Origin of the sequence: Treponema sp., from assembly GCF_051883275.1 — a bacterium.
Lineage (GTDB): Bacteria > Spirochaetota > Spirochaetia > Treponematales > Treponemataceae > Treponema_D.
The window spans coordinates 1-46,536 of the sequence record NZ_JBJETK010000055.1 but is presented as its reverse complement, the minus strand read 5'-3'; the positions used below and the strand labels follow the sequence as shown (position 1 = coordinate 46,536).

Annotated in this window: 40 protein-coding genes; 25 read left to right on the top strand and 15 right to left on the bottom strand. The window is 42.2% G+C overall.

What is annotated here, in order from left to right; genetic code table 11:
- Positions 1–545: 545 nt before the first annotated feature.
- The 5 genes from ACI4L0_RS09015 (at position 546) to metF (ending at position 6,319) form a co-directional block, all read left to right on the top strand.
- Positions 546–932, top strand: a complete 387-nt coding sequence (locus tag ACI4L0_RS09015) for a helix-turn-helix domain-containing protein (RefSeq protein ID WP_439799839.1) — start codon at positions 546–548, stop codon at positions 930–932.
- Positions 893–1,609 (top strand): hypothetical protein, encoded by a 717-nt coding sequence (locus tag ACI4L0_RS09010; RefSeq protein ID WP_439799838.1) that lies wholly within the window; start codon positions 893–895, stop codon positions 1,607–1,609. Before ACI4L0_RS09015 ends, ACI4L0_RS09010 begins: the two co-directional genes overlap by 40 nt.
- 307 nt (positions 1,610–1,916) lie before the next feature.
- A complete protein-coding gene (locus ACI4L0_RS09005) occupies positions 1,917–2,681 on the top strand; it encodes a DUF4469 domain-containing protein (RefSeq protein WP_439799837.1) in 765 nt (254 codons plus the stop codon).
- Positions 2,682–3,204: 523 nt separating this feature from the next.
- Positions 3,205–5,451 (top strand): 5-methyltetrahydropteroyltriglutamate--homocysteine S-methyltransferase, encoded by a 2,247-nt coding sequence (gene metE, locus ACI4L0_RS09000; RefSeq protein WP_439799836.1) that lies wholly within the window; start codon positions 3,205–3,207, stop codon positions 5,449–5,451.
- Between the two features lie 7 nt (positions 5,452–5,458).
- A complete protein-coding gene (metF, locus tag ACI4L0_RS08995; RefSeq protein WP_439799835.1) occupies positions 5,459–6,319 on the top strand; it encodes a methylenetetrahydrofolate reductase [NAD(P)H] in 861 nt (286 codons plus the stop codon).
- Positions 6,320–6,410: 91 nt separating this feature from the next.
- Here the strand turns inward: metF and ACI4L0_RS08990 are convergent, their stop codons facing one another.
- Positions 6,411–7,322 (bottom strand): LysR family transcriptional regulator, encoded by a 912-nt coding sequence (locus ACI4L0_RS08990; RefSeq protein WP_439799834.1) that lies wholly within the window; start codon positions 7,320–7,322, stop codon positions 6,411–6,413.
- Between the two features lie 75 nt (positions 7,323–7,397).
- On the opposite strand from ACI4L0_RS08990, the gene ACI4L0_RS08985 reads away from it, so the two are divergent.
- Entirely contained in the window at positions 7,398–8,312 is a 915-nt protein-coding gene (locus tag ACI4L0_RS08985) for an NAD-dependent epimerase/dehydratase family protein (RefSeq protein WP_439799833.1), read from the top strand.
- 5 nt (positions 8,313–8,317) lie between these two features.
- Here the strand turns inward: ACI4L0_RS08985 and ACI4L0_RS08980 are convergent, their stop codons facing one another.
- The 3 genes from ACI4L0_RS08980 to ACI4L0_RS08970 are packed head-to-tail and all read right to left on the bottom strand — an operon-like array spanning position 8,318 to position 10,649.
- Positions 8,318–9,313, bottom strand: coding sequence for a tRNA-dihydrouridine synthase family protein (locus ACI4L0_RS08980; protein ID WP_439799832.1), 996 nt, complete (start codon positions 9,311–9,313; stop codon positions 8,318–8,320).
- Positions 9,310–9,813, bottom strand: a complete 504-nt coding sequence (locus ACI4L0_RS08975) for a C-GCAxxG-C-C family protein (protein WP_439799831.1) — start codon at positions 9,811–9,813, stop codon at positions 9,310–9,312. Before ACI4L0_RS08975 ends, ACI4L0_RS08980 begins: the two co-directional genes overlap by 4 nt.
- A complete protein-coding gene (locus ACI4L0_RS08970; RefSeq protein WP_439799830.1) occupies positions 9,810–10,649 on the bottom strand; it encodes a P-loop NTPase in 840 nt (279 codons plus the stop codon). The genes ACI4L0_RS08975 and ACI4L0_RS08970 overlap by 4 nt, the downstream gene beginning before the upstream one ends.
- 480 nt (positions 10,650–11,129) lie before the next feature.
- Between ACI4L0_RS08970 and ACI4L0_RS08965 the strand changes: the two genes are divergently transcribed.
- The 10 genes from ACI4L0_RS08965 to ACI4L0_RS08920 all read left to right on the top strand — a co-directional run bounded on the left by ACI4L0_RS08965 (position 11,130) and on the right by ACI4L0_RS08920 (position 25,132).
- The gene (locus tag ACI4L0_RS08965) at positions 11,130–12,188 is read left to right on the top strand and encodes a glycosyltransferase family 4 protein (protein ID WP_439799829.1); all 1,059 of its coding nucleotides are present in this window, start codon (positions 11,130–11,132) and stop codon (positions 12,186–12,188) included.
- Positions 12,189–12,376: 188 nt separating this feature from the next.
- On the top strand, positions 12,377–14,206 hold the full coding sequence (argS, locus tag ACI4L0_RS08960; RefSeq protein WP_439799828.1) for an arginine--tRNA ligase: 1,830 nt from the start codon (positions 12,377–12,379) through the stop codon (positions 14,204–14,206).
- Between the two features lie 195 nt (positions 14,207–14,401).
- The gene (locus ACI4L0_RS08955) at positions 14,402–15,766 is read left to right on the top strand and encodes a citrate/2-methylcitrate synthase (RefSeq protein ID WP_439799827.1); all 1,365 of its coding nucleotides are present in this window, start codon (positions 14,402–14,404) and stop codon (positions 15,764–15,766) included.
- 82 nt (positions 15,767–15,848) lie between these two features.
- On the top strand, positions 15,849–16,532 hold the full coding sequence (locus ACI4L0_RS08950; RefSeq protein ID WP_439799826.1) for a nucleotide exchange factor GrpE: 684 nt from the start codon (positions 15,849–15,851) through the stop codon (positions 16,530–16,532).
- Positions 16,533–16,577: 45 nt separating this feature from the next.
- Positions 16,578–18,524: a molecular chaperone DnaK gene (gene dnaK / locus ACI4L0_RS08945; protein ID WP_439799825.1), complete on the top strand. Its 1,947-nt coding sequence runs from the start codon at positions 16,578–16,580 to the stop codon at positions 18,522–18,524.
- Positions 18,525–18,730: 206 nt separating this feature from the next.
- Positions 18,731–19,876 carry a molecular chaperone DnaJ gene (dnaJ, locus tag ACI4L0_RS08940; RefSeq protein ID WP_439799824.1) on the top strand — a complete coding sequence of 382 codons (1,146 nt, stop codon included), beginning with the start codon at positions 18,731–18,733 and terminating at the stop codon, positions 19,874–19,876.
- 317 nt (positions 19,877–20,193) lie between these two features.
- Entirely contained in the window at positions 20,194–21,594 is a 1,401-nt protein-coding gene (locus ACI4L0_RS08935; RefSeq protein ID WP_439799823.1) for a PP2C family protein-serine/threonine phosphatase, read from the top strand.
- Between the two features lie 3 nt (positions 21,595–21,597).
- Complete coding sequence (locus tag ACI4L0_RS08930; protein ID WP_439799822.1) at positions 21,598–23,802, top strand: PP2C family protein-serine/threonine phosphatase; 2,205 nt, start codon at positions 21,598–21,600, stop codon at positions 23,800–23,802.
- Between the two features lie 165 nt (positions 23,803–23,967).
- The gene (locus tag ACI4L0_RS08925; RefSeq protein ID WP_439799821.1) at positions 23,968–24,300 is read left to right on the top strand and encodes an STAS domain-containing protein; all 333 of its coding nucleotides are present in this window, start codon (positions 23,968–23,970) and stop codon (positions 24,298–24,300) included.
- Positions 24,293–25,132, top strand: coding sequence for a M15 family metallopeptidase (locus ACI4L0_RS08920; RefSeq protein ID WP_439799820.1), 840 nt, complete (start codon positions 24,293–24,295; stop codon positions 25,130–25,132). The genes ACI4L0_RS08925 and ACI4L0_RS08920 overlap by 8 nt, the downstream gene beginning before the upstream one ends.
- A gap of 27 nt (positions 25,133–25,159) precedes the next feature.
- Here ACI4L0_RS08920 and ACI4L0_RS08915 read toward each other — a convergent pair whose 3' ends face one another.
- Both ACI4L0_RS08915 and ACI4L0_RS08910 read right to left on the bottom strand, forming a co-directional pair.
- Entirely contained in the window at positions 25,160–25,768 is a 609-nt protein-coding gene (locus tag ACI4L0_RS08915) for an HAD family hydrolase (protein WP_439799819.1), read from the bottom strand.
- Between the two features lie 81 nt (positions 25,769–25,849).
- Complete coding sequence (locus ACI4L0_RS08910; protein WP_439799818.1) at positions 25,850–26,491, bottom strand: HAD family hydrolase; 642 nt, start codon at positions 26,489–26,491, stop codon at positions 25,850–25,852.
- Between the two features lie 250 nt (positions 26,492–26,741).
- Here ACI4L0_RS08910 and ACI4L0_RS08905 point away from each other — a divergent pair, with 250 nt between their 5' ends.
- The 4 genes from ACI4L0_RS08905 (at position 26,742) to ftsH (ending at position 32,447) form a co-directional block, all read left to right on the top strand.
- A complete protein-coding gene (locus tag ACI4L0_RS08905; protein WP_439799817.1) occupies positions 26,742–28,070 on the top strand; it encodes a carbohydrate ABC transporter substrate-binding protein in 1,329 nt (442 codons plus the stop codon).
- 157 nt (positions 28,071–28,227) lie between these two features.
- Entirely contained in the window at positions 28,228–29,205 is a 978-nt protein-coding gene (locus ACI4L0_RS08900; protein ID WP_439799816.1) for a carbohydrate ABC transporter permease, read from the top strand.
- Between the two features lie 11 nt (positions 29,206–29,216).
- Positions 29,217–30,128 (top strand): carbohydrate ABC transporter permease, encoded by a 912-nt coding sequence (locus tag ACI4L0_RS08895; protein WP_439799815.1) that lies wholly within the window; start codon positions 29,217–29,219, stop codon positions 30,126–30,128.
- Positions 30,129–30,401: 273 nt separating this feature from the next.
- Positions 30,402–32,447: an ATP-dependent zinc metalloprotease FtsH gene (gene ftsH / locus ACI4L0_RS08890; RefSeq protein WP_439799814.1), complete on the top strand. Its 2,046-nt coding sequence runs from the start codon at positions 30,402–30,404 to the stop codon at positions 32,445–32,447.
- A gap of 130 nt (positions 32,448–32,577) precedes the next feature.
- On the opposite strand, the gene ACI4L0_RS08885 is transcribed toward ftsH, so the two are convergent.
- The 6 genes from ACI4L0_RS08885 to pth form a co-directional block, all read right to left on the bottom strand.
- A complete protein-coding gene (locus tag ACI4L0_RS08885) occupies positions 32,578–33,240 on the bottom strand; it encodes an MBL fold metallo-hydrolase (RefSeq protein WP_439799813.1) in 663 nt (220 codons plus the stop codon).
- Complete coding sequence (locus tag ACI4L0_RS08880) at positions 33,237–34,073, bottom strand: DbpA RNA binding domain-containing protein (protein WP_439799812.1); 837 nt, start codon at positions 34,071–34,073, stop codon at positions 33,237–33,239. Before ACI4L0_RS08880 ends, ACI4L0_RS08885 begins: the two co-directional genes overlap by 4 nt.
- Before the next feature lie 62 nt (positions 34,074–34,135).
- Entirely contained in the window at positions 34,136–35,071 is a 936-nt protein-coding gene (locus tag ACI4L0_RS08875) for a GNAT family N-acetyltransferase (protein WP_439799811.1), read from the bottom strand.
- A gap of 4 nt (positions 35,072–35,075) precedes the next feature.
- Positions 35,076–35,687 carry an ATP-dependent Clp protease proteolytic subunit gene (locus tag ACI4L0_RS08870; RefSeq protein ID WP_439799810.1) on the bottom strand — a complete coding sequence of 204 codons (612 nt, stop codon included), beginning with the start codon at positions 35,685–35,687 and terminating at the stop codon, positions 35,076–35,078.
- A gap of 197 nt (positions 35,688–35,884) precedes the next feature.
- Positions 35,885–36,703, bottom strand: coding sequence for a nucleoside triphosphate pyrophosphohydrolase (gene mazG / locus ACI4L0_RS08865; protein WP_439799809.1), 819 nt, complete (start codon positions 36,701–36,703; stop codon positions 35,885–35,887).
- A 51-nt stretch (positions 36,704–36,754) separates the two neighbouring features.
- Entirely contained in the window at positions 36,755–37,405 is a 651-nt protein-coding gene (pth, locus tag ACI4L0_RS08860) for an aminoacyl-tRNA hydrolase (protein ID WP_439799808.1), read from the bottom strand.
- A 208-nt stretch (positions 37,406–37,613) separates the two neighbouring features.
- Between pth and purM the strand changes: the two genes are divergently transcribed.
- Both purM and purN read left to right on the top strand, forming a co-directional pair.
- Positions 37,614–38,723, top strand: coding sequence for a phosphoribosylformylglycinamidine cyclo-ligase (gene purM / locus ACI4L0_RS08855; RefSeq protein WP_439799807.1), 1,110 nt, complete (start codon positions 37,614–37,616; stop codon positions 38,721–38,723).
- Positions 38,716–39,342 (top strand): phosphoribosylglycinamide formyltransferase, encoded by a 627-nt coding sequence (gene purN / locus ACI4L0_RS08850; RefSeq protein ID WP_439799806.1) that lies wholly within the window; start codon positions 38,716–38,718, stop codon positions 39,340–39,342. Before purM ends, purN begins: the two co-directional genes overlap by 8 nt.
- Here purN and ACI4L0_RS08845 read toward each other — a convergent pair.
- A complete protein-coding gene (locus tag ACI4L0_RS08845; RefSeq protein WP_439799805.1) occupies positions 39,317–40,048 on the bottom strand; it encodes a tRNA threonylcarbamoyladenosine dehydratase in 732 nt (243 codons plus the stop codon). The genes purN and ACI4L0_RS08845 overlap by 26 nt on opposite strands.
- Position 40,049: 1 nt before the next feature.
- Positions 40,050–41,522: an OmpA family protein gene (locus ACI4L0_RS08840; RefSeq protein WP_439799804.1), complete on the bottom strand. Its 1,473-nt coding sequence runs from the start codon at positions 41,520–41,522 to the stop codon at positions 40,050–40,052.
- Between the two features lie 335 nt (positions 41,523–41,857).
- Between ACI4L0_RS08840 and ACI4L0_RS08835 the strand changes: the two genes are divergently transcribed.
- From ACI4L0_RS08835 to ACI4L0_RS08825, 3 genes are all read left to right on the top strand, one after another.
- Positions 41,858–43,906, top strand: coding sequence for a methyl-accepting chemotaxis protein (locus ACI4L0_RS08835; RefSeq protein ID WP_439799803.1), 2,049 nt, complete (start codon positions 41,858–41,860; stop codon positions 43,904–43,906).
- A gap of 1,003 nt (positions 43,907–44,909) precedes the next feature.
- Positions 44,910–45,482, top strand: a complete 573-nt coding sequence (locus ACI4L0_RS08830) for a hypothetical protein (protein ID WP_439799802.1) — start codon at positions 44,910–44,912, stop codon at positions 45,480–45,482.
- Entirely contained in the window at positions 45,483–45,887 is a 405-nt protein-coding gene (locus ACI4L0_RS08825; protein ID WP_439799801.1) for a hypothetical protein, read from the top strand.
- A gap of 456 nt (positions 45,888–46,343) precedes the next feature.
- On the opposite strand, the gene ACI4L0_RS08820 is transcribed toward ACI4L0_RS08825, so the two are convergent.
- Positions 46,344–46,536 (bottom strand): hypothetical protein (locus ACI4L0_RS08820; protein ID WP_439799800.1); only part of this gene is annotated, 193 nt, incomplete at its 5' end.

Below are 46,536 nucleotides of genomic sequence, written 5' to 3'. Positions count from 1 at the left end.
CTGAAAAAGCAATTAAATCTCAATTACCTAATTGACATTTCATAGCAGGTCTGTATAGGGTTTAACAATCGGATTTGTTCAGAGCTAACGCTCTTCGCTTTTTTTTCACGTGAGCATCGTTAGATGCGAGCAAATCCGTTTGTTTTGTTATTTTACATTCTTTTCTTTGCTTTCTATCAGGCGTATCCAAGGTTTTCTGTAATCTACCTGCATAATCTTATATTATAGCATATTTCTTTGAGATATATGATAAAATGTCACGATTTATTAAAAAAAATGCAAGTTAATAATCCCTGTATTAGTCTTCAACTGCGGAACTGCCATTCCACACCCTCTTTCCTCGCCTTTCCACAGACTGTGGAATGGCCATTCCATATACAATGGATTTGCTGGTATTTACATTTTGTAAATAATTTTGATATTTTAGTATTGACATAATAAAATAATTGTAATATTCTATAAACAAGTTGGAGGGGTAGGCGGATGCAGCAAACCGCCTTAAATCAAAAACCTACGGAGCGAACCGTAATAACGGTGGGTATTGTATGGCTACAGAGATCGCAAAGTTTCTTAGAAAGTTGCGCATTGACAGCGACCAGAGCTTAGGCGATATGGCAGAAAAGATTGGTCTTTCTGCCGCTTATCTTTCGGCAATCGAAAATGACAAAAGAACTGCGCCGGAAGATATGAAGGAAAACCTTTACAAGGCATACAGCCTTTCAGAGGAACAAAAGCTTGAGTTTGCGCGGCTTGTTGCAGAATCAAGGAAAAAGGTCGAGATTGGCCTTTCGGGTATTCAGGCGGAACTTTTTCCTGAATATGTAGACACTGCTGTTATGTTTGCACATGATTTGTCGCAAATGAACAGAAAACAGCTTGCAGAAATAAAGGATTGTCTGCAAAGAATAAAATCGGAAGCAGCGCCTATGTAACACATGGAGGTTTATTAAATGCAGAACAGATTTCAGTGGTTGGGACAGTCATCTTGATGATGGTTGTAGATTTTAAGAAAATGGCGGTCGAGTTCAGAAAATTTTTTGGGCTCGACTCTACGCAGAACTTTCCGGCGTTGAGCATTGCAGAAAACAAACTCTGCCAGGCTGACGCACAGTTTGAGTTCAATATTGTTGCCGATGCCGACTGGTATTACAAAGACAGCATTCAGGCATATTACAAGCATCATGCAAACCGTCATGAAATTGGCATTAAAGAATCCGTTTATGGAAAGGCGCGTAATGGTGACAAAAGCGCACTCTATTCCATTGCACATGAAATCTCCCACTGGGGTCTGATTAACTATTTTAAGATAAACCTTGGATTGGCAGAATCAGAGCAGATTGATCCGGTTGTAAAAGCTGTTCTGATAAAGATTCACGAAAACATAGCGGACTTGCTGACATCTCTGCTTGTGTTCAGCGAAGAAGAGCTTTTGCATGCACAAAGCGCAGGGGATTTGGATTTTGGCTCATTCATGGGCAAAGACCAGATATCTCTTGCGCTCTTCTATTTTCAGAATCATGAAATTCTTGCGGCAAACTTTATGAAGAGATTTGCGCCGCAGATTGCGGCTCAAAATAAACAGACTGAATTTCAAAGGAGGATTGATTAAATGGCCAGAGGGCAAAAAAATAAGCTTCCGTTTAATTGGCGTTAAACAGAAGCTCTGCATAGATTCCATAGTAGAATCCAAAAATCTGTTAATTTATTCTACTATAAATCTATGCTCCCTGTCAAAGACTTTTTTTCTTGATGCAGTGCAGTAAAAATCTAAATGCTCTGTACTCAAAGTTTTAGTCTTCCGTCGTTCCGTTGGTTCGGCTTTGACAAAATTATTTTTTTAGCAATGGTGATTTCAGTATTTCGGTAAGTTTATAAAACAAAGTGCAATCACCGCATTAAAAGGAGCACAGACCTATATGTCTAGTTCAACTTTTAAAAATGCAGACAGCATCTTAAGCGTGACTCTGCGTAAAAATCAGTTCTCAGCAGATGAGAATTCTTTTATTGGACGTGTTACAAGAAACACAGTAACTCTTGAAAACTTGATTGCATCAATCTCAGAAAAGAATCCGGGCGTCAGTCCTTACATGATTCAGCATGTTGCAAACCTTTTGAGAGATGAAACGCTCAGCTCTTTCCATAATGCAAGGGCTGTTGACCTTCTTGGACTTGGTACAATGTACATTAGTGTAGCCGGCAGTATCAGCGGTGAAAATCCCGGTGAATCAAGTATTCCGGGGTTCAAACTGAACTTTACTCCAAGCACCCGTGCACAGGAAGCCGTGGACAGCCTTAAAGTTGACAAGGTTATCATTGCAGATTCAAATCCTGCAATCGATAAAATCATCAACACCTTCAATCAGAATGAAGAACGCAATCTGCTAAAAGGAAAAGGCGTTCGCATTACCGGTAGCAAGCTCAAAGTTATGGGCGAAGATTCAGGCATCTGGTTTGCCCCGCTCGACAGCGACGGCAATGTCACTAAAGACGAATCCACCTGGATTCAAGTGGCATCTGAAACAATAAGCCGGAATAAGCCAAAAACTCTTGAATTCTACGTTCCGGACAGCATCACAGAAGCCGATTACAGAATCGTAATCCGCACCAGATACTGTTCCGGCGACAAGGAACTCAAGTCCGCTGTATCTGTTATCAGCAAAACTGTCAGCATAACAACATAAGCTGAGTTTTTTGAGCTGCCACTGTTCCATCTGAAATTTTTGCGTATCTCCGCAGATTTTTCAGGTGGAGCATTTATTTGGCTATCATCTCCCATAAAAAGTCAAGAAGGTTGTTTCAGCAATCGATTGACTTTTTATGTTGTTCCGTAATGCAATGAACTCGCAGCGCAGGCTTCCAGCGGAAACAGCAGTTGATAAGGAAGTTCGCATTGCGAACTTGTGGATAAAAACTTTGACGCTATTTAAGGCAAGTTTTTCATTACACACTCCTTAAACCACCTTCTGAGTATTCGTAATCATATTTCGCACTTACGCCGCTGTTGCATCGTTTGCAGGAATAGAGATTATCAACTTATCCTGCGCCAAGTTGAAATCGACTGACACGACTTTTGCTGTTGTAGTTATTGTATTAGCCAACCCAAAATGCAAGACGACACAGTAAAACGCTCATAACTTTTTCTTATGGCATCACATAAAAATTTAGATTTTGATTATATCACGCGTTTTTGCTATTCTCTTTCGTATGAAAAGAATTTACAGAACATCAGTTGCAGGTTATCCGCGAATCGGCTCTGCGCGCGAACTTAAATTTGTAAGCGAGCATTTTTTTGCAGGAAGAACGACGGAAAAAGAGCTTTTGCAGACTGCCGCAGAAATCAGGCGCAAAAACTGGCTCACTCAAAAAGATGCAGGAATTGATTTTATTCCGTGCAATGATTTTTCTTTTTACGACGGAATGTTGGACACGTGCTTTATGACAGGCGCAATCCCTGCTGAATACAAAAAACTCTGCCTTTCAAAAACAGACACGTACTTTGCAATGGCGCGCGGTTATCAGGGAGAAAGCGGCGATGTCCGGGCGCTCCCGATGAAAAAATGGTTCAACACAAACTATCACTATCTTGTTCCAAAAATTGACGACGGCATAGAATTCAGCTGCGATTTTTCAAAAATCCTTTCTGAATTTGACGAAGCAAAATCGCTGGGAATAAACGCAAAAATCACAGTCATCGGCGCGTACACTTTCCTCAAACTCAGCCACGCAGAGCACCGCACAGACATTGCAAACTGTTACAAAACGCTTTTGCAAACTGTCTTTGAAGCAGGCGCTGAATGGGTGCAGTTTGAAGAGCCTGCGCTAGTCCTTGATATGACACAGGAGGACATTTCGTTATTCCGTCGGTTGTACGAAAAAATCCTTGACGGGAAAAAAGTGAATGTCCTTTTGCAGACGTACTTCGGTTATCCGGGCGACTGCTACAATGAACTTTGCAATCTTGCGTTTGACGGAATCGGACTTGATTTTATTGAAGGAACTGAAAATCTTTCGCTGATAGAAAAATACGGCTTTCCGAAAAATGCCGTTCTTTTTGCAGGTGTCGTAAACGGCAAGAACATCTGGCGAAACGATTACAAAAAAACAAACGCACTTCTTGAAAAAATAAAATCGCTCTGCACTCCAAAAGAAATCGTTGCAGGAACAAGCTGTTCATTGCTCCACGTTCCCGTAAGCGTAAAGTCAGAAACAAAACTTCCGCCGTCAGTTCTTGAGCATTTTGCCTTTGCAGAAGAAAAACTTTCCGAACTTCACGACATTGCATTTGCTGACGTTTCCGCGCTTGAAAAAAACGCACACCTTTTTGAAAAACCGCGTACGCAGAAAAACGATGAACTCTGCCAGAAAATCAATTCGCTTTCCGAAGATAACTTTGTGCGACAGCCTGATTTTAAAGTCCGCGAGCAAATTCAAAAAAACGCGCTTGACCTTCCGCTTCTTCCGACGACGACAATCGGTTCTTTTCCGCAGACGGCAGATGTCCGCGCAAACCGTTCAGCGTTTAAAAAGGGCGCAATTTCAAAAGAGGAATATACCGAGTTCAACAAAAACAAAATCAGGGAATGTATTTTGCTTCAGGAAAAAATCGGACTTGACGTTCTTGTTCACGGCGAATTTGAACGCAACGATATGGTTGAATATTTTGGCGAACATCTTGACGGCTGTCTTTTTACGCAGAACGGCTGGGTTCAGTCTTACGGAACTCGCTGTGTAAAACCGCCTGTCATCTGGTCTGACATCACGCGCAAAAATCCGATTACAGTCGAATGGTCAGTCTTTGCCCAGAGCTGTACAAAAAAATTCGTAAAGGGAATGCTCACAGGCCCGATTACGATTTTAAACTGGTCGTTTCCGCGCGAGGACATCAGCCTTAAAGAAAGTGCGTTTCAGATTGCGCTTGCAGTCCGCGACGAAGTTCTTGACCTGGAAAAAAACGGCATAAAAATAATTCAGATTGACGAGGCGGCGCTCAAAGAAAAACTGCCCTTGCGAAAAAGTGATTGGCACAAAAATTATCTTGACTGGGCAATCAAAGCGTTCAACCTTGTCCATTCAGGTTGCAGGGCAGAAACGCAAATTCACACTCACATGTGCTACAGTGAATTTATCCCGATTATAAAAGACATCGATGCAATGGATGCGGACGTCATCACTTTTGAGGCAAGCCGGTCGAACCTTGAAATTCTTGATGCGCTCAAAGAAAACAATTTCAAGACGGAAACAGGGCCGGGAGTTTACGACATTCATTCGCCGAGAATTCCGCCGGAAGAAGAAATGCTCGGTGCGATTGAAAAAATGGCAAAGTTCATTCCTGTTGAAAAACTCTGGGTAAATCCAGACTGCGGACTTAAAACTCGCGGAACGGAAGAAACTGTAAAGAGCCTTGAAAATATGGTGAGTGCGGCAAAAAAAGCGCGGGAAAAATTGGGGTAAAGACAAAATGCTGAAAACGACTTTTGGAAAAACATCGTTCTCGTTCGAGATTTTTCCGCCGAAGAAAGACAGCCCGGTCGAAACAGTTTTTGACACGCTCGATGAACTTTCTGACCTGCACCCCGATTTTATCAGCGTAACTTATGGTGCAGGCGGAAGCGGAAACTGCGACAAAACGCTTGAAATTGCACGGCGCATAAAAGACAAGTGCCGTGTAGAAAGCGTAGTTCATCTGCCGTGCATTTACCTTTTAAAAAATGCGGCGGCTTTGATTTTGGAACAGTTTAAAAGCGAAGGAATAGAAAACATACTTGCGCTTCGTGGCGATGCGGTCGAAGGTCTTAAACCAAAAGGCGATTTTCCGCACGCTTCCGATTTGATTTCGTTCATCAGAAAAAATTACGGCGGATATTTTCACATCAGCGCCGCGTGCTACCCTGAAAAACACCCTGAGTCACACGACACTGAAAGCGACATCGCGTTTTTAAAAAAGAAAACAGACTGCGGTGCAGACCATCTTATAAGCCAGCTTTTCTACGAGAACGAAAATTTCTATCGCTTTCTTGAAAAAGTGCGCGCCGCAGGAATTACAGTTCCCGTTGAAGCCGGAATTATGCCTGTGACAAACCGCGCGCAGATTGAACGGATGGTAAGCCGTTGCGGCGTTGAACTTCCAAAAAAATACAAAGTGATGATGGAAAAATTCGGCGGTGACAATGATGCAATCAGGGACGCAGGAATTGCGTATGCCATCGAACAGATTGTAGACCTGGTAAGTCACGGCGTAGACGGAATTCACCTTTACACGATGAACAAGCCGTATGTCGCGAGGAAAATTTCGGAGGCGGTCGAACGGATAATCAGATAGGGGCAATCGGATAAAACAGTCGGATTGATAATCAGATTTATTTTGATAGAACAAAACACTCGTGCAAAAACAGCGGTCAGTGCCAGAAATTTTAATACCGGGCGGCAAGCGTTTTGAGTTCTTCAAGATAAAGTTTTGCATACCGGCTGATTTCCGTGCGGTCGTTTACGATGTAGCCGATAGTCATCGTTTCGTCGCCTTCGGTTTTAAGCGGAACTGAAACAATCTGAGTTCCGTTCAGGTCGCTTGTTATTACCCCGGAGCAGATTGTGTAGCCGTTCAGCCCGACAAGCAGATTGAACAAAGTTCCGCGGTCGCTCACGTGAATGACCTTGCGGCGGCTTACCGTGCTTAAAATTTCTTCCGAAAAATAGAACGAATTAAAGTCGCCCTGCTCAAAGCACAGGTACGGATATTCTTCAAGGTCAGCAAGCGTTACAAACTTTTTCTTTTCAAGCGGATTTTCGGAACTTACAAAAACGTGCGGCTGTGCGCAGAAAAGCGGAGTAAACGAAAGATGATTTTCATTCAGGATTTTCTCAAGGACTTTTCTGTTAAAATTATTCATATAAATAATCCCAGTGTCGCTCTTAAGGTTTTTCACGTCCTCGATGATTTCATAAGTGCGCGTTTCCCTGAGCGTAAAATCGTATTCCTCGGCGTTCATTTTCCTTACGAAATTCACAAACGCATTCACGGCGAACGCATAATGCTGTGTAGAGAACGAACAGATTTGCCGCGCCATTTTTTTGCCGGTGTAGCGCTGTTCCAGAAGTTCAGTCTGCTCCACCACCTGCCGCGCATACGAAAGAAATTCCGCGCCATCGGAAGTGAGCGAAATTCCCTTTGCGTTCCTGCTGAAAATTTCAATGCCGATTTCCTTTTCCAAATCACGCACGGAATTAGAAAGCGCCGGCTGTGTTACAAACGCCTGCCTCGCCGCCTCCGTAATCGAACGGCACTCCACGATTTTCAAAATATATTTTAACTGCTGTAATGTCATACGATTGAATTATACCAAACCGGGCGAAAAAATTTAAGGATTGCTGGCGTGAAGTTTTTTTAATATACTGAAAAAATGAAAATGCTTGTTACAGGCGGAACGGTATTTGTTTCGCGGCGGATTGCAGAATTTTTCTGCACATCGGAAAACGAAGTATTTGTGCTGAACAGAAACACTCGGGCGCAAGTACCCGGCGTAAAGCTTATTCAGGCTGACAGACATTCGCTTGTGCCGGACAGTCTTTCCGGGTATGACTTTGATGCAGTGATAGATGTCTGCGCATACACGGAACAAGATGCCCGTATTCTTTCTTCTGCACTGGGAAAAAATTTTAGCGGTGAATTTATTTTTATAAGTTCAAGTGCCGTTTACCCGGAAACAAACATACAGCCGTTCTCTGAAAATCAGCAGTGCGGCGCAAATTCTGTGTGGGGCGATTACGGCACTAATAAAATACTGTGCGAAAAATATTATTCTTCTGTTTTCCCAAACACGTATATTATCCGTCCGCCGTATCTGTACGGACAGGGCAACAATGTGTACCGCGAGGCGTTTGCGTTTGACTGCGCCGATTTCAACCGCACATTCTATCTTCCGGAAAACGGCGCAATGAAGATGCAGTTTTTTCACATAGACGATTTATGCCGTTTCATTCACATTCTGCTGGAACAAAAACCTGAACAACGTATTTTTAATGTCGGCAACGCTCAAAGCATTTCTATAAAAGAATGGGTAAACCTGTGCTATGCCGCCGCAGGAAAAACGCCGGCTTTCAAGTCCGTAGATACGTCAGTTCCGCAGAGAAATTATTTTTGTTTTCATAAATACGAATATGCGCTGGACGTTTCCCGAATGTCTGCACTTATGCCGGAAACAATTTCTCTTTCCGCAGGATTAAACAAAAGCTATGACTGGTACAAAACGCACAAGGATGAAGTAAACCGCCGTGATTATTTTAATTACATTGACAATGTTCTGAAAAATTTTTGAGCTTTCTAAATTGTCAGGAATTGTTCGTGTGGCTGTCTTGAAAAATAATCGATGACAGTTTTTCTGCTTTCATCATTTGATTTATAGTTTGTCATTCCAGTCTGAAAATAATGTCCGAATTCAAACTGCTTGCAATAGTAGGAAAAAAAACGCTGAATTCTTGTTTTATGAAATTCCTTTGGTTGAAATTTTTCAACATAGTCTATAAAGTCCAGTGCAGTCTTCATTCTGTCCACGGAAATTTCTTCAGCTGAATGTTCGTGATTTTTTTGTATCTGTCTGAAAATCCATGGTTTTTCTGCGGCGGCTCTTGCTATCATGACTCCGTCTGCTCCCGGGCATTTTTGAAGCGCATAGGATTCGCTTTCGAAGTCCTTGATACATCCGTTCAGGTAAACTTGGGCAACGTCCTTGTACCGCTGTGAAATTTTATGGACAAATTCATAGCGTGGAAGCCCGCGGTATTTTTCCTTTATAGTCCGTGGATGAAGCGTGATGAGTTCAACTCCGTTTTCTACGAGCATGTCGGTAAAAGAAAGAAAACCGGCCTCTGTGAAATTTTCATCTCCAAGCCTGCATTTTACGCTCAGCCTGAAATGCCTGTTCATTTTTTGTTCCATTAAATTCAGGCTGTCTTTTACGGCGCGCACAGTTTTTTTTGTTTCTTCAAGCGGCTTCAGCATCCATGAAATTCCTGCTCCTGTCTTGTAGATTTGAGGGGCAGAGCAGCCCATGTTCAGATCCACGCCGATTCCGCCTTTTTCGCACACAATGCAAGCGGCCTCTGCAAGCGGTTTTGTTTCCGAGCCTGTGAGCTGCCATACAATTTTTTCTGGAGCAGGTCCGTTTAAAAGATAGAATTTTTCAAACGGCCCTCTGTTCAAAAGAGAAGGCGCATTTATCATCTCCGTAAAATATTCATCGCAGCCGCCGAAATTTTCAATTAGAATTCTAAAAGCTTCGTGGCTCAATGTTGCCATGGGCGCGCAGACAAATTTCATTTTGAATTAATGTATTCCGCAAAAATTTCTGCTGCATCAGCGCACAGTTCCTTGCACGGGCGTTTTTTATAGTATGATTCCGTTCTCTGTTCTGAAACCGGCTCGGAGGCATTTCCTTCAACTGAATTTTTTCTCAGAAATTTTTGGGAGTCGCCGAGCGGAGAAATTCCCAGCAGTTCCCGGCAAATAAACGAGCCGTTCTTTGCCTTGAATTTTCCGCACAAATCCTGGCCTGTCTTGTAAAGCGAATCCTTTGAATTTTTGTCCTTGGGATCAGAAACTCCTTCTTTTATGCTCAGCGCAAGCATCATTCCATTCACGGCGCCGCACATTTCTCTCAGGCGGCAGGTTCCTCCTCCGAATGCCTGTGCGGCTTTTAGAGCAAAGTCCCTGTCAATTCCAAGTTCTGTGCAGAACACTTCAAGAACTGACTGCGCGCAGTTGAATCCTTCTGTGAAATTTTCCGCGGCTTTCTGTCTGGCTTCTTCTGCGCTTATCATAATGCCTCTACTGCTTTTGCGGCTTCTTTTATGAAATCCGCATCAAGTGATTCTGCTTCTCCCTTGTCGATTGCTTCGGATATATTTTTCTCTATTGGAATTCTTGCAAGAATTTTCAGCTTGAATTCTTCTGCAATTTTTTCAATGTTGCTTTCCCCAAAGATTTTTATTTCCTTTCCGCACTCCGGGCATTTTACGTAGCTCATGTTTTCTATGATTCCGATAACCGGAATGTTCATCATGTTTGCCATGTTTACGGCTTTTTCAACAATCACGCGGACAAGCTGCTGCGGCGATGAAACTATTATTATGCCGTCCACTGGCAGCGACTGAAAAACTGTAAGAGGCACATCGCCTGTTCCCGGAGGACAGTCGACAAACATAAAGTCAACATTTTCCCAGAGAACATCAGTCCAGAATTGCCGTACTGCACCTGAAATAACCGGGCCTCTCCATACAACAGGATCGGTTTCATTCTGAAGCAGAAAATTCATTGACATAAGCTGAATTCCCGTTTTGGATTTTACAGATTTCAGGTATCCGGACTCTTCGCCATCGCTGTTTTTTTCAGAAACACTTTCCGCGCGGATATTTCCAAGCCCGAACGCAGTTGGAATTGAAGGGCCTGTGATGTCTGCATCGAGAATGGCGGCATTGAAGCCGTCCTTATGGACAGTGCAGGCCAGAAGGCTTGTTGCCAGCGATTTTCCAACTCCGCCCTTGCCGGACACGATGCCGATAACTTTTTTTACAGAAGCGCCTTTGTGAAGGTTTTCTTTCAGCGGTTTTTTTTCACATGTATCTGCGCAGTTTGAGCAGCTTCCATTGCAAGCCATGTTGACCTCTTTTTGCATTTTTAGAGTTATCTCGGAAACTGAAATTTTCCGAGGTTTCATTATGTTTTCAGCTGGTTAATGCTTTTGGGAATCTCTGAAAACTGAAATTTTTTTGAGATTCGCTTAAGTTTTAATCAGTGGTTTACAAATATACTAAACAAATTTTTTCATAAATACAACAGGGGGGTATTTTTTTTGACGGTCGCTGAATAAATATTTTTAGAGATTTTCTATAAAGAAATTTTTATCTTTGAATTTTGCAAAATTCATGTTTGTGCCTGAGACTTGTTTATTCACTTGAGGAAAATATAAAAAAAGTGTTATACTTTGCTCCACTCCTATGAAAAAATGGATTGCGGCGGTTGTAAGCTTATACAGTTTTAGAGTTATCTTGAAAAACTTGAATTTTTCGAGATATTTTTTACGGTAAATATCGAAACGCTCAAATATAGATCATTTTTTTGATAGGGGGGGGTACTGTTGATTTTTTATATTTCATTATTTAGTTTTGTTTTCAGTCTTGTATTCACATGGATTATAATAAAAATTTGCCAGCGGTATAAGATTTATGATGAGGTGGATCCCCGCAAAATTCACAGCGGAAATATTCCCCGTCTTGGAGGCGTGGCTGTTTTTATTTCGTTTTTTGTTGTTTCCGGGGGCTATGTTTTTTTCTTTCAGCGCGGACTGTTCGATTTTGCGATACCGGTTTTTTTAGGTTTTTTTCTGATATTCATCTTTGGATTTATCGATGATCTGATGAATCTTCATGCGCGAATAAAATTTTTGGTTCAGATTGTTGCGGCCCTTTTGGTGGCTTTGAGTCCTGTCGGATTTCATATGATTTTCTTCCTTGAGCTTGGCGGTGCGTGGGACAATGTGATTACTTTTTTCTGGATTCTGGCATGTATAAATGCATTTAATTTAATAGATGGAATTGACTGGCTCTGCTCCGGAATTTCATTTCTTTCATTTATAACGATGGGAATTCTGAGCCTTATATATAAGAATGATTTGTATTCGCTTTATTTTATCCTGTCAGGCTCTCTTGCCGGCTTTATGTTTTTTAACAGACCGCCTGCAAAAATTTTTCTTGGGGATTCAGGCAGCCAGACACTTGGCTTTGTGATTGCTGTTTTTCCGCTTTTGAACAAAGGCTCTTTGACTTATGAATACAACAAGATGATTATTATGTTCCTTATTGCATCTATTCCGCTCACTGATGTTATTGCAGCTATGTGGCGTCGGTTCCGTGACCACCGTTCCATTTTCAGCGCGGACAGGGCGCATATACACCACAAAATGCTCAATGTGGGATTTTCGCGGGGAACTACAATTTTGTTCCTGCTGAGCCTGCAAATACTTGTGTGCTTTTCGATTCTTCTTTCGTGCAAACTGACCGTGAGGGTTGCGACTGCGGAACTTTGCCTGTTTTTGTGCCTGGTTGAGCTTGTCTTTATTACGTTCCATTATCTTAATCATTCCGTGAATAAAAGAAAAACCGGGCATCTTCAGGATCATCCGCAGAAGGAACACTAGCACACTTCCGCTTCCCTGAAAATCCGCTTGATGCGAGAGAAGCTCTTTCGGCTTCAATGCTTTTCAATGTATTCTTATTTTGCTATACTCTTTTTCATTCTGCGGAAAAATTGTCTTCATGAATCAGGCAGAGGCGCGCTTGCTTTTGCCAGTGTGGAAGAAAATGAAATCATGTTAAGGAAAAAAATATGCTGAGTCAGAAAGAAGTTTTTAAGTCTGCTGTGGTTGATATGCTGGAAAAATTCAGGCAGGAAAACGGCCTGGACTGCCCTCAAATTGACGGTTCGCTTGTGCGTGTGGAAAATCCGCCGCGCCCTGAAATGGGAGACTTGGGAATTCCGATGTTTCCATTTGCAAAGGCCTTTAGAATGGCACCTCCTGCCATTGCCGCTTCAGTCGCTGAAATGCTGAAAAACGCTTCCGGAACTGATTCAAGCCTTTCGTCGCTTGGGGAATTTGCTGCGGCCGGTCCTTATGTGAACGTCAAGCTCAACAAGGCAGCTTCCGCGGCTGAAATTCTTTCTTCTATTATTTCACAGGGAAATGATTACGGCTCTGTTGGCGTGTCCGGCAAAAAAATAATGGAAGGCCGCAAAATCATGGTCGAATTTTCCTCCCCGAATACAAACAAGCCTCTTCACCTCGGTCATCTTAGAAACGATGCGCTTGGCGAAAGTGTGAGCCGTATTCTGAAAAAGGCTGGCGCTGAAGTTTTCAAAGTCAACCTTATAAACAACCGCGGAATTCATATCTGCAAGTCAATGCTCGCATATCAGCTTTTTCATGCGCCAAAGAACGAAACTCCGCAGTCGCTTGGAATGAAAGGAGATCATTTTGTAGGCCAGTGCTATGTTGAATTCGACAAGTATTCAAAGGAGCATCCTGAGGCTCAGCAGCAGGCAGAGGATATGCTTGTAAAATGGGAGCAGGGGGATTCGGAAGTTCATTCTCTGTGGCAGATGATGAACAGCTGGACTTTTGACGGTCTTAAGGAAACCTATAAGCGAACAGGCATTGTTTTTGATAAATACTATTTTGAAAGCGATACGTACCTTAAAGGCAAGGACGAAATAATGAAGGGCCTGGAAAAGGGCGTTTTCTTCAAGGCTCCGGACGGCTCTGTTAGAATTGATGTTACGGACGTTGTTGGCAAAGGCAAGGACGAAGACAGCCACGATAAGGTTCTTCTTAGAAAAGACGGCACTTCTGTGTATATAACGCAGGATATTGGCACTGCGATAAGCCGCTATTATGACTGGCCGTTTAATCAGCTTGTGTATGTTGTTGCGAGCGAGCAGAATTACCACTTTAAAATTCTTTTCCATATTTTGCGGAAACTTGGATTCAGCTGGAGTGAAAAATTGTTCCACTTGAGCTACGGCCTTGTAAATCTTCCGAGCGGAAGAATGAAAAGCCGTGAGGGAACGGTTGTTGATGCGGACGACTTGATTGACAGCCTTCATTCACAGGCGCTGAAGGCGATCGAGGAGCGCGGAAGAGATTCTTCAGTCGGAAACCCGGATGAGGTGGCCGAAAAAGTTGCGCTGGCTGCGCTTGATTATTATCTTTTGAATGTTGCCCCGGTAAAGGATATGCTGTTCAATCCGGAGGAATCCCTCAGCTTCAATGGAAACACCGGCCCTTATTTGCAGTATATGGGAGCGCGCATTGCTTCTATTTTACGCAAGGCAAAGGAACAGGGGCTTGAGCCGTCGGATTCAAAGGGGGATTATTTCCTTTTGACCGCAGAAAGCGAATGGGCTCTCATAAAGGAGCTGGAGCGTTATCCTGATGTCGTTCAGAAGTCCGCGGAAAATCTTGACCCGAGCGGAATGGCGTCTTATCTGTATGATGTGAGCAAGAGTTTCAGCGCTTTTTACCGTGACTGTCCTATTGTCGGTACTGCTGCTGAAAATGAGCATCTTGCAAAGGCCCGGCTTGCGCTCGCACAGTGCACTCTTGCGGTTTTGAAGTCCGGCATGGAGCTTGTTCTTGTTCCTTATCTGGAGAGAATGTAGTCCTTGTTTGTGAGGAATATTAGGTGCGCTGAATAATCTGATTGTAGATTGTTCAGTCGCATTTTTAAGCCGGAATATTTGCTCCCGGCGCTCTTGCTTCTTTTCTCTTGTGTTGAATAAATACTTATTTTTTTGTATACTATAACTGTTTTTTATAAGAAAAATGCATATTTATACAAAAATGGAGGCTCATCTATGAACGAAAACAGTCAGAATTTAAATTTTATTGACAAGCTGTCAAAACTTACTGTGGACAATGACCCTATAGATCCTGCTCTCTATGAAAAGTATGATGTCAAGCGCGGTTTGCGTTATTCGGACGGCCGCGGTGTTCTGGTTGGACTTACAAAAATCGGCGATGTTGTCGGTTATTATATTGATGATAATGGAAAGAAAGTTGCTATTCCCGGAAAATTGATTTACCGCGGCTACAGTGTCGAGGACATTGTCAAGGACGCGGAGCTTCACCATCAGTTTGGCTTTGAGCAGTGTGTTTATCTGCTTTTGTTCGGGGAGCTTCCGACTCAGACGCAGCTTAAGGAATTTTCAGATTTTCTCGGCAGCCTGCGCTCTCTTCCTGAATATTTCACCGAGGACATGATAATGAAGGCTCCTTCGAGCGATATAATGAACAAAATTGCTCGCGGAGTTCTTGCTTCTTATTCCTACGATGCTGATCCTGAAAACCGAGGTGTCGCAAATATTCTCCGCCAGTGCATAGAGCTTATTTCACGTTTTTCCACACTGGCAGCATACGGATATCAGGCTAAGCGCCGCTATTATGACGGAAAGAGCATGTATATCCACAATCCGCTTCCGGAGCTGAGCACTTCTGAAAATTTTCTGCGCCTCACAAGAAGCGATAAATCCTATACACGCCTTGAAGCTGAAATTCTAGATCTTGCCCTTATTCTTCACGCTGAGCATGGCGGCGGAAACAACTCTTCGCTTACTATTCATGTTGTTTCTTCCGCGGACACCGATACTTATTCTGCTGTTGCGGCCGCAGTCGGCTCTTTGAAGGGTCGTCGCCACGGAGGCGCAAACATCCGCGTTATAGAGATGATGGACGACATAAAGGAAAACGTAAAGGACTGGACTAGCGAAACAGAAATCAGAAATTATCTTTATAAAATCGCCAGAAAGGAAGCTTTTGACAGAACAGGTCTTATTTATGGACAGGGACATGCTGTTTACACTATAAGTGATCCACGCGCAATTCTTCTTCGCGACAAGGCGGCGGAGCTTGCAAAGGAAAAGAACTGCATGGAGGAATTCAATCTTTACAGCACAATCGAAAAAATCGCCCCGGAAATTCTTTATGAGCTTCATGGACAGAAGAAGCGTATCTGCGCGAATGTGGATTTTTATTCCGGCTTTGTTTATTCAATGCTTGGAATTCCGCGTGAACTGTATACTCCTCTGTTTGCCATTGCCAGAATTGCCGGCTGGAGCGCACATAGAATTGAAGAGATTGTGGCGGGAAAGAGAATTTACCGCCCGGCCTATAAAAATGTAGCTGAAGAGCGTGAATATGTGCCGATTGAGCTGCGCAAGTAGATGGTTGCATGACAAAATTCAAAAATTTGTTGACATTCCAATGCAAATTTTATTATCTTTTTCGATAGAATAGGAATAGAAAATGAGCAAAGAAAAACATCATGAAAAACATAAGCTCGATGAGCAGAACAACGAGGAGCTTGCATCTGGCGGAACTGATTCAGTTCAGGATGCGGCTGCCCAGGAAAATGCGGAGCAGGCCAAGGAAAATATTCAGCCTGAAGACAGTGAGCTTTCCCCTGAGGAAAAAATTTCCGAGCTTGAAAAGCAGATTGAAGAGCTGAAGAAGAGCAATGCTGACTTGAAGGATCAGGTTTTGCGCCGCGCCGCTGATTTTGACAACTATAGAAAGCGTGCGATTTTGGAAAAGCAGGAAGCATTCGACTTTGCGAATACAAACTTGCTTAAAGATCTTCTTGAAAGCCTTGATAATTTTGACCGCACAGTTGAAGCGGCGGCTTCTGCTACAGATCCAAAGTCAATTGCTGATGGCGTAAAAATGATAAATAAATCCCTTATCAGCATGCTTGAAAATAAATACAGTCTTGTTGCCTATGGAGCTGCCGGGGATGCCTTTGATCCTGATATACATGAGGCCATCGGTTCTTCCCAGGATCCGGTTGCTTCTCCGGTGCTTAAAGTGGTTTATCTGAAGGGCTACAAGCTGAAGAACCGGGTGATTCGCCATGCAAAGGTTATGGTGAGCATGCCTGATGGAACGGTGGCTCAGCCGTCAGAAGAAAAGAAAGAAACTGAAGAAAAGTAGAGATTCTTCAGAAAAATAACTGCATATATAAAAGAGGTACATATTATGGGTAAGATTATCGGAATCGACTTAGGAACAACAAATTCTTGTGTTGCTGTAATGGAAAACAACGAGCCTGTTGTTATTCAGAATTCGGAGGGCGGACGCACAACCCCTTCTATCGTTGGTTTTACTGCAAAGGGAGACCGCATTGTAGGTCTGCCTGCCAAAAACCAGATGGTTACAAATCCTACCAATACGATTTATTCCATTAAACGTTTTATTGGACACCGCTATAACGAGCTTTCCGGCGAAGCAAAGCTTGTTCCTTATACTGTAAAAGACCACGGAGAAAATGTTCGTGTTGAAGTTGAGGAAAACGGAACAAAAAAGGAATATAGCCCGCAGGAAATTTCTGCATTCATTCTTCAGAAAATGAAGAAAACCGCGGAAGACTATCTTGGCGAGCCTGTTACAGAGGCTGTTATCACAGTTCCTGCATACTTCAATGATGCTCAGCGCCAGGCTACAAAGGATGCCGGAAAAATCGCCGGTCTTGAAGTAAAGCGTATTATTAACGAGCCGACAGCGGCTTCCCTTGCTTTTGGATTCAACAAGGATCAGAAGCAGGAAAAGACAATCGCTGTATATGACCTTGGCGGCGGAACATTTGATATTTCAATTCTTGAGCTTGGTGACGGCGTTTTTGAAGTAAAATCCACAAACGGAAACACACACCTTGGCGGCGATGACTGGGACCGCTGTATTGTAAACTGGCTTATTGAGCAGTTCAAGTCTGACACTGGAATTGATCTTTCAAAGGACAGCATGGCTTTGCAGAGACTCCGTGAGGCTGCTGAAAATGCAAAGATTTCTCTTTCAAATCAGACTACAGCTGAAATCAATCTTCCGTTTATTACAGCCGATGCCACAGGACCTAAGCATCTTCAGAAAACTTTGACACGCGCGCAGTTCGAGCAGATGACAGATTCCCTGTTTGAAGCAACACGCGAGCCGTGTATGAAGGCCATGAAGGATGCTGAAATTACTCCTGATAAAATAGACGAGGTTCTCCTTGTTGGCGGTTCAAGCCGTATGCCAAAAGTTCAGGAAATTGTAAAGTCTATCTTTGGAAAGGAAGGAAGCCGCGCTGTAAATCCGGACGAGGCGGTTGCTATTGGAGCTGCAATTCAGGGCGGTGTTCTTGCCGGTGATGTCAAGGAAGTTCTCCTGCTTGATGTTACACCTCTTTCTTTGGGAATTGAAACAATGGGCGGTGTATTTACTCGCCTCATCAACCGCAATACAACAATTCCTACAAAAAAGAGCCAGGTTTTCTCTACTGCGGCGGACAATCAGACTGCTGTAAGCATTCATGTTCTTCAGGGTGAGCGCGAAATGGCAGCCCAGAATAGAACACTCGGCAATTTTGACCTTACTGGTATTCCTGCTGCTCCACGCGGAGTTCCGCAGATTGAAGTTACATTCGATATCGATGCGAACGGAATTGTGCATGTAAGCGCAAAGGATATGGGAACCGGCAAGGAACAGCATATTCAGATTACATCTTCAAGCGGACTTTCAGAGGAAGAAATCAACCGCATGGTTAAGGATGCTGAAGCAAACGCTGATGCTGATAAAAAGAAAAGGGATGCCGTTGATACCAGAAACAATGCGGACAGCTTTGTGTATCAGACGAAAAAAACACTCAAGGAGATTGGCGACAAGATTTCTGCTGATGAAAAGGCAAAGGTTGAGTCTGCTCTAAATGAACTGAAGGAAGCTCTCAAGGGGGACAATACTGATGATATCAAGGCAAAACTTGAAAACTTGCAGCAGGTTTCCCAGAAAATGGCTGAAGAACTTTACAAGTCACAGGCAGCCCAGCAGCAGAATGGAGCAGGCGCACAGAATGCTTCAGATTCTGCCTCTGATGCGGGAGCGAACAGCGGTTCATCCGGCTTCAAGGGCGCAAACAATGCCGATGATGTTGAATACGAAGTAAAAAACTAAAAACAGCTGGCTTCTGAAAACTTTTGCTTTCGAAGGGCAGTTTTGAAAAATGCGATGTTGCAGTCTTGCGTTATAGCAGAAGGCTGGAATTCGCAGGTGTCTTTGAAAAATCGTTGCGGCGAATTTTCAGGATGCCGAAAAAAGCATGGAAAACGGGGCTGCTCATAAAAAAATCTGGGGCAGCCTCGATTTTATAGGAAAATAATATGTCTGCAAAACGTGATTATTACGAAGTTTTAGGCATTGATAAAAGCGCAGATAAAGATGCGATAAAAAAGGCATACAGAAAACTTGCCGTTCAGTACCATCCTGACCGTAATCCCGGTGACAAGGCGGCGGAAGAAAAATTCAAGGAAGCTACAGAGGCTTATGAAGTTCTGAGCGATGATCAAAAGCGTCCTATTTATGATCAGTATGGTTTTGCCGGTCTTGACGGAATGGGAGGCGGCTCCGGCGGGGGCTATAGTCATGCTTTTCATGATTTCAGCGATTTGTTCGGCGGCTCCGGCGGATTCAGCGATATTTTTGAAAACCTTTTTGGCGGCGGCTTTGGATTCGGCGGAAGTTCCAGCGGACGAACACGGAACAATAATGATGGCGCCAGCCTTCGCTATGATTTGCACATTGATTTTAAAGAAGCTGTTTACGGCTGCAAAAAGGATATTACATTCAGAAGGGATGAGCAGTGTCCTGAATGTCATGGAACTGGCGGAGCTTCCGGTTCTTCAGTAAAGACTTGTCCTACCTGCGGTGGAAGAGGTCAGGTTGGAAGAAGCTCTGGCTTTTTTGTTGTTCAGCAGACTTGTCCTACCTGCCGCGGAAAGGGAACTGTCATAGACAAGCCGTGTTCTTCGTGCCGTGGAAGCGGTGTTTTTGCAAAGTCCACAACGATGTCGGTTAAGATTCCTGCCGGGGTTGAAAACGGACGGCGGCTTTCTATCCATGGAATGGGAAATGCCGGAACAAACGGCGGAAATGCCGGGGATCTTATAATAGTTGTAAATGTAAGGTCAGACAGATACTTTGAAAGAGACGGCTATGACTTATACTGTGCCGTTCCGATAAGTATTTCCCAGGCTGTTTTGGGCGCAAACGTAGAAATAAAAAATCTTGACGGAAAAACTTTGTCGATAAAAATTCCTGCCGGCATTCAGCATGGCAAATTCCTCCGTGTAAGGGATGAAGGCGTGCCGGTTGAGGGATCTTCAAAAAAAGGAGATCTCTATGTAAAGATTATGGTTCAGATTCCTGCTCGGCTTTCCCGTCAGCAGGTGGCTGCAATGGAGTCTTTTGCTGCATTGGAAAAACCGACTGTTTCGCCTGAGCTTTTAACAAGGGAATCTTTGGGCTGATCCGTGTGGAAAAGCGCCATAAATTCTATGACCTCGGCCGCGGTGCTTTGTGAGAGCAGGGCAACATTGCGCCGGGGTATTTTTTTTGTGTTTCAGTAAAAAATCTTCCGTGGCTCTCTTCAAAAAAGCTACTTTTAGGAATTTCTGCATATAATTTTCTATTTTTTTGCCGATAATGTGGTATAATCTCAAAATGCGATGTTTTTAATCGCGCTTGTAATTTGAAAAATAACTAAAACCGCAATGTCATGTGTGTAAAATTCATCTGCCGCTGACCTTTGCGTAGCTTCAATAAACCCCAAGAGTGAGGTGCGGAAATGTATAAGACAAAAAGGCAAGCCGTTTTGATTGTAACGGGCGCTATTTTTCTTGTGATTTTGGCTTTCCTGGTTTCAGCTGTTTCTCCTGTTGTAAAGACTGCGCGCAATAATGTTGTGTTCTTTTCTTTTATAACTTCGGCTGTTGTTTTTTCAATTATTTATGTCGCTGTTACGTATGCAAAAAACAACATTCTTGAAATAATCAGAAAGAAAACTCTCTTTTCAAAGGAAACTGGTATTCTGAATGAATTTATCGACCAGATTCGTTTCTGCTATTCCCTGGATGATTTCTACAGGGCGATTTCTTCTGTTCTTGAGATGAAGGGAGACTGCTCCGTGCTTTTTATTGACCGGGAAAAGGACTACGTTCTTTACAACAGCCCGGATAGAATTTCGTGCTCGGATTCTGTCATGAATGCGCTTCGGCTTAATTATCCTGTGACATGGAGCGAAGGCATTTTCTTTATGGGGAATGAATTTGGCATTGTTTCAAGACAAAAGGATGCCCGCGGATTTATTCTTTCAAACAACAAGAAGCATCTTTATGTTTTCTGCCGGTATACAAAACTTTTTGATTCTGAAATATATAAGATTCTGTACGATGAATTTGCGCGTTTTCAGGCCAGAGCGCACACTATAAGCAATCTTTCTGAAATTTCTTCTCTTTCAAGGGAATGGAAGCAGCTGGCGGATACACAGAAGTCCTTCCTTCCGCTGAATATGCCTAAGATTGACAAGCTTTCTGTCGCTGCCTATTATCGTCCGCTTGTAAATGTTTCGGGCGATTATTATTCGGTTCTTCCGATTTCTCCTACAAAAACGCTTCTTATGCTGGGAGATGTTTCGGGAAAAGGTCTTGCGGCCGCTCTGGTCATGGGACTTGTTATGAACACTGTAAAAATTCTCGGCGACAAGGAAAATCTTCCTGCCATGATAAAAACCGTGGACAAGGCCATCAAGGGAATGAAGCTTCAGGATAAATATACGGTTCTTTTTATCGGCATCGTTGACACTGAAAAAATGACAATCCGCTATGTGAATGCGTCTATGTCCGATCCGCTGATTATAACAAATTCGCCTTCCGGCTATAGAATCAAGCCGCTTACTTCAAACTGCTCCCTTGTTGGAATTATTGACATTGATGATGTTCAGGTTGACGAGCAGCGTTTGTTCCGTGATGACGTTATACTTATGGCTTCCGACGGTGTTTCCGAGGTTATGAACGAAGAGGGTGTGGAGCTTGGAGATACTGAGCTGTACCAAAAAACGCTTAAAAAGAGCGCTTCAAAGACGCCTAAGGAATTTATAGATGATGTTGTAAATCTTATTATGGAATACAACGGTGGAAAAAAACTCAGGGACGATGTTACCATGATGGTAGCCAAGGTTGAGAGGTAAGAAATGATCTATGTAATTATAAATACGATTATTTGTGCTATTTTAGTTTATATTTCTTTCAGCATTGATAAAAACATAAGGGAAGAAAATTCGTCAAATGCCAACCTTGTAAACCTGTTTCTTCTGTTTGGCGTGATATTTTTCTTTATGGCGCTCACGATTGTTTTGTGCCTTAAAAATTCCATGCAGTTTGCGCTTCTGTTCGGAAGACTCACCTATATGATTATGGGCTGTTTTTCTGTGTCCTGCTGCAAGTACATGCTTATTTTCCCTGACTACAAAAAATCCCGCTGGCTTTCTTTCTTCCAGTTTTCGCTTTTTATTCTGGCGCTTTACATTGTTTTCTTTGCACAGAATTCGTTCACGTCGATTTCTTTGTCCAAGAGTGGATTTCTTCAAATTTCTTCAGGAACCGTGTTTAAGGGAACTTTGAATGCCGTGTTCAAATTTTCGTGGCTTGAGCTTTATAATTTTATATACAGAATTGCTGTTCCGGCTTTTACTTCGATTATGGTTTTTGTCCGCGCGGAAAATTCAGTTTCCAAGCTTAAGCAGCAGAATATGATTCAGAATGTGTTTGGAGTCATGCTTTCCTGGGTTGTTTTCTGGTATATCTATATATGCTCTGAAGTGCAGCCTGTTCTTAACAACTTTGTGGCTATTGGCTTTATTCCTGAGATGTGCCTGTTTGCCCGCTCAAGCAAAAATGATGAAATTGTTGATGCGCGGATTCTGCTGATGAGCTTTGTTCGCTTTCTGACAGGCTTTGTTCTTCCTATCGCTGTGTCGGCTCTGTTCTTTGTTCTTCTTTTGCCGCTCGGAAAGAATATTTTGATTTTTGAGCTGCTTCTTTATGTGAGCATTGCGGTTGTTTTTGGTGTGCTTATGATGTTCCGCCGCAAGTTCAAGAATTCAGAGCTTTTCAGAAACAAGATGTATTCCGAGGATTTTGAGCGCGACATAGCCGCCATAGACTTCAACAAGGAGCCTGCTGAAATCACAGAGAGTGTATTCAACGTCTTTAAAAAATATGTCGGCTCTTCTTCCATGAAGATTCTTATTGATGACGGCGTTGGAAACATTAACTGCATATATTCATCAGATGGAGAAAAGAATTTTTCAATTCCAAATGACCAGTCCATAGCTGATGTTCTCTTGAACAACCACAGCCAGATTGTTTTCAGGGAGCATGCGCAGAACAGCAACTCCCTGGCTTCAATAAAGGACAAGATTCTTGATTTGATGGACACTACAAATACTGATGCCTTTATCATGCTGAACGAAGGCCGCCAGTTCATAGGCTTGATTCTTCTTGGAAAAAAAGTGAGCGGAAATATTTATTCCGAGTATGACTATGAAGTATTCAATAAATTCTATTCGAATTTCTTTGTTGTAGGCTATTACGTAAAGAATATCATGAACGAGGCTGTCGTTGGAACCGTCAACCGTGAAATCAGGATGTCTGGGCAGATTATTACTTCCATTCAGGAAAACATGGATTTAATAAAAAGCAAGAAAATCGACGCGGGCTATCTCATGGTTCCGGCGCACAACATCGGCGGTGAATTTGTAGATATGATTCGCCTTACAGATACCCGGCATATTTTTGTCATTGGCGCATTGAGCGGAAAAGGTATCGCCGCTTCCATGGGAATGGTTATTCTGAAGTCAATCATCAGAACGTTCCTTTCTGAAACAACGGACTTCAAGCTTCTTGTGGCAAAGGTGAATACATTTATCCGCGAAAATCTTCCAAAGGGAACTTTCTTTGCGGGAACATTTGGAATTCTTGATTTTGCCACGGACACAATGTATTATATCAACTGCGGAATTCCTGCGCTTCTTGTGTACACCCGCGCTTACAATAATGTCATTGAAGTTCAGGGCGAAGGCCATATTCTTGGCTTTGTGAAGGATGTTGCTCCGTATATCAAGGTCAAGAAAATCAAACTTGCAGAAGGCGATATCGTTATGATTGTTACAGACGGAATCATCGATACAAAGTCCCTGCGCGGCGACATTTTTGGAAAAACAAGAACCCAGACTGCGCTGATGGAAAATTCCGGCTATCCTGCTGAAAAAATGGCCAAGTTCACTTATGATGCTCTTGTTGAATTTACATCAAAGGAGCTTGAAAATGATATTACTATTCTTGTAATGAAGTATTTTGGAAATCAGGCCGTTCAGACTGCTGCTGCGGCTGAATAAAAGTATTAAGGAACCTCGGAAAATTTTTGAGGTTCCAAGCATCTGCTGTTTTAGTGTTTTACGGAAAATGCAAAAAATAGCTTAGAGAGCCTTTAAAGGTTTGCGTTGCAAACTTCCTTATCGACTGCGCTTTCCGCCGGGAAGCTGCTTAAAAGGGAGAAAAAAATGGACCAGCTTGCGTTGAAAGAAAAAATAGGTGTTAACTATATGCTTCTTGAGCTTACCGGCTCTTTGAATTCATATACAATTTCTGAGCTTCAGACAAAGCTTTTTACTTATATAGTTGATGCGAATGTTGTCCTTGATGCAAGCCAGGTTGTCCAGGTTGATTCTTCCGGGCTTGGACTTATTCTGGCAGGACATAATGATGCCGAAGCTTCCGGAACAAAGCTTTTTGTAATGAATCCTTCGTCTGCTATAAAGCAGGCTTTGGAGCGGACGGGCTTTTTTGATATGTTCCATATAATTCATTCTGTAACAGAGGTTTCGGATGATTAGGCTGAATTTTCTTGCCTCGTTTTTTGCCGGTGTCCTTGTTGTTTTTTCAGGATGCTCCAAAAATGCCTATGCCAAATCCGTGGCACCTGCGCCTTCAGTTTCGCCTTCTATAAATCCAATGGAGGAAAAATTCATCAGGGTGTATGAAAAAATGTCTGAGCGCGCAAAGCGTGACATTTGTGTTTCAGCGCAAAACAGGGGCGAATTCTTACAGGAGCTTTCAGAAATTCTAGATGAAGAAAAATCATTTTCAGGCGATGACAAAAGCTTGTTTTTTTTGATAGACAAAAAGCATCCCGCGGAATCTTCTTATGTTCCCGTGAATTTGGTTTTGCTGAAAAAAAATCCGCTGTTTGATTTGAACAAAGAAGGAATGAAACTGCGCCCTGAGGCCTATTCCGCCTTGAATGAAATGGCGGCCGCTGCCTTGAATGATGGAATCAGACTTTTGGTGAGCTCCGCCTACCGCTCCTATTCGTATCAGGAAAATATTTTTAATTACTGGGTGAGCGTGGACGGCATTGAGGAAGCTGAACGTGAAAGCGCCCGGCCTGGAACAAGCCAGCACCAGCTCGGCACTGCGGTTGACTTTGGATCTGTTTCCGATGACTTTGATAAAACCCAGATGGGGCAGTGGATTTACAAAAATGCTGCGCGCTATGGATGGTCTCTTTCTTTTCCGCAGGGATATGAGGATGTCACCGGTTACCGCTGGGAGTGCTGGCATTTCCGCTATATTGGAAAATCCGCCTGCCGTTTTCAGCAGAAATGGTTCAATGGAATTCAGCAGTTTATGCTTGAATTTATAGGCTGCTGGAAAAACACTGATTAGCGTTCGCAGCGGAGGCTCGGATTTTCGCTATATTTCTACGCCTAAAATTTCCGCCAGTTTTTCCGCAGTGGTGAACTGAACTGCATGAATTCCAAGGGCTGCGGCGGCATCGCAGTTTTCTTTTCTATCATCAATAAATACAGTGTCCGCAGCCTGCGCTTCTTCTGCTTCAAGTATGATGCGCCAGAATTCCTTGTCCGGCTTGGAAACTCCCATGTGGCAAGAGCTGTAGGTCTGGTCAAAAATCGCATAGTCGCCGCGCTCAAGGTGATTTGCATAATGCGCTGAAATTGTGTTTGTTCCGCAGACAACTCTGTTTCCTGCCTGCCGGAGTTTTTTTATTATTGCCGCTGTTTTTTCGTTAAGCACTGGATGAAAAAGATATCTGAACCAGTCTGTTTTTACTGCGATTCCGCTCCTTTTGGAAAATTCAGCCCAGAATTCCTTTGAGTCTATCACTCCATCTGAACACAGCCTAAACAATCCAAGGCTTTCAAGCTGATTTGAAGTTTCTCCTGTTTTATTGCCACAGATTCTTTTGAATTCCTCGATTGAGATGCCCAGAACTCTGCACAGTTTTTCATCTAAAACCGCAGTCGTGGTTACAACCCCGCCCATGTCAAAAATGTAAAGCATTTTTCCTCCTGATAATCCGCAAGTCCGATTCATAATATCGATTTCTGTCGCCCCGGATAAAATTTTTGGGGCAGCCATAATCTATTTTGCAAGCAGCTTTTTCAAGTCTGAAAATTTTTCAAGTTTTTCTATGCAGCGCGAAACCTTCCCGAATCCATAAGCCGCCCATATAAACGGAATTCCAGCCTGGCTACAGGCATCGGCATCTCCCTGTGTGTCCCCGATGTACACAGCCGAAGTGATTCTGTTTCTTGCCATGAGAATCTGGATGTTTTCCGCCTTTGATTTTCCTGTGCGCCCGAAACATTCGTAGTCCCTTATAAACGGAGCGAGCCCTGTTTTTTCCAGTGTAAGCTCAATGTACCCATTCTGGCAGTTGCTTACTATATAAAAGTTAGCGGATGCAGAAAGCTCCCTGACTGTTTCAATTACACCCGGGTACGTTATATCAAGTGTGTTGTTCCGTACTGCAATCTGCTCTTCGGTGCAGCAATATGAAAGAAGATTCTTGCGCTCCGGCTCTGTCAGCTGTGGCCACAGATCATTTGCTATTGTATCCATAGTTTTTCCAAATTCCTGCTGAAGAATCTGGGCGTTGACTTTCTTTGCATTCAGGCCTGACATTTCAATGGCCTTGTTCCATGCAACTGCAACAATTCCTGTTGTGTTCCATATTGTTCCATCTATATCAAGGATAATTTCATTGAAGCTGTTATTTTCCATGGCGGATATTATAGGGTATCTCTAAAAACTCGTCTATAATTATTTTTAGCGGAAAGTTGAACCGGCGCGTATTTTTTTATCTCCGCTGGTGAAGTTTTTTCCTTGCGAATTTTTTGCTGAAGTGTTTGTAACGTTTCCACAAAAATTGTTTTTTTTCGCTTTTTTTTTGTTGCAAAAGAAAAATTCTGATTTATAATAAAAATCACCTTGAAAAAAAGGTTTATGCATTACTAATGAAGGAGGCAATTGCATGAAAAAATTAGTAGCTACAGTATTGGGAGTTGCATTGGTTGCATCTGTTGCAACATCTGCACCTTGGTCAAAAAAGACTTCAAAGAACAACGGTGGAAAAGTATTGAATATTGCTGTTTGGAATGATGAATTCCCTGCACGTTTTGAAAAATACTATAAGTCAAAACTTCCTGCCGGTGTAAAAGTAAACTTTGTTCAGACACCAAACCAGGGAAATGCTTACCAGAACAAGCTCGATGAGGCTCTTTTGCAGCAGAATTCAAAGCCAGCAGATGAAAAGATCGATATTTTCCTTGTTGAAGCTGACTATGCATTGAAGTATGTTGATACACCTTACACACTTGATGTTGTAAAAGACATTGGTCTTACAAAAGCTGATTTGGCTAATCAGTTCAAGTACACAAAAGACATCATGACAGACTCTAAGGGAGTTCTTAAAGGTGTTTCTTGGCAGGCATGTCCGGCTGGATTTATTTACCGCCGCTCGATTGCAAAAGATGTTCTTGGAACAGACGATCCAGCAAAAGTACAGGAGCTCCTTTCTAACTGGGACAAATTTGATGCAGTTGCTGCAAAGGCAAAGGCAAAGGGATACTTCATGCTTTCTGGTTTCGATGATGCATTCCGTGTATTCTCTGACAATATAAAGACAAAGTGGGTTGTTGGAAACAAGATTAAAGTAGATCCGATGATTCAGCGCTGGATTGACATGACAAAGACATACACAGACAAGGGATACAACAACAAGGCAAACCTTTGGTCTGCAGAAAGCTTCCAGGGTGCAAAGAAAGACGGAAAAGTATTCGGTTACTTCGGACCAGCTTGGTTTATTGACTTCTGTCTTGCTCCTAACACACTTGATGACCCTGCAAAAGGCAATGTTGTTGGAAACGGATCTTATGGTGACTGGGCATTCTGCAAAGGACCTATGGGATTCTCTTGGGGTGGAACATGGCTTTGCGGTGCAGCAGGTTCAGACAATGTTGATTTGATCAAAGACATCATGCTCACACTTACATGCGATAAGAATACAATGGTTCGCATTGCTACAGAGATGAGTGATTTTACAAACAACGAGCCTGCAATGCGTGAAGTTGCTTCTTCTGACTACAAGAGCCCATTCCTGGGTGGACAGAACCACATGGCTGTATTTATTGATTCAGCAGCTTCTATCAACAAGAACTGCATTTCTATGTATGACCAGGGTATGACAGAAAAGATCATGGCTGCTATGGCTGACTACTTCAACGGACAGGTAACATTGGATCAGGCATGGAACAATTTCTATACTTCTATTACAGAATTGTATCCAAACTTGTCTAGATAAGCTGATGTAATACTTTTAACTGGAATCATGAAAATGGTTCCAGTCTCAAGGTTGCAGAAAGTAAGAATGCCGCCTTTTTTGGGTGGCATTTTTTTTACCCTTTTTTCAATAGAAATACTTCCCTCTGATGTGTTGCTATTACTTTTGAGAGGATTTAATGAAAAACGATATCAAAAAAGGTACAAAAAGAAAAAATGCCATTGGATATGATAACTGGGGCTATTTCTTTATTGCGCCGTTCTTTATAGTTTATCTTGTATTTTCGCTCATTCCGCTTTTAACAACTTTTATTTTTAGCTTGTTTGAGTATTACCGTGTAGGACTTACTACAGTAGGACCTACTTTTATTGGCTTTGAGAATTTTAAAGCTATTTTCGTTGCAGATGACAGTTTAGGAAAATATTTTCTTAATACTTTGATAATGTGGGTCATGGGATTCGTTCCGCAGATTGTAATTTCGCTTTTGCTTGCGGTTTGGTTTACAAACACAGAGCTTAACCTCAAGGGGCAGAGCTTCTTCAAGACTGTTATATATATGCCAAACCTTATAATGGCTGCTACATTTGCAATGCTGTTCTTCACGCTGTTTTCTCCAAATGGCCCTGTAAATGGAATGTTGCGTTCCCTTGTTGACAGGACAAATGCGGCTGCTATTGCTGCAGGTATTCAAGAACCGATGAAGCCAATCTACTTTTTTAACTCAACTGCATGGACAAGAACGCTTGTAGCTACCATGAACTTCCTTATGTGGTACGGCAATACAACCATTATGCTTATGGCTGGTGTTATGGGAATTGACAACAGTTTGTTTGAGGCAGCACGCATAGACGGCGCTACTCCTTCCCAGATATTCTTTAAAGTGACCATGCCATTGCTGCTTCCTATTTTTGTATATGTTTTCATTACTTCATTGATCGGTGGTATCCAGATGTTTGATGTTCCGCAGATTTTGACCAATGCTACAGGTCGTCCGGATAGAACTTCAATGACTATCATCATGAAGCTTAATGCGCATCTTCAGAATAAGAACTATGGTCCTGCCGGAGCAATATCGCTTCTTTTGTTTGCAGTTACCGGTATTTTGAGCGGTTTTGTTTATAAAATTACAATGAGCAAATATCAGAATAAGAGATAGGAGATAATTTTATGGAGAAAATAAAAAGTCAGGCAAAAATGTTGTCTACCAGAAGATTTATCTGCTATGCTGTTTTAGGAATTCTGGCGGTTCTTTCATTGTTTCCATTTTATATTATGGTTATCAATTCAACCCGTTCGCATCCTCAGATCCAGAGTGGCTTTTCTGCTATTCCGGGAACGGAGTTCTGGCTCCATGTCAAGCAGTTTTTAAAGTCTGAAAGATGGTTTGATGTTGTTGCTGGCCAGCAGGTTGAGCGGAAGGTTTATGGAACAAGCTATCCTATCTTCCGCGGTCTGGGAAACAGCTTCCTTATTGCGGTTTTCACAGCGGCCTTTACAACGTATTTCAGTGCTATGACAGCTTACGGAATTTATATGTATAATTTCAAAGGCAAGAAAGGCGCATTTAAATTCATCATGGCTGTTATGATGGTTCCAACACAGGTTTCTACGCTCGGATTTTTGCAGTTGATTATGAAGCTCAATCTTTTGAATTCATACATTCCGCTTATTATACCGGCAATTGCAGCGCCGATAGTCTTCTTCTATATGTATCAGTCTATGGAAGCAACTTTGCCTTTCTCGATAGTTGAAGCTGCCCGTGTAGATGGAAGCAATGAGTTTTATACTTTTAATGCGATTGTGTGTCCTATGCTGAAGCCTGCGTTTGCTGTCCAAGCGATTTTCGCATTTGTCACATCTTGGAACAACTACTTTATTCCAGCCCTTGTAATCAGCGACAAAAGGCTCTGGACTGTTCCTATTGTTATTGCAAATGCCCGTTCTGCAGATTATATGATGTTTGACCTGGGTGTTAATTATACTCTTATGACAGTTGCAATTCTTCCGCTGATTATTATATATTTCTTGCTTTCAAGATATATTATTGGCGGTGTAACAGCTGGTGGTGTAAAAGAGTAGTGTTTTATAGGGAGCCTCAGAAAAAAGAATTTCTTTGATTCCTTATATTGAAAACAGCCGGGCTGCTTTGCGGTCTGGCTGTTTTTTTATGTCAGCTTTAAATGGCGGCATAAAAAATTGCATTTAAAATTTGCCTGACAGTTTCTGCGCAAAAATCACCTTTGTTCACTTATTCTTAATTGCTCTGTTTTCCAATATAGTGTATATTATTTGTTGGAAAAATTGAATTTTTTCGAGATTCCCTGTTATATTGAAATTTTGCCTGAGGTAAAAATGAACGAAAAAAAAGATGATGAAAAAAAACAGAATGAAAATGACCCTTATGATTTTTTCAAGCTTTCTATAGATAATGAAAAAGGTGATAAAAAAGGCCCTGGAAATCCGCAGAAAATGCCTCCGTTTTGGACGATACTCCTGATTCTTGCAGGTATACTTCTGGCTGTGAATATGATGTTTTCATCTAGACCTAGTGATTTGATTGATTTTTCAGAGTTCAGGTCGCTCATAGATCAGGGTAAAATTGTCCGTGTGGAGCTTGGGGAAAGTTATTTTACAGGCTATACTTCCAATTCTTCCGGTGCTGCCCAGCCATCCCGCTTTGGTTTTATGGGCATGTCAATTTCAAACGATTCTGTTGGTGTGTATAGGACTTCAGGTGTCCTTATGGAAGGATTCATTGAATTTCTTGACGAAAAAGGTGTTGACTATAAATTTGTGGCACGCCAGAACAATTATCTTGTGCAGCTTCTGCTGAATCTTGTCATTCCGTTTGGCTTTATTTTCCTGATGTATTTCTTTATTTTCAGGCGAATGGGCGGCGGCATGGGCGGAATGGGGTCTATCCTTGGCGGCGGCGGAAGATCAAAGGCCGTTGACGAAGGAAAAGTAAAGACCCGCTTTCAGGATGTTGCCGGTGTGGATGAAGCAAAAGAAGAGCTTATGGAGCTTGTTGATTTCCTGAAGCAGCCCAAAAAATATACCGATATTGGCGGAAAAATTCCAAAAGGCGCATTGCTGGTCGGACCGCCCGGAACTGGAAAAACTCTGCTTGCCAGGGCTGTTGCCGGTGAGGCTGCTGTTCCGTTCTTTAGAATTTCCGGCTCTGACTTTGTTGAAATGTTTGTCGGTGTTGGCGCAAGCCGTGTGCGTGATTTGTTCCGCGCCGCCCGTGAAAAAGCTCCTTGCATTATTTTTATCGATGAGCTTGATGCGATCGGAAAAAGCCGTGTCAATAATCTTGGCGGAAATGATGAGCGTGAGCAGACCTTGAATCAGCTTTTGGTTGAAATGGATGGATTTGACAATGAAAAGGGGCTTATAATTCTTGCTGCCACAAACCGTCCTGATATTCTGGATCCTGCTTTGCTGCGCCCTGGAAGATTCGACCGGCAGATTGTTGTTGACAAGCCTGACGTAAAAGGCCGTGAGGAAATTCTCAGGCTTCATGCAAAGAATGTCAGAATTGATCCAAGTGTTGATTTTTCTGCTGTTGCACATTCTACAAGCGGATTTGCAGGTGCGGATCTGGCGAATATTGTCAATGAATCTGCTCTTCTTGCTGTCAGGGCTGGGCGCAAGGTGGTTCTTATGGAAGATTTTGATGAAGCCATAGAGAAAACCATTGTCGGTCTTAAGAAGAAATCGCGCGTTGTAAAGGAAAATGAACGTCGTATTGTTGCGTATCATGAAACCGGCCATGCTCTGGTTGCTGCATTTACACCGGGCAGCGATCCTGTTCATAAGATAACAATTATTCCGCGCGGCATGGGCGCCTTGGGTTATACTATGCAGCGTTCCGAGGATGATCAGTTTCTGTATAGCAGAAAGGAGCTTATGGGGCAGGTTGATGTTCTTTTGGGCGGACGCGCTGCTGAACAGATAATTTTTGGCGAAATAAGCACAGGCGCTTCAAATGATATCAGCCGGGCAACGGATATTATAAAGCGCATGATTACTGATTATGGAATGAGCGAAAAATTCAAGAACGTGACTCTTGGAAAAAGCGGAAGGGGCTACGGCGCACAGGAGCCTGAGCTTGTCCGTGAATTTTCCGAGGATACTCAGAAATATGTCGATGAAGAGATTGCCCGGATAATGGAAGAACGTTATCAGTTTGTTATAAAGATATTGAAAAAACACGGCAGTCTTCTTGAGTATATTGCGCAGCGGCTGCTTGAAAAGGAAACAATGGAGCGGAAGGAGTTTATGGAAATCCTTGAGGCTGAAAATCACTGCGCTGAAATTTCAAAATCCTCAGAAACAGAGGCAAAGCCTAAGCGGACTGTAAAACCCCGTGCTAAAAAGAAGGTTTCTTCTTGACGGAAAAAACACAGTTTAAAACATTACGCCTTTGGAACATCAAAAAAACAAGTTTTTGACATTCCCTTTTCAGTGGCTGTAATTTTAACAGAGTCCCGGTGTAGTTTTCTGCGCCGGGATTTTTTATAGCTTAGTTCTCTTCAAGCTTAAAGCCGTACATGTCGTGGCCTGGAAAAACTTTTGTTTCAGGGGGAATTTCATCATAGATTCTTTGCAGGCTGCTTTTCATTTTTAAATCATTTCCGCCAAAAAGGTCAGTGCGCCCCCATGAATGGTAAAACACGGTATCGCCGCTGAGCAGTATTTTTTCATTTTCATTAAACAGACAGCATGATCCTTCTGTGTGGCCTGGAGTATGAATCACTTTCCAGTCTGAAAAGCCGGGAATGTCCATATATGCCGAAAGCGTCTGGTTGTCCTGAACTAAAAAGTCCGGCTCAGGAAGATTTGAAACAAATGGAAGGAATACTGAAAAGTCCATGGCTTCAAGGGAAATGCTCTGAATGTTTTTGCTGTTTTCCCCTAGAAACTGAGAATCGCTTTGATGAATAAAAATCTTTAGATCCGGAAAATTCTGCTTCAACGCAGAAAGTCCGGCTACATGATCAAAATGACCGTGCGTAAGAAATACCGCTCTTGGCACAAAACGGTTATTGTCAAGATAAGCGAAAAAACTGTCTACGTCACGGCTGAATTTGGAAAATCCAGGGTCTACTATAAAGACCTCAGAGCCTGTCAGGGAAACAATATACGTGTTTACCCTGAAAAGCCCTGTTTGAACTGCATTTATCAATATGCATCTCCGCTGCCAAAGTGAGATTTTACCTGCCCGTCATCAGTTGTTTCAGAATAGGGCTTGTCTTCTATTGGTGCGCTGCTCATTGTGGCTGCAAATGCGGTCTGCTCTGCGGCTATTTTTGCTTCTTCTGTATTTGCGGAGAAATCACCATGTGTGTCATTTACAACATTTGAAGGAATGCTTTCCTCTGCTTCAGAGAAAGATGATGAAAGCGGCTCTTCATTTTCGTCCTTTTTGCGGGAATAGCTTACGCTGAGTTTTCTTCCGCGGTATTCATATTCATTCAATGCCTTTATTGTCTTGTCGCAGTCTTCTGCAAAGAGTGTTATAAATGAATAATTTGAAAGCACTCTTATTTCTCCGATACGGCTGCGCTCCAATCCTGCAACGCTCACTAAAAGACCTACTAAGTCGCGCGGGAATACTCCGCGGCTTCTTCCTACACTGATAAAAATAGTGTCCGCTACAGACGGGTCGATGGTTACGCGCGGAGCTTTTTCTATGCGCTCCTTCCGCTCCTCAAGGGATCTATTAGACAGACGTGATTCATTTCTTGAAAAACGATCTTGGCGTCCAAATTTTTCGTTTTTATCCAGGCGGTTGAAGCGGTTGCTCTTGAAGCCTGATGTTGCATTTTTAATGAAAAGTGCCGCAACATAATTTCTGCGTGAAAAAGGAACATTCTTCTTAAACAGTTTTTTTATCTGCTTCAAGGTTTCGATTTCTGCGTTAGTTGCTGTTTCTACGCGTGATACTGCATCAGCCAAAAAAGATGCGATATTTTCCTCGTTCAATTTAAAGCCTTCGCGGCTGTTGTTGTATGCCATAATCAAACTCCTATTTTTAATACGGCTCTTGTCTGAAATCGCTGCTGCATAGCTTTTCAGAGTCAGTTAAAATCTTTTAATATGTCTACAATATAGCCGGATCCTATTTTTTCAAATGAAAACTGTGTTAACAGCGATTCCATGGATTCCGGAATAATTGTATTTGAAAATAAAATCCACTGAATTCCGCGTTTTTTTGAATTTTCCAGGCATCTTCGTAAAAGCTCTTTTCCAATGCCTAGACCGCGGTAATTCTGAAAGACAAAAAAATCAGTGAATACAGCTGTTTTTTTTGCCGGGGACGGACATAAAGAAAACAATGCACAGCCTAAAAATTCCTGTGTATGGGAATAGCAAACAAAACCATACTTGTTCTCACTCTTGGAAAAAGCTGACTGGTAACGCCACATTGCAGCAATGGAAATTCCAATCTCGCCTTCAAAACTGTTTTTGTATTCTTCTGCCATTATCTCAACTGTGCGGTCAATACATTCCTTGTCCCTGACAGAATCGTATTCTTTGAACTCGAAATCATTTTGGACAAGCTCCTCTGTTTCATCTTGGGAATCTTCCTCCAAAAAATCCAGGCCCCATATTTCGCACAGTTCACTGTACCATTCGTTGATGCGAGCGGTCATTCTCTTTGTCTTGAATAAAAACCATCTTTTTTCAACATCAGGATACATTTTTAAAATATTCTTGAAATTCCTGAATACCCCCCTTCTGCTTTGCAGACATCTTTTTAATTCATTCCGCGCCAGCGGTGAACGGCAGTTTTCGGCAAATTCCTCCATAAGGTCAAATCCGTCATCACTGGTCCAGCGCGGCAGGGAATATATTTTTTCTTCATCCACCGGCAAGGCTTCTTCTGAAAAACAAAAATCTTCTCCGATTCTTACAACTCTTTTTTTTTCAGCATCAAAAACGCTCTGGGAATTCTGGTCTTCCATTGCGAATATAATGTCGTTTTTAATGGAGTCGGTAAGCTCGAATGTCATTTTTTTATGCCAAATCCTTCCGGTTGACAATCACTTTGCTGATAAGTCCGTACTGGACAGCTTCCTCTGCATTGAGCCAGTAATCACGGTCTGTGTCCTTTGACACTTTTTCAATGGAAGTTCCTGTCTGCTCGGAAATTATTTCATTTATCTTTGTGCGTGTTTTGGCAAGCTCCGCGGCATGAATTTCAATATCCGTAGCAACACCTTTCATTCCGCTTGAAGGCTGGTGAATCAGGTAGCTTGAATGTGGAAATCCGAGTCTGCGCTCCTTTGGCACAGAAAGAAGAATGAGAGCCGCCGCGCTTGCTATGAGGCCGGTTCCTATTATGTACACAGGCGCGTTTATAAAGCGGATTGCATCAAAAATAGCGAATCCCGCGTAAACATCTCCGCCGGGGCTGTCAATATAGAGGTAAATCGGCTTGTCGCTGTCTGCTTCAAGAATAAGAAGCTGGCGCATGATTTTTTCCGCCAGTTCCTCGCAGATTTCACCGCTTAAAAGAATCTGCCGTGTCTTCAGAAATTTTTCTGCAAGAGGATCTGGAGCGGCATTTTCAGATTTTTTTTCTTCCTTTTCTTCTTCAAGGGTGATGCTGTTGTTTTTTTTAATCATTTTTACTCCAAAAAGACCGCAGGCTAAGCGCAGTCATGCCAGGAAAGCACCGAGTAACCAGTGCGACCTTGTTTTTTTTCCGGGAAACTTGAGAAAACTGGAATTTTTCAAGTTTCCTTTTTTTTAATACTGCAAAACAGCAGATATTATATTGCGCTGAAAATCCGCAGCCGGCTCCAGCGTTTTCCTAGAATATACTATAAATTGTCTGCATTTTCAATAATTTTTGCCGTTTTCCAAAAATCCAACATTCTGTCTGTGTTTTCGCTTTGCATTGCAAGACCGCTTTCCTTCATTTTTTGTTCAACGAATTTGAACCGGCCGCTGAATTTGTTTGATGCCAGCTCAAGCGCAGCAGAAGGATCTACTCCAAGCTTGCGGCTCAGATTCACACAGGACAGCAGCAGATCTCCGACTTCTTCTTCAATGTGGCCGGGGTCTGCTTCCCGGACTTCTTCAAGCTCCTCTTCAATTTTCTTGTATGCCTGCTCTTGTGTTTTCCAGTCAAATCCTGATTTTGCGGCTTTTTTTAGAAGCTTGAAGGCCTTTAAGAGCGGAGGAAATCCTTTTGGAACAGAATCAAGCGCGCTCCGGGATTTTCTGCCTTCGACATTTTCTTTTATTGTGTCCCACTGCGCTTTTACATCCTCGGAAGATTTTGCTTCGCCTGTGCCTGCGAATATATGCGGATGGCGGCGAATCAGTTTTTCGCAGACTTCATCCAGGCTTTGTGAAATGCTGAAGCTGTCTTTTTCTTCAAAGCAGTTCGCTATAAAGACAAGGTTAAACAGCGCATCGCCCAGCTCTTCACGCACGTGGCCGGGATTTTCTTCTGTGATAGCATCTATGACTTCAAAAGTTTCTTCTATTAAAGTGCTTCTGAGTGTCCGGGGTGTCTGAGCCTTGTCCCATGGACACTGCCGCCTGAGAATTTTTGCAAGCTCGTAAAGCCTGTTGAACGAAGCGGCCGGCCGGGAAAGCTCTTCGATTTTTTTTGTAAGCTCTGATTTTTCCATATTTCTGCTTTGGCTGTGAAATCTAGAAAACTGGAATTTTCCAAGATTTTCTTATGCTGTTTCGGGGATGACCTTTTTTTTCTTCCATTCGTTGACAAGCTTTTCAGGCTGGGAAGAAAATAAAAGCTTTGAAAAAAGAATTTCCGCCTGGGGGAACACCTGAGAAAGAATGATTTTTTCATCAGCGGAAAATTCGCCGAGAACAAAGTCAGCGACATTTCCATGCGCCGGTTTTCCGACACCGAGCCTCATCCGCCAGAAATCCGTGGTTCCAAGGTTTTCCTTTATCGAGCGGAGTCCGTTGTGTCCACCCAATCCGCCCGACCATTTCAGGCTTAAAGTTCCAAGCGGCAGCTCTATTTCGTCATGCACAATAAGAATGTTTTCCGGCTTGAGCTTGAAAAATCTTGCGGCTTCTCCCACAGCTTCTCCGCTCAGGTTCATGTAGGTCAGCGGCTTCATGAAAAATATTTTTTCTGGCGCGCCGGCCGGGGAATTCTGCTCGGGCTTTATAAAACCTGCTTCTGCAAGCCAGCTTTTTACCGTGGAAAAATCCATGCACGCAAATTCCGACTTGTGCTTTTTCTGCCATAAAATTTTTGAAGCGAAAGGAAGCTGCTCTTCAAATATCCAGGGAGCATTGTGCCTTGTTCCCGAGTATTCTTTTCCGTAGTTTCCCAAAAATGCAACTAGCTGAATCATGCCGCCATTATAGGCTATAAAAATTCAAAAAGCAATCAGCCGTAAAAACGCTTCCTGAATTTTTCTTTTGATTGAACAATAAGAAAATAAACGCTATAGTAGACGGCAGGAAGTTTCTGAACGCGGTTTTCAGGCGGCTTCTGTAAGGAAAACTCGAAAAGCTGAAGTTTTTCGAGAGAACTCTATAACTTTTTTAAGGAATGGAATCATGGCGGAAAAATTTGACTACAAGAAAGCTGGTGTTGATGTTAACGAAGGCTACAAGGCTGTTGATAAATACAAGAAGCAGTCGGAGCGCGCGAGAATTCCGGGGCAGCTGACAGAGCTTGGAGCTTTCAATGGAATGTTTGCTGTTCCTAAAAATATGAAGAATCCTGTCATGGTGTCCGGAACTGACGGAGTTGGAACAAAGCTTGACATTGCTTTTCAGATGGGCATATACGATACAGTTGGAATTGACTGCGTTGCGATGAGCGTAAATGATATTCTGTGCAGCGGCGTAAAGACATCTTTTTTTCTTGATTATATTGCATGCGGAAAACTTGATTCAAAGATTGCAGGCGAACTTGTAAAGGGCGTTACTGACGGCTGCGTTGATGCAGGATGCGCTCTTCTTGGCGGAGAAACTGCCGAGATGCCGGGCTTCTACGATGACGGAAAATATGACCTTGCGGGCTTTGGTGTGGGAATCGCAGAAAAGTCAGATATTATAGATGGAAAGAAAATCAAGGAAGGCGATGTTTTGATCGGTCTTTCTTCCACAGGGCCTCATTCAAACGGCTATTCCTTGATCAGAAAGCTTGTTACAGACTTTGAGGAAAAAATCACTATCGGCGGAAAGGAACGGAAAATCGGGGAAGTTCTTCTTGAGCCGACACGGATCTATGTAAGACCTGTGATGGATGTTCTGGAAAAATTCCGCTCAAGCGTGCATGGAATGGTTCATGTTACAGGCGGCGGATTCTATGAAAATATCCCCAGAATGTTTCCGCATGCCAAGGAAGGCAAAAAGCAGCTCATTGCAATGATAAAGAAAAATTCATGGGATGTTCCTGAGATTTTTGGCGAGCTTATAAAGCGCGGCGCGGATCCTGAAAATGTGTATTCAACTTTCAATATGGGAATCGGATTTGTGCTTGCGGTGAGCAAAAAGAATGCGCAGGATATTTTGGACAGATTCAATTCAAAGGCTAAGAAATTTGCGGCTAAAGGCTCTCCTGTTATGAAGGCTTACGAAATCGGCTATGTCGGACACACTGACAAGGTGATTAAGGGTGAATTCAAGGGCAGCAAGGAAATGACAAAATTCTATGTTTAAGGTTGCTGTTCTTGTTTCCGGCGGCGGAACAAATCTTCAGGCTCTTATAGATTACCAGAAAAGCCACACTGATTGCCCGTATCAAATATGCCTGGTTGTTTCCAGCACAAAGTCGGCGTATGCCTTGGAGCGCGCGCGGCTTGCAGGAATCGACAGCTCGGTAAAAAGCCCTTTCAGTGTAATGGGAAAAACTGCGGCAGAAAAGGCTTCCAGGGAAGAAAAAAATGCTGCGGTTTCAGAGGCTATTCTTGCGGAGTGTAAGAAATATGGCGCAGATGGAATTGTTCTTGCCGGTTATCTTAGTGTTCTACAGGGAAAAATTATCCAGGAATATAAAGACAGGATTATAAATCTTCATCCGGCTCTTCTGCCTAAATTTGGCGGAGTAGGGATGTGGGGGCATCATGTGCATGAGGCTGTTCTTGCCTCCGGTGAAACTGAAAGCGGCTGTACGGTTCATTTAGTTGACAGCGGCTGCGACACAGGAAAAATTCTTGTGCAGAAGAGAGTTCCTGTTCTTTGCGATGACACGCCGGATTCACTTTATGCACGCATTGCGCCCCTGGAGCACGAGGCGATTGTTGAAGGGCTGCTCATGGTTTGTTCCGGAGCGTGTTGAATCCTGAAAGCTCCTTTATTATTTCTCCTGCTATAATCAGGCCTGCCGCGGAAGGTACAAACGATGTGCTTCCTGGAACAGGGTTGCCTGAGGTTCCCTTGGTTTCTTCTGTGGGACTGGTTTTTACAGGAATTTCTTTTGAGTATACAACTTTAAGCTTTTTTATTCCGCGCTCTTTAAGAATTTTCCGCACAGCCCTTGCCAGTGGACAGACACTTGTTTTGTAGATGTCCGCTACCTCAAGCATTGTAGCGTCCACTTTGTTTCCGGCTCCCATGCAGCTTATTATTCTGGTGCCGGCTTCCTGCGCCTGTTCTGCAAGCGCGATTTTTCCTGCCACTGTGTCGATTGCATCCACTACATAGTCGTAGCACGAAAAATCAAACAGGGCTTTTGTGTCCTGCGTGTAAAATACCTTGTATGTTTTTACCTTTATTCCGGGGTTGATTTCGTGAATTCGGTTTTCAGCGGCATCTACTTTGTACATCCCGATGGTTTTGTGCGTGGCGATAATCTGCCTGTTGAGGTTTGTGAGGTTCACGGTGTCGCTGTCAATCAGGTCGAGCGCTCCGATTCCGCCTCTTGCAAGCGCTTCAACTGTGTAGCCTCCCACGCCGCCGATTCCGAATACCGCAACCCGGGCGCGCGAAAGCCGTTCAATTCCATCCTTTCCAAAAATAAGCTCAGAGCGGGAAAACTGGTTCATTCTATTCCATTAAAATTGTGCTGCCTTTTGGCATTACGATTATTTCAACACGGCGGTTCAGTGCTCTTCCCTGCGGAGTGCTGTTGTCTGCCACAGGCTTTGTTCCGCCGAATCCGCGGTATGTAAAAAGCTTCTTGTCGATTCCGTTTGCGGAAAGCTCCTTTATTATTTCCTGTGCGCGCTGGATGCTCAATGTCATTTGTCCGTTCGGCTTGTTCACGTCTGCTGTGTGCCCTTCAATCAGAATTGTGTATTCGCCCGAGGATGTCACTTTTTTCAGGGACTCTGCAATCTGCGATATGCGGCCTTTTTCCTGCGGCAGAAGTTCATAGGAATCTGCGATAAAACGGAGATTCTGCATTGTAATCTGAATTCCTGTTAGCACTTCAGTCAGATCGATGTCGGGAATTTTGCGCTCAAGAATATATTTCTGAAGCTGATAGTATGCCGTGTAGTAATTCTTGTCCTTCTTTGGAACTGAAACGGCGTGCTCAAGAAGCTCCTTGTCCAGAAGAATTACAACTTTTCCGTTTTTCAGAAGCTCCCTGTTTTTTTCAACAGAAGCAATGCGAAGATAATCTTCCCGTGAGATGACAGGGTCGCAGCGGTTTATTCCGTACACTTTTTTTACGGTAATCCACAGCGGATCTTTTCCGGCGCGCCCGTCATAGTCTTCTATAAAATCAGAGGATGAATATTTTACTATTCCTGTTTTTTTTGCGATTTCAGGCTGAACCATGTTCCGCTCGTAGAGAAGCTCCATGTCCTCTGTCCAGACTTTGGGAAACAGGCACGGATAGACTTTGCTTTCAATGAATTCTCCATGGACAGGCAGCAGACCGCGCGCATCAAGGACAATTCCCGTGTATTCCCTTGAGGCAATCTGATCTATCGGCTGCGATTTTTCGTACGGCGTGTGATGCTTTACAAGGCTTGAGGAAATGTCGTTCATATTTATTGTGTGCTTTGTAAGAAGAAGCCCGTCCTTTGTGAATACCGTAGGCGTTTTCTTGCTTACATCGATAATCCGGGTAAGGCTTTCGAGTGTCACTGTGCCGTCAAGAACAAGATCGCCCAGTGTTTTTGCATCGTCCACATAAATAGAAAGAAGCGGATTTTTTACAAGAATCGGAAGCTTCATTTCAATTTCTTTTATGGAAGTTGCCTTGCCGCTCGGAAGAGGAATTCCTGCTTTTTCCACATCGAATGAAACATCAGAGGAAAATGTGCTTTTTACCCAGTTTACGTGGCTTATTGATGACATCACCGCATCTTTTTCAGATACGTGCCCCTGCGCCCTTGCAGCCATGAGCGCTTCACGCTCAATTTCAATGTCCGAGTACGGAACATAGACTGAAGGAAGAGGCTCCGCGCTTTCTGTTGTGAAATCAAACTGCTCTATGTAGCTTTGTCCTGAAAGCCAGGCACAGGAGAGAAAAGCCGCTATGCACAATGGAAAATTCTTTGTATTCATAAAAAAATCCGTTTATAGTATATTTTCGGCATTTTATATAGAAAATTAAAGGGAACTCTAAAAACTCGCTTTCAATTTTTAAGGACATCCGGCATTTCCCGGATTTTGCGGCAAAGAAATTTATTTTCTTGAAATATTTTAATTTTATATTATAATACTGTAAAAATAGAGCAAAGGGTTTTATTGGGCTTCCAGAAATTCATTTTTAATGATTCTTGGGAAGTTCCAGCGGTTTTTTGGCTGATGCGAGCGCGCGGCTTGGAGCAGCGCATTTTTAGAGTTATCTTGAAAAACTTCAGTTTTTTGAGGTTCCTTAAATTCTGACAGGGGTACGTATGAAAAAAAAGTTTAAGATTTCCTGGATTTTGATGTCTATGAATGTTGCGGGGCTGGTGCTGTTTGCTATGGTCTTGTCGTTTGTTGTATATTCAAGAATCAATACAGACTTTTCAAATTTTTTCAAGGTTGAGTTGAAGAATAAAGTTCTTGTTGTGAATGAAGAAATTTCTATTCATAAGGAAAATTCTATCCATGCGGCAAGCAATGCCTTTAAGTTGGCAAAGGACACTTATGCGTCCGCAGGCTATAATAAAACACCGGCACTGCAGAATATATGCAACTATGTTGTGGAAGACAAGCTTCTGGATTACTGCGCGTTCTTTTTTCAGGACGGAAGCGTTGTTTCATCTGTGGGAGGAGCCAGCTTTGACACAGGTCTTGTTTCTCGTGTTTTAAAGGGCGAAACATATTCTGACCTTGTGCAGGAAAACGGAACAGTATTTTATATAAGCGGAATTCCTGTTACCGGAAACGGAAGAATTCACGGAGCTTTCCTTTCCAAGAAGGCTGTGTTAAATAACCAGTTTGTTGAAAAAATATCAAAGTCCACAGGATGCGTTTTCACGGTATTTGACGGCACAAAAAGAGCCTTCACTTCTATTCCTGGAATGCAGGGAACTGAGATTGCGGATAAAACTCCGATATACAAGGCGGAAGGCGGAGAAGACACTCTTTACACCGCAGAGATTGGAAACAAGCCGTATTTTACATATTATTTCCCTATAAAGAACGGCAAGGGCGAATTCATTACAACTCTTTTTATAGGAAATGAAATTTCATTTATCAAGGCAGTTGTGTCTTCGATATTCTCCCATGTTTTGTTTTCAATGATTGTTTTCTGTGTGATTTTCATCCTTATTATTCTGCTTTTGCTGCGCTTCTTTGTTATAAAGCCGCTCAATGCTCTCGGAAAGGCTGTCGCGAATCTTGTTCATGGAGATGCAGACCTTACAGCCCGCATTGATGCAAAGTGGAACAATGAATTCGGCGAAATTTCAGAGGATGTCAACAAGTTCATAGAGATGGTTCATGCTATTGTAGTTGACCTGAAGAATGCCCAGAATTCCCTTGATGAAATCGGACAGAATCTTGTGGCAAGCACAACTGAATCTGCAAGCGCAACATCACAGATTATGGCGAATATTGAAGGCGTAAAAAAGCAGTCTGAGCATCAGTCTGTTTCTGTTGCGAACACAACTGAAATTCTTGGAAACTCCGCAGCGAGCGTGAACGAGCTTTCTCATGTTGTGGAAACACAGTCTGCCAGCATTGCCGAGTCTTCTGCGGCTATCGAGGAAATGCTTGGAAATATTTCTTCTGTGTCCTCCAATGTTCATAAAATGTCGGACAGCTTCAAGATTCTTAACAATACAGTTGACGACGGAAAAACAAAGCTTGCGAGCGTAGATGAAAAGGTAAATGAAATTGCCGAGCAGTCAAAGATGCTTATCCAGGCAAACCAGATTATTTCACAGATTGCGTCGGAAACAAACCTTCTTGCCATGAATGCCGCTATTGAAGCCGCCCATGCTGGAAAGGCCGGAGAAGGATTCTCTGTTGTTGCAAATGAAATCCGCAAGCTCGCTGAAACATCAAGCCAGCAGTCAAAGAATATCAATTCTGAGCTGAAGCAGATTTCTTCTTCAATAAAGGACGTTGTTTCTCTTTCAAAGAATTCGCAGACTGCATTCGGCGAGATTGTTCTGCACTTGAATTCAACCGATGAAATTATCCGTGAAATTGACAATGCCATGAATGAGCAGGAAAATGCTTCCCGCCAGATTTTCAGCGCGCTTGGCGATATGAGGGATCAGTCTTCTGCGGTTGATGAAAAATTCAAGGTTGTGAACTCTGGAATTATAAATGTTACCAAGGAAATGGATTCTGTTTCGCAGGTTTCTTCTATTATTCTTGGAAGCATGGATGAAATGTCCGCAGGAGCCTCGCAGATAAGCGCGGCAACACAGAATGTTTCAGAGCTTGCACAGCAGACTAAAGACAATATTTCTCTTATGGAAAGCAAGCTGGGTCTGTTCAAGGTATAATTCATGCTGAAAAAAAACGGCAGGCATTGCGGCTTTTGTGCTGTGGTGTCTGCCTTTTTTTTATGCCGGAAAATTCTCAGGACAGAATCCGCGCTTTCTTGCCTGCATTAAGGCTTCAAAAAATTCTTTGAATATTCCGTATTCTATGTTATTCCATTGTTATTAATTGAAATGATTTTTTCAGGTAATAAGTCTGCTGAATCAATAGGTTTTAATGAATTTTTTGCCCTCCCTTCAACTTTTTTGTTTCATAATTATCTATATCAATTTTATAACTGGAACAACTTTTTGTAATAACATAAGATAAATTTTCATGTGAGAAAACTGAATTCGCATAAACCAAAAAAAGAATTGTTATTAATATTTTTTTATATGAATTTTACTCCTTCATATTCAGGTTTATAATTGAAAGGATAAACATACTGTTTCAGAATGTTCCTCAGCCGATTTAACACCATCAATTTTTATATTTTTTGTAATTATACTTAGCCCAAATTTCAAGTTTTAAAAATTTACACAAAAGGCGTAATGTCCTAAAATTTTGCCATCATAAAAAAAAATAGAAAAGGATTACGTCCATGTATATGCAAATTTATAGCATGGACGATGGTTTTATTAAAGCAGCAGAGCAGGATAGAAATTTCTCAATTCTTCTGCAAAACAGGAACGGAAAGCGCGGCCCTGAAAGCAGTTTTCAAAAAAAACACGGCGTACTTTTTTAAATTCTCGGCGTGAATTTTTTAAAACACGGCGTGTTTTTGGTGAATTCTCGGCGTGAATTTTACAGTTTTTACCAGAATTTTGCCGCTTTCTGATTAAGCGGATGTCCTGTTTCAAACGAAAAATAAATCCTGAATAGCGGCGGAAAATTCTAGTCAATTAAGAAAAGGGCAGGAAGGGGGCATCTGAATTTCTTTGAGAAAGCGCGGAATTTCGGAAGAATTTGTGCTATAATCAGTCAAAAGGAGGCAAAAAAGAGGGGTTTCGTTAGACAAATGGCAATTTGTACCACTATGCTGGGAACAACCCGGTACGCTATATAGACCCTGATGGAAGAACGGAAGTATATTTTATATATGTTTATAAAACAAATAGCGAACATGACCAGAATATGAAATCTTCCGAACGAAATTCTATAAATAACGAAATAAAATATTTACAGGAAAAAGGCATTTCTGTAAATGTCATTGAAGCAGGAACTCTTAAAGACATCAAAGCTGCGTTAGAAGATAAAGAGATAAAAATGCTTGTAATTAGCGGACATGGTGGCAAAACTGGATTTATTGAAACTGCCGATGGAGGAACTTTTTCTCCCGCAGACTTAGAAAATATAAAAGTTAGTGATACCCTTCAGATTGTAATATTTGAAAATTGTTATCAAGGTGGAAGCGATAGGAAAAAAAATGACAATGAGAAAAAATGGGAAGAAGCGTTTGGGTGTAATGTAGATGTTGTTGGTTGGAAAGACACGACAACCACAGGTGAAACAAAACGATTTAATGGTTGGGGATGGTTTGACAGGCAATCACGCAATCTGAAGAGTTATTGCAAAGAAATTACAAAAGAGGATAATTAAATGAAAAAGAAAATTATTATATATGCACTTCTTTTATTATTAAGTATGTCTTTTGCAAATACCCAAAATATATCAATAAAAATCCAGCTTTTTCCAATTGGATATAAGAATTCAAGTTTTACAATTTATGATAATGAGGATAAATCTTTTTCCGATTTTCTTTTTCAAAATATCAAAAAATCATCAGTTGCTCATTTCTATACTCCTGTCAAAGATAGATGTGAAGAAGGGTTTTATAAAATAACTGTAAATGCAGATGGCATAATTTATGAGTATGAAGTGTTTGCAAAGAATATAATTTATGATGCAAAAAATAAAAAATACTTGAAATATGATGCACTTTCAGATATTTACACTTATCTTGCAAAAAAACAATTAGAATGTATCATAAATAAAGAAAACTGATTAAAGTTTTGAATTGGATTACCACTACATCTAGCGTTTTCAGCTTGTCTGAAAACGCGCTATTTTTCTCCCACAAATAGCAATTTGTACCACTGCGCAATTTTATGTCTATGGAAAATAATATTATTCATTCGTTGTTTCTTTTTTATTTCTCATCTTATTTTCAAGTTGTAAAAATAGTTTTGACAATTTATATAATAGGTTGTCGAAAAAAAAGATACTATTGTCTTAGAATATCTAGATTATTCTTTTCAGTTAAATAAAAATTACTTGAAGCTTTATAAAACGGGGAAGAAAATTAATATAAATTGCTGGATTTGGCAGTTGATCCCCCCCCCTGCAAATTGGCGGACTTCTTATTCCTGCGGAGTTTTAACTAAAAGAGATTTAGCTATGTCATTATTACTTGAGATAAATGAAATTGAGGACGGTTTTTGTTTATTGATGCCAGCTGACTTAAGAATTGATTGCGAACGGCGGCCGTTTGGCGGGATTGGATTCATGAAGATATAATGAATTGAAAATTTGTAACTGATCAATAAAAAGTGCTTCATGAGCCGCAGTATCCCTTTCCGCCGCGCCGGGGCTGGCTTCCCGTGCAAAAAAAAGCGAAAAAAACTGAAAAAAAGGCGTTCCGGGAGTTGACAAG

What these genes read in the sequence shown, in the direction of transcription:
- ACI4L0_RS08895 (WP_439799815.1), top strand. Translation starts at nt 29,217, where the DNA reads ATGGAGAAAATAAAAAGTCAGGCAAAAATGTTGTCTACCAGAAGATTT.
- dnaK (WP_439799825.1), top strand. Translation starts at nt 16,578, where the DNA reads ATGGGTAAGATTATCGGAATCGACTTAGGAACAACAAATTCTTGTGTT.
- ACI4L0_RS08875 (WP_439799811.1), bottom strand. Translation starts at nt 35,071, where the DNA reads ATGACATTCGAGCTTACCGACTCCATTAAAAACGACATTATATTCGCA.
- ACI4L0_RS08980 (WP_439799832.1), bottom strand. Translation starts at nt 9,313, where the DNA reads ATGAAATTTGTCTGCGCGCCCATGGCAACATTGAGCCACGAAGCTTTT.
- metE (WP_439799836.1), top strand. Translation starts at nt 3,205, where the DNA reads ATGAAAAGAATTTACAGAACATCAGTTGCAGGTTATCCGCGAATCGGC.
- metF (WP_439799835.1), top strand. Translation starts at nt 5,459, where the DNA reads ATGCTGAAAACGACTTTTGGAAAAACATCGTTCTCGTTCGAGATTTTT.
- ACI4L0_RS09005 (WP_439799837.1), top strand. Translation starts at nt 1,917, where the DNA reads ATGTCTAGTTCAACTTTTAAAAATGCAGACAGCATCTTAAGCGTGACT.
- purN (WP_439799806.1), top strand. Translation starts at nt 38,716, where the DNA reads ATGTTTAAGGTTGCTGTTCTTGTTTCCGGCGGCGGAACAAATCTTCAG.
- ACI4L0_RS08925 (WP_439799821.1), top strand. Translation starts at nt 23,968, where the DNA reads ATGGACCAGCTTGCGTTGAAAGAAAAAATAGGTGTTAACTATATGCTT.
- ACI4L0_RS08905 (WP_439799817.1), top strand. Translation starts at nt 26,742, where the DNA reads ATGAAAAAATTAGTAGCTACAGTATTGGGAGTTGCATTGGTTGCATCT.
- ACI4L0_RS08915 (WP_439799819.1), bottom strand. Translation starts at nt 25,768, where the DNA reads ATGCTTTACATTTTTGACATGGGCGGGGTTGTAACCACGACTGCGGTT.
- purM (WP_439799807.1), top strand. Translation starts at nt 37,614, where the DNA reads ATGGCGGAAAAATTTGACTACAAGAAAGCTGGTGTTGATGTTAACGAA.
- ACI4L0_RS08985 (WP_439799833.1), top strand. Translation starts at nt 7,398, where the DNA reads ATGAAAATGCTTGTTACAGGCGGAACGGTATTTGTTTCGCGGCGGATT.
- dnaJ (WP_439799824.1), top strand. Translation starts at nt 18,731, where the DNA reads ATGTCTGCAAAACGTGATTATTACGAAGTTTTAGGCATTGATAAAAGC.
- ACI4L0_RS08900 (WP_439799816.1), top strand. Translation starts at nt 28,228, where the DNA reads ATGAAAAACGATATCAAAAAAGGTACAAAAAGAAAAAATGCCATTGGA.
- pth (WP_439799808.1), bottom strand. Translation starts at nt 37,405, where the DNA reads ATGATTCAGCTAGTTGCATTTTTGGGAAACTACGGAAAAGAATACTCG.
- ACI4L0_RS08910 (WP_439799818.1), bottom strand. Translation starts at nt 26,491, where the DNA reads ATGGAAAATAACAGCTTCAATGAAATTATCCTTGATATAGATGGAACA.
- ACI4L0_RS08845 (WP_439799805.1), bottom strand. Translation starts at nt 40,048, where the DNA reads ATGAACCAGTTTTCCCGCTCTGAGCTTATTTTTGGAAAGGATGGAATT.
- ACI4L0_RS08825 (WP_439799801.1), top strand. Translation starts at nt 45,483, where the DNA reads ATGAAAAAGAAAATTATTATATATGCACTTCTTTTATTATTAAGTATG.
- ftsH (WP_439799814.1), top strand. Translation starts at nt 30,402, where the DNA reads ATGAACGAAAAAAAAGATGATGAAAAAAAACAGAATGAAAATGACCCT.
- ACI4L0_RS08920 (WP_439799820.1), top strand. Translation starts at nt 24,293, where the DNA reads ATGATTAGGCTGAATTTTCTTGCCTCGTTTTTTGCCGGTGTCCTTGTT.
- ACI4L0_RS08835 (WP_439799803.1), top strand. Translation starts at nt 41,858, where the DNA reads ATGAAAAAAAAGTTTAAGATTTCCTGGATTTTGATGTCTATGAATGTT.
- ACI4L0_RS08880 (WP_439799812.1), bottom strand. Translation starts at nt 34,073, where the DNA reads ATGGCATACAACAACAGCCGCGAAGGCTTTAAATTGAACGAGGAAAAT.
- ACI4L0_RS08950 (WP_439799826.1), top strand. Translation starts at nt 15,849, where the DNA reads ATGAGCAAAGAAAAACATCATGAAAAACATAAGCTCGATGAGCAGAAC.
- ACI4L0_RS08970 (WP_439799830.1), bottom strand. Translation starts at nt 10,649, where the DNA reads ATGGCTTGCAATGGAAGCTGCTCAAACTGCGCAGATACATGTGAAAAA.
- ACI4L0_RS09015 (WP_439799839.1), top strand. Translation starts at nt 546, where the DNA reads ATGGCTACAGAGATCGCAAAGTTTCTTAGAAAGTTGCGCATTGACAGC.
- ACI4L0_RS08840 (WP_439799804.1), bottom strand. Translation starts at nt 41,522, where the DNA reads ATGAATACAAAGAATTTTCCATTGTGCATAGCGGCTTTTCTCTCCTGT.
- ACI4L0_RS08935 (WP_439799823.1), top strand. Translation starts at nt 20,194, where the DNA reads ATGTATAAGACAAAAAGGCAAGCCGTTTTGATTGTAACGGGCGCTATT.
- mazG (WP_439799809.1), bottom strand. Translation starts at nt 36,703, where the DNA reads ATGGAAAAATCAGAGCTTACAAAAAAAATCGAAGAGCTTTCCCGGCCG.
- ACI4L0_RS08930 (WP_439799822.1), top strand. Translation starts at nt 21,598, where the DNA reads ATGATCTATGTAATTATAAATACGATTATTTGTGCTATTTTAGTTTAT.
- ACI4L0_RS08870 (WP_439799810.1), bottom strand. Translation starts at nt 35,687, where the DNA reads ATGATTAAAAAAAACAACAGCATCACCCTTGAAGAAGAAAAGGAAGAA.
- ACI4L0_RS08975 (WP_439799831.1), bottom strand. Translation starts at nt 9,813, where the DNA reads ATGATAAGCGCAGAAGAAGCCAGACAGAAAGCCGCGGAAAATTTCACA.
- ACI4L0_RS08955 (WP_439799827.1), top strand. Translation starts at nt 14,402, where the DNA reads ATGAACGAAAACAGTCAGAATTTAAATTTTATTGACAAGCTGTCAAAA.
- ACI4L0_RS08990 (WP_439799834.1), bottom strand. Translation starts at nt 7,322, where the DNA reads ATGACATTACAGCAGTTAAAATATATTTTGAAAATCGTGGAGTGCCGT.
- argS (WP_439799828.1), top strand. Translation starts at nt 12,377, where the DNA reads ATGCTGAGTCAGAAAGAAGTTTTTAAGTCTGCTGTGGTTGATATGCTG.